Source organism: Patulibacter ginsengiterrae, assembly GCF_056269115.1.
Genome location: NZ_JBWDOG010000016.1, coordinates 1 through 55,388 on the forward strand (window position 1 = coordinate 1; position 55,388 = coordinate 55,388).

Below are 55,388 nucleotides of genomic sequence, written 5' to 3' on the forward strand. Positions count from 1 at the left end.
ACGGCTAGCCCGCGGCCCCGGAGAACGCCGCGACACGGCCACCCCGCAGCCACCAGCCACCCCGCGACACGGCCGTCCAGCAGCAACGGCCGGCCCGCCGCGGCACGGCCAGCCCGCGGCCACCGCCACCCCCGCGACACGGCTAGCCCGCGGCCCCGGAGAACGCCGCGACACGGCCACCCCGCAGCCACCAGCCACCCCGCGACACGGCCGTCCAGCAGCAACGGCCCGCCCCCACACGGCCAGCCCGCGGCCACCGCCGCCCCCGCGAGCGACCTGCCTACGCCTCCGGGTCGAACTCGAACTCGACGCCGGCGATCTCGACGTCGTCGCCGGGCTCGAAGCCCTCGGTCTGGAGGGCCTCGATCACGCCCATCTTCCGCAGCCGCGACTCGAGGTACTCGAGCGCTTCCTCGTTGTCGATGTCGTGGCGGGCGATCAGGCGGGCGATCCCGGGGCCGACGATCCGGAAGCTGGTCTTGCCGGTCCGCTCGACCTTCCACTCGCTCTCGACCCGCGGCGCGTAGGTCTTGTGCTCGGCGAGCGGCTCGCCGTCGAGGGCGATCGCTGCGTCGGCGAGCGGGCGCAGCGGCACCGTCCGCAGCAGCAGCGCGCGCAGCTCGTCGATCCCCTGGCCGGTCGCGCTGGAGATCACGACCACCGGGACCTGCGGGGCGACGGGCTCCTCCCACTCCTCGAGCTCGGCGTCCGGCCGGCGGGGCGGGTCCTCCAGCGCGTCGAGCCGGGCGCGCCAGCCGGCCGCCGCCTCGGCCGCGGCCTCGGGCGTGACGAGGTCGGCCTTGCTGAGCACCAGGATCCGCGGCAGACCGGCCAGCCGTTCGTCGTAGGCGGCGATCTCGGCCTCGATCGTGGCGTGATTCTCGAGCGGGTCGCTGCCGTCGAGCGGGGCGAGGTCGAGGACGTGGACGAGCAGCCGGCAGCGCTCGACGTGGGCCAGGAACTCGTGGCCGAGGCCCTTGCCCTCGCTGGCGCCCTCGATCAGCCCCGGGATGTCGGCGAGGATCAGCTGGCGCTGCTCGCCGTCGATCGTGCCGAGCACCGGCGAGAGGGTCGTGAACGGGTAGTTGGCGACCTTCGGACGGGCGCTGGTGATCCGGGCCAGCAGCGACGACTTGCCGGCGTTCGGCACCCCGATCAGGCCGACGTCGGCCAGCAGCTTGAGGCGCAGGTCGATCCAGCCCTCGTCGCCGTCGAGGCCGTTCTCGGCGAACCGCGGCGCCTGACGGGTCGGCGAGGTGAAGCGGGCGTTGCCGCGACCACCGGAGCCGCCCTTGGCGACGACGAGCCGCTGACCGGGCACGAGCAGGTCATGGACGGTCCCGTCGATCCCCGTCACCTGGGTGCCCGGGGGGACGGGGACGATCAGGTCCTCGCCGTCGTGGCCCTTCTTCAGCGCGCCCTCGCCGTGGCGACCACGGGGAGCCTTGTAGTGGGCACGGCGGGAGAACTGCTGGAGGTCACGGTAGGAGTCGTCGCAGACGAGCTCGACGAGGGCGCCACGGCCACCGTCGCCGCCGTCGGGTCCGCCCTTGGCGACCATGGCCTCCCGGCGGAAGGACATGCATCCATTGCCCCCGTGACCGCCCTGGACGAAGATGTGGGCGTGATCGGAAAGCACCCCGGGATGGTGGCAGGTGCGGCCCGGACGGGCTCCCTGCCCGTGCTCGCGGTGCCCACGCGGTCGGCTGCGAGACTCGCACCATGACCGACCGCAAGACGCTGCTGATCACCGGTGCCTCCTCCGGCATCGGCTCGGCGACCGCCCGTGCCGCCGTCGACGCCGGCTGGCAGGTCGTGCTCGCCGCCCGCTCGCGCGACAAGCTCGACGCGCTGGTGGCCGACCTCGGCCCCGAGCACGCGCTCGCCGTCACCTGCGACGTGACGGAGTTCGAGGACCTGGAGGCCGCCGTCGCGGCCGCCCGCGAGCGCTTCGGCGGCCTCGACGCCGTCTTCGCCAACGCCGGCTTCGGGGCCTCCCGCGGCTTCCGCAACGAGTCCCCGGAGCACTGGCGGGACATGGTCCTGACCAACGTGCTCGGCGCCGCGCTGACGATCCGCGCCACGATCGACCCGATCAGCGAGGCCCGCGGCCACTTCGTGATCACCGGCTCCGTCGCCGGTCGCCGCCCGCTCCCGGGCAGCCTCTACTCGTCGACCAAGTTCGCGGTCGGCGCGATGGCCGAGTCGCTGCGCCAGGAGCTCAACGGCACCGGCGCGCGGGTCACGCTGGTCGAGCCCGGGATGGTCGACACCCCGTTCTTCGACACCCCGCCGACGCTCGAGGCGCTGCGCCCCGAGGACATCGCCCGCGCCGTGCTCTGGGCGCTCGGCCAGCCGCCCCACGTCGACGTCAACGACATCCTGATCCGCCCGACCGCCCAGGAGGGGTAGGCCTCCCGGCCGCCCCCACGGTGACGCCCCGGTGCGCCGGCCGCAGCCGCGACGCGGGGTCGCGCCCGCGGCGGCCGGCCCGGGACCCTCGTGCGACTAGGAGGCGCGCATCGCCTTGCTGGTGATGAAGCTGAGGACCGCCGCACCGCCGGCGACGACGGCCCCGCCGATCCCGTTGCTCGGCAGCGAGCGGGCGACGGCCACCGTCGCCGCGAGGTCGGTGACGTCGGCGAACCCGGCGGTCCGCGCCCAGCGGTAGCCGCGATCGGGGTCGCCAGCGGTGTGGATCTGGGCCATCCCGATCAGCGCATCGCGGATCCCGAGCCCGCGGAGCGCGACCGACGCGGCCGGGGTCGTGGCGTCCTCCCCCAGCCAGCGCCCGCCGATCCGGGCCGGAAGCACGATCAGGGCGAGCCCGAAGGCGATCCGGGAGGCCCCGATCGCACGGGAGATGTTGGCGGGCGTGAGGCGAGACATGCTCCGAGCCTATCCGCTGCGGCTACCGGCGGTAGGACCAGCGCCGCGCGGCCCCCGGAACGACGAACGGCCCGCGTCTGCGGGCCGTTCGGCAACTGCGACCGACCGTCGCGCGGGGCGACGACCGGGTTTCAGATGATGGTGGCTCAGTCAGCCGCGACCGGGACGGCCTCGACGACCGGCTCGACCGTGACGACGCGACCGCGCCAACCGCGGTTGAAGGTGACGATGCCCTCGGCCTTGGCGAAGAGCGTGTCGTCCTTGCCGATGCCGACGCCCTTGCCGGGCTTGAAGCGGGTGCCACGCTGACGGACGATGATCTCGCCGCCGGTGACGACCTGGCCGCCGAAGACCTTCACGCCCAAACGCTGAGCGTTCGAGTCGCGACCGTTGCGAGAGGAGCCGAGGCCCTTCTTATGCGCCATGAGTTCTGGTGCTCCTTCGAGTCGACCGCTAGGCCGAGATCGAGTCGATCCGGATGCGGGTGAGCGGCTGACGGTGACCGGTGGTCCGCTTGTAGCCGCGCTTCGGCTTGAACTTGAAGATGCGGATCTTCGGGCCCTTGGTGTGCTCGACGATCGTGGCGCCCACCTTCGCGGACTTCAGCGCGGCAGCGCCGATCGCGACGGAGTCACCACGAACGAGCACGGGCTCCAGCGTGACGGAGGCGCCAGCATCGGCATCGAGCTTCTCGACCAGGAGTTCCTGGCCCTGCTCAACGCGGTACTGCTTGCCACCGGTCTTGACGATTGCGTACATACGGCTCACTCGGACGAGTTGGTATCTGCGGTCTCACCGGCGGGTGATCCTTCCGGGGACGCAGCAGAACGGCGCGCACCACCCGTGCGACGCCGGACCGGGGAGGATACGTCATCCGCGGCCTCGCTGTCGCTTCGCTGGCGGGCGGTGCCCCGTCCGCGGCGTGCGCGGGTGCGGGTGCGGCGCTTCGGAGCGGCCTCCTCGTCGGCCTCCGGAGCGTCCCCTTCGGCGTCGCCGTCGGCGGTCGAATCGGGCTCGGAGACGGTGCTCGGCGCCGCGTCGGCGGTCGGCTCGGCAGCAGCCTCGTCGGGCGTGGCCGACTTGCGGGTCCGGCGACGGCGGGCGGGCTTCGGCTTGGCGGCCGGCTCCTCGGCGACGGGCTCCTCGGCGGGGGCCTCGTCCTCGATCGGCTCGGCGACGGCCACCGGGGCCTCCTCGGCGTCCGGGAGCGCCTCCGCGTCGTCCTTCGGGGCCGCCTTCGCCCGCGAGCGACGACGGGGCGGCTTCGCGGCGCGCTCGGCCTCCGGCTTGGCGGCCGGTTCGGGCGCGGGCGGCTCGGGCTGGACGCCGACCAGCGTGGCGCCGGCCGAGGTCCGGCCGGCACGCTCGATCCGGACGAGCTTCTTCTCGCCCACGAAGCGACCGCCGCCGGTCACGGTGACGATGTAGCCGCCGACCTTGGCGACCGCGTCGTCCACGTTGTACATGTGCGGCTCGACGATCTGCACGAGCACCTCCTCCCCCTCGTGGAAGGGGATCGCCCGCTCGCGGACCTCGTCGATCGAGCCCTCCATCACGATCTCGAACTCGTCGAGCGGCAGCCGCTCGGAGCCCTCGAAGACGAAGTAGCGGCCGGTCGCGGCCTCGAGCTGGTGGAGCACGCGGGCGCTCTGGCCCGTGAACTCGACGACCACGCCGGGGTGCATCCGGACGAGGAAGGCCTTCGAGGCCGCGGGCGCCCGCGCCGCGATCTCGCGCAGCTTGCGCTCGAACTCGATCGCCAGCGTCTCCTCGCTCTTGATCACGCCGTCGCCGTCACAGGTGGGACAGGCGCGGGTGATGACCTCGCGTGCGCCCTCGGTGACGTTCTGCCGCGTCATCTCGACCAGGCCGAGCTTGGAGATCTCGGCGGTGAAGGTCTTGGTCCGGTCCTCGGCGAGCTTGGCCCGCAGCGTCTTGAGGACCTCGCGCTGGTTGCGCGTCCGGGCCATGTCGATGAAGTCGATGACGATGATGCCGCCGATGTCCCGCAGGCGCAGCTCGTTGACGACCGCCTCGGCCGCCTCGAGGTTGGTGCGGGTGATCGTGTCCTCCAGCCGGGCCTGGCGGCCCTTGCCGGTGAAGCTGCCGGAGTTGACGTCGATGACGGTCAACGCCTCGCCGTAGTCGAGCATCAGGTAGCCGCCGGAGGGCAGGTCGACGCGGCGGCCGAGCAGCCCGTCGATGACCTCCTCGACGCCGTGGGCGTCGAACAGCGGCGTCGACTCCTCCCACAGCTCGACCTTGTCGACCAGCTCGGGAGCGGTGCGCGTGAAGAACGACTGCAGCCGCTGGACCTGGGCCGGATCGTCGACGATCGCCCGCTCGAACTCCGAGCTGAAGATGTCGCGGACGACGCGGACCGAGAGGTCGGCCTCCTGGAAGACCATGCAGGGGCCCTTGAGCTCCTTGGCCCGCTGCTCGAGGACCTCGTGGAGCTTGAAGAGGTAGGGCAGCTCGCGCTCGAAGTCGGCGCGGACGGCACCGCGCGCGGCGGTCCGCACGATCGCGCCACCGCCCTGCAGCTCGAGGTCCTTGACCTCCTTGCGGAGGCGGTTGCGCTCGGCGTCCTCGACCTTCTTCGAGACCCCGACGCCCTCGCCCTTCGGCGCGTACACGAGGTAGCGCCCGGCGATCGTCAGGTCCATCGTGACCCGCGCGCCCTTGGTCTTGAGCGGGTCCTTGGTGACCTGCACCACCAGCTCGTCGCCGGGCTTGATCAGGTCGCTGATCCGCGGCGAGCCACCCTCGCCGCCGTGCCCGCGCCGCGCGACCTTGACGCCCGGAAGGCGGATCTCGTCGACGTGGAGGAAGGCGTTCTTCTCGAGCCCGATGTCGACGAACGCGGCCTCGAGGCCGGGCAGCACGTTGTCGACGCGGCCCTTGTAGACGTTGCCGACGATCGAGCGGTTCGAGCGGCGCTCGAAGTAGAGCTCGGCGACGCGGTAGCCGTCGCCGCCGGTCTCCTTCTTGGCCCCGCCGCGGCCGCGGCCGCGGCGCCGACGGCCGCCGGTGCTGGCGGTCTCCGTCGTGCTGCTGGCGCTGTTGTCGTTGGTGCCGTTTCCGGCGGGAGCCTCGGTGGACTCCAGGAGCGCGACGCGGGTCTCCCCGCGGTCCACGCTCACGAGGACCTGTTTTTTCACGAGTACCTCAATCGGTTCTGTCCACGGTCGGACCGCGTCGTACTGCCGCCCTGCCCTGCGCGTAGATCGCCTGCAACAGGCCGATCGCGAGGTAGGTGGAGAGTACGGATGATCCGCCGTAGCTCACAAGAGGGAGTGGGATGCCGGTGATCGGCATGATGCCGACGTTCATCCCCGCGTTGACCAAGATCTCGAACAGCAGCATCGACAGGATGCCAGCGGCAAGCACCGCTCCGTAGAAATCTCTCGCGGTCGAGAGGATGCGCAACCCGCGCCACATGATCAGTGCGTAGAGGGAGAGGATCACGGCCACTCCCACGAAGCCGTACCGCTCCCCCGCCGAGGCGAAGATGAAGTCGGTCTGCTTCTCCGGCAAGTACCCCAGCGTCTGCTGGGTCGCCTCGTCACCGCGTCCGGTCTTCTGTCCGGAGCCGATCGCGGTCTTGGCGTTGTTCAACTGGTAGCCCGGGCCACGGGTGTCGGCGCCCGGGTTCAGGAAGGCCGTCAGACGGTCGACCTGGTAGGGCTGGAGGACGTTCACGCCGACGGCGGGCAACAGCCCGAGCACGCTGACGATCCCGACCGTGAGCACCGCGCCGATCACGGCCAGGTGCCGGCCCGGGGTGCCGCCGATCAGCAGCACGCCGATCGCGACGGCGCCGTAGACCATGCCCGAGCCGAGGTCCGAGCTCACGACCATCACCGCCGGCAGGCCCATGAAGGCCAGCAGCTGGAGGGTCGTTCGCCACTCCGCGATCGCCCGTGATCGCTCGACCAGGATCGCCGCGCCGGTGACCGCGAGGATCACCTTGCCCAGCTCCGACGCCTGGAAGCTGAAGAAGCCGAGCTGGATCGAGAGCGTCGAGCCGTTGACCTCGCTGCCGAGCAGCGCGACCGCGATGATCGACGCCAGCATGAAGCCGTAGAGCGGCCAGCGGAACTCCTGCAGCCGGGCATAGTCGAACCGCGAGACGACCGCGGCGACGACGATCCCGACCACGCCGTAGACGATCTGGCGTGACGCGAAGCTGGAGCCGACGGTCGCGCCGTCGATCGCGACCACCGAGCAGACGGTCAGCCCGATCGCGGCGAGCGCCAGGACCGGGTCGAACGGCAGCCGCGCGTCGAGCACCTCGGTCAGCCCGCGGCGCCGTCGCCGCGGCCGCCGCACGCCGACCGGCGCGGCTGAGCGCTCGCTGGCCATCACTCCACGCCCGTCGTGCTCTTCGCCGACGCGCAGCGGGCCTGGGCGGCCGGCTGGTCGTACCACTTGCGGAGCATCCGGCAGACGACCGGCGCGGCGGTGGTGGTGCCGAAGCCGCCGGCCTCGACCGTGGCGACGACGACGATCGGCTTCTGCGGGTCGCGAACCAGGGCGGCGAACCACGCCTGGTCGGTGCAGGTCGAGTCGTTGCAGCGCTGGGCGGTGCCGGTCTTGCCGTAGACCGGGAAGCTCGTCTGGTCCCAGCCGGCGAAGACCCCGGCCGCGGTCCCCTCGGTGGTCGCGGTGACGGCGTGGAGCCCGTCGAGGATCTTCTTCTTCCAGCCGGCGTCGGTCTTGACGACCCGCGCCGGCTTGCTCTCGAAGGTCGAGCTCAGCTCGCCGGTCAGCGACTCGACCTGCTGGGCCAGGTGCGGCGTCGGGAAGCGCAGCTCGTCGGTCACGATCCCGGGCTTGTCGTAGAGCCCGGAGTAGGCGGTCGCCACCTGCAGCGGGGTCGCGAGGAAGTCGCCCTGGCCGACCGAGAGGTTGACGTTGTCGCCGAGCAGGAAGTGACCGCCGAGGTCGTAGACCAGGCCGCAGCTCTCCACGCCCCGCTTCTTCCGGCAGGCCAGCTCGTCGTCGTCGCGCTGGGCCCGCCAGGCGCTGTCGGGCACGATCCCGGAGGCCTCGCCGGACAGGTCGATCCCGGTCGGCTTGCCGTAGCCGAACAGCCGCGCCCAGGTCTGGAGCGGCTTGTCCGGCTTCTTGTAGAGGCCGGCCCCGATGTCGTAGTAGTAGACGTCGGACGAGACCTGCAGCGAGCGGACGAGGTCCGCCCCGCCGAGGTCGGCCTTGCCGGCGTTGCAGAACTCCTGGTTGGCGGTCCCGAACTTCCGGCACGCGCCGCCAGCGGTCGGCTGGTCGGGCGTGATCAGCCCGGACGAGAGCCCGGCAAGGGCGGTCACGGGCTTGAAGGTCGAGCCGGTCGGGTACTGGCCGGCGATCGCCCGGTTGACCATCGGCGAGCCGTTGCGCTTGCCCAGCAGCCGGTTGTAGCGCTTGTAGCTGATGCTGCCGTTGAGGGTGTTCAGGTCGACCGACGGATACGAGCCCATCGCCAGCACCTCGCCGTTGCGTGGGTCCAGCGCGACGTAGGCGCCGGCGGCGCGGTAGCCGGTCTTGTCGTCGATCGAGGTCCCGATCTCGGTCTCCATCGCGAACTGGCCGGTCTGCTCCAGCCCCTTGTCGAGGGTCAGCCGCAGCTGCTGCCCCTGCTTGGCCTTGACCTCCTCGACGGCGCCGGTCGGCCGGTTCTGGGCGTTGACCTCGACCCGCTGTTGGCCGTCCTTGCCGCGCAGGTAGCTGTCGTAGGCGCGCTCGAGCCCGTCCTGACCGATCACCTGGCCCTGCTGGAGCCCCTGGTAGCGGGCCTCGCGCAGCTGGCCTTTGCTGATCTCGTTCACGGTGCCGAAGATCTGCGAGGCGAGGTTGCCGCCCGGGTACTCGCGGACGTACTCGCGGGTGACGGCGATCCCGGGGAACCGCGCCCGCTGCTCGAGCAGGTAGTTGCGGGTGCCGGCGCTGACGTTCTTGCTCTTCAGCGGCACGCCCGCCCACGGCAGCTTGACCGTGCTCAGGACGACCCGGTCGTAGAGCGTCTCGGGCGAGATCTTGACGACCGGCGAGATCGTCTCGAGCTGGCGGCGGAGCAGCGGCGAGGCGTCCTTCTCGAAGCTCAGCGCGCTCGGCTTCGTCCCCGCCAGGCGGGTTCGGGCCTCGCGGTTGGCGGCCTTGCGGCGTTGAACCATCGCGCGCGTCGTCGCTCGTCGCTCGGCGGTCGTCGCGTTCTTCGCCCGCTTCTCGCGACGGGCCTTCTGCCGCGCGGTCTCGTTCGCCCGGCGAGCGGTGACCTCGCGCTGCTGCTCGGCGACCAGCTGGTCGGAGAGCCGCACGACGCTCACGTCGTACTCGCCCTGCTTCTGGCCCCACTCGGCGATCCGGTCGCGGTCGACCGCCGGCACGGCATCGGCCTGGAGCGTGACGACGGTGGTGACCTTGTTCTCGACCAGCGTGTTGCGGTTGCGGTCGACGATCGTCCCGCGCGACGCGGCGACGCGAACGACCCGCGAGCGGTTCTCCGACGCCTGCTTGAGGTACTGGTCGCCCTGGAGCACCTGGAGGAACCAGAGCCGCAGGAAGAGGATCGCGAAGACCCCGACGGCGATCAGACCGAACGCCGCCACGCGGAGCGCGAGCTGCGGGGTCGGTGTCCTGCGGTCACGAGGGCTCATCGAATGCGTACGTCGATGTCAGACGACGGTGTCCGCCGCCCGTAGGTGCGGCGACGGCGCCGGCGGCGTGCTTCCTCGGGAAGCATCGGCAACAGCCAGCGCTTCGTCCGATTATGCACGGGTACGGCCACGATGGCGTTGATCAAGGTCGTACCGACGATCACCCAGACCATGTTCACATTGACCCGCATGCCCTGCGTCAGTAGGAGCTCGACGAGTCCGTAGAGCACCATCACCGCCGCGGTGCCGAACAGCCCGACGACCAGCGGGACGACGTTCGAGTCCGGGTCGCGGAGCTGGCCGAGCCGGCCCACGGCGTAGCCGGAGAGGACGTAGACGAGCGACGTGAGCCCCGAGGTCTGACCGGACATCAGGTCCAGCAGCAGCCCGATCCCGAAGCCGAAGGCGGCGCCCACGATCGGGCCGCCGAGCAGCGAGACCATCAGCAGCGTCAGCAACGCCAGGTCGAGCTGCATCCCGAGGAACGTGACCCGCGAGAAGATCGCCAGCTGGAGCAGGACCGCCAGCAACCCGAGCAGGCCCAGGCGCAGGACCGGCTTCGGCCCGAGCGCCGCGTGGTCGGGCAGTCGCAGACCGCGCCGCGGCCGAGGGCGCGCGCGGCTGACGGACCGCCGCCGGCTCACGGCTTGAGGTTCCGGTTCACGGTCCGGGTCAGGACCTGGACCGACTCCAGCGTGCGCAGGTCGACCAACGGCCGCACGTGCGCCACCTGCTGATCGGTCGCCGCCTGGTCGACGCGGTCGACGTAGCCGATCGGCAGACCGGGAGGCGCGTTCGACGGCAGCTCCGGGGTGTCGGGCGCGGTCCCCGAGGTCGTGACCAGCTTGCCGACGAGGCCGCGGCGGCGCGACGGGATGTACTGGAGCTCGAGGTCGGTCGACGTCCCCGCCCCCGCGCCCTGGAGCGTCAGGATCGGATCCTTGTTGTCGAGCCGCGCACCGACGGCCAGGCCCTGGGTCGGCAGCAGCGAGACGGTCGCGCTGTTGGCACGGACGGCGCTGACGAAGCCGACCAGCCCGGCGCCTTCGCCGTCGGCCCCGACGACCGCCTGGTCGACGGCGATCCCGTCGTTGCTCCCGCGGTCGATGCCGATCGTGCTGGCCCACGCGGTCGGCGACTGGACGACCACGTTCGCCGGAACCGGGTCGTTGCGCTTGAGGTTCAGCTCGTCGACCAGCTTCTGCAGCTGGTCGACCTTCGGGAACCGGCGGAGCGCCGTGCCCAGCCGCGCGTTCTCGGTCCGCAGCTTGGCGTTCTCGGCGCGCAGGTCCTGGTTCTCGCCCTTGGCGTGGACCGTGTCGCCGAACCAGTTGACGAGGTCGCGAATCGGCTTGGCGATCTTCGAGGCGCCCTCGTTGAGCGCCCCCAGCGGGCCGCCGGCGGCCCCGCCACCGGACGCCCCGAAGCCCGCCGTGACCAGGACCAGGGCGACGACCACGAGGACGGCCAGCACGATGTGGCGGCGACGGCGGGCGGACGGGTCGGTCACAGCGAGGCGCGGAGGAGACGGAAGACGTGGAGCACGGGACGGCGGCGCGGGACAGCGGCGCGGAGACTGGGGACTAGTACCGGCGGCGACGGTTGTTGCGGGAGTGGCCGCGGTTCATCCGGTGGATGACCTCGAACTCCTCGAGCGAGCGACCGGAGCCGACCGCCACACACGTCAACGGAGACTCTGCCAGGTGAGCAGGCATCTGTGTCTCCTCGCGGAGCCGCTCGTCGAGCCCGCGGAGCAATGATCCCCCACCGGCGAGCATGATGCCGCGGTCCATGATGTCGGACGAGAGCTCGGGCGGCGTGCGGTCGAGCGTCTCCTTGACCGCCTCGATGATCGTCGAGAGCGGCTCCTCGAGCGCGGTCCGGACCTCTTCGCTGGTGATCACGACGGTCTTCGGCAGGCCGGAGACCATGTCGCGACCGCGGATCTCGGTCTGGACCTCCTCGACCATCGGGTACGCGGACCCGACCTCGAGCTTGACGTCCTCGGCCATCTGGGTGCCGATCAGCAGCTTGTACTCGCGCTTGGCGTAGGCGACGATCGCCTCGTCGAACTCGTCGCCGCCGACGCGGACCGACTGCGAGACGACGATCCCGCCGAGCGAGATCACCGCGACCTCGCTGGTGCCGCCGCCGATGTCGACGACCATCGAGCCGGTCGGCTCGGCGACCGGCAGGCCGGCCCCGATCGCGGCCGCCATCGGCTCCTCGATCAGGTACGCCTGGCGGGCGCCGGCGGAGATCGACGCCTCCTCGACGGCGCGCTTCTCGACGCCGGTCACGCCGGACGGGACGCAGACGACGACCCGCGGATGGGCGAAGCGGTTCTGGTGCGCCTTCTGGATGAAGTGGCGGAGCATCTCCTCCGTCACGTCGAAGTCGGCGATCACGCCGTCCTTGAGCGGGCGGATCGCCTGGATCGTGCCCGGCGTCCGGCCGAGCATCCGCTTGGCCTCGATCCCGACGGCGTGGACCTCGCCCGAACGCGAGTCGATCGCCACCACCGACGGCTCCGACAGGACGATTCCGCGTCCCCGGACGTAGACGAGGGTATTCGCGGTCCCGAGGTCCACCGCCATGTCGCGGCTGCCGATCCCGGTCAGGTAGCTGAAGATGCTCATCGAGGCGTGGAGTCCTTGATCTACGGCACGGGTCGCGGGACGGACCGGCAAGGACGCCTGGTCACACTGCCCCGCCGCCGTGGATCGAGGCCGGAGTGTAGCGGAGGTCCCCCGCCGGCCCACCCAGTGAATCCCGCCGTGCAGACCGGGGATCGGCCCACCGGACGGGCTCCGGAGCAGCCGTGCGAGTGGCAGGGCGCCAGGGCAGGGGTTGGGCGCCGACGGCGGTGCAGTCAGCGGAGCAGCGCCGGCAGCCGCCGGGCGATCAGGCCGACCGGCAGGCCGACCACGGTCCACCAGTCGCCCTCGATCCCGTCGACCAGCAACGTGCCCCGCAACTGGATCGCGTAGGCCCCGGCCCGTTCCTGCCACTCGTCGGTCGCGACGTACCAGGCGATCTCCTCGTCGGAGAGCGTCCGGAAGCGGACCAGGGTGGTGTCGGCCTCGGCGAGCAGGATCTCGTGCCCGCCACCACCCCTGCGCCCGCTTCCACCCCCACCGGCCTCGCCCCCGGCCCGCACGACGGCGACCGAGGAGGCGACGCGGTGGGCCGTTCCCGACCAGCGCCGCAGCATCGCCGCGGCCTCGTCGGCGTCGGCCGGCTTGCCGATCGCCTCGAGCGACCGGTCGTCGGCACCGCTCGCGGTCGGCGCGGACGGATCGTCCGCCCCGGGCGCCGTCTCGGCCGCGATCACCGTGTCGGCGCCGAGCACGATCGTGCCCGCAGGCTCGTCGGCGGCGACGGCCAGCGCCTTGCGGCGCGCGTTCTCGATCGCGACGGCGATCGGGTCACCCTCGGTCCCCTCGTCGATGCCGGCCACGCGCACGCGGAACGGCACCCCGAGGGTCTCGAGGATCGCTCGCCGCTGGGGCGAGCGCGAGGCGAGGACCAGTTCCCCGCCTCGCGTCATCGGACTACGACAGCTCCGGGAAGAAGCGCTTGATCTCGATCTCGGCGTTCTCGTCCGAGTCGGAGCCGTGCACGACGTTCTCGCCGGCCTCGATCGCGAGGTCGCCGCGGATCGAGCCGGAAGCGGCCTCGACCGGGTTGGTGGCGCCGATCACCTGACGGCCGACCTCGACCGCCGACGGACCCTCGAGGATCGCCGCGACGACCGGGCTCTGGATCATGAACGAGACGAGCTCGCCGAAGAACGGCTTGTCGCTCAGGTGCGCGTAGTGCTCCTCGACGACCGCGGTCTCCAGCGGCACGAGCTTGAGGGCGGCGATCTTCAGGCCCTTGCGCTCGAAGCGGCCGAGCACCTCGCCGGTGAGCTGGCGCTGGACGCCGTCGGGCTTGACGAGAATCAGGGTGCGGGACATGGGGAAGCTGAGGTCTCCTGCGCGGCGGGGCCGCGATCGGGTCGAAGAACGGACGCCGACAGTCAAGCAGCCGCGCCCCGGACGCGACGTTGCGGTCCCGTCACCGCGGACGGATGATCCGCCCGCCGCCCGCACCGCGGACGGCGCGGCGACCCGCTCCGGCCCGCCCCGCTAGCTGCGCTCGGCGGCTGGCTCGTCCTGCTCCTCGGAACGGGAGCGACGGGCCCGGCGGCGCGGGGTCCGGCCCGGGATCTCGGTCTCGCAGTAGGGGCAGATCCGCCACTCGGGATCGAGCGGACGGTTGCAGCCGGTGCACTGGTCGCGGAGCTTCTTCAGGCACGACGGGCAGCGCAGGAAGTCCTTCTGGACCTGGTACTCGCAGTGCGGGCAGAGCAGCACGCCGGACTGCAGCAGCCGCGCCTCGGCGGCCTGCATCTCCAGCTCGCGCTCGCGCACGTCGTCGAGGTACTCCGGCGGCCGCACGACCATGTAGATGATCGTGCCGGCGAAGGGCAGGATCAGCGCGGCGATCGTCGCGGTCCCGATCAGGACCGGATCGGTGATCCGGCGGCGCGCGTCGGCCCACGTGTAGTAGACGAGCGCCAACCAGATCAGGATGACGAAGAGCACCAGCAGCTTGACGACGGTGTCGAGCGTGCTGTTGTTGATGCCAAATACGGCGAGGAGATCGGGCATGGGGCTCACAGGAACGGTAGTTCGCCGACCGACCCCATGATTCCTTGCTGACTCGTGCCGGCGGGTCTAGAGGAAGACACGACCGAGCCCGTAGCCGATGGCGAAGAACACGAGGATGACCAGCGCGACAGCCACCGCGACGCCGATGACCAGGCGTAGGACGGAGACGGAATCGTCATGACGGGGACGGTGCGGAGGGAGAGGGGAACCGGGCATCGGAGTTTCAGAAGGACGCCCCGGGTGGGGCATCCGGACCTCGCCGGAGATCGGCGATGAGGTGCAGCGATCCGGTGGCGAGCACCGTACCGACTGATCCGGCCAGTGTACGGGCAAGACGGATCCCATCGTGTGCGCCCGTCGCGACGTGGACGTCGCGACCCGGGAGCACGGTCCGGACGCTCTCCGCCAGGAGCTCGGCCGGAACCGCCCGCGGATTGCGCGGGGCGACCGCGACCACGGCGTCGCACCAACGGTCGAGCGCGGCCAGCATCGCAGCCGGATCCTTGTCGTCGAGGACCCCGACCACGACCACCAGCGGGCGGGTCGGCGGGGCGCCGTCGAGGGCGTCGGCGAGCGCCTCGACGCCCGCCTCGTTGTGGGCTCCGTCGTAGATCACGACCGGCCCGTCCGGGTGCGCGGGATCGGGCTCGACCGTCTCGAAGCGGCCGGGGACGATCACGTGCGCGGCGACCTCGCGCTCGGCGACCGGGTCGCGGGGCGCGTCGGGGCCGAGGTAGGCGGCGACGGCGGCGATCGCCGTGGCCAGGTTGTGGCGCTGGTAGCGGGCCGCGCCGGGCGCGGGAACGTCGTCGGCAAGCGTGTCCGGGGCATCGACCACGACCGCCCCGCGCTCGCGGGCAATCCCGACGGCGACCTCGCGGGCGGCCGTCGGCAGCCCGTGGGCGAGCACCAGCGTTCCGCCGGGGCGCAGCACCTCGGCCTTCTCCGCCGCGATCGCGGCGACCGTGTCCCCCAGCCAGCGGGTGTGCTCGAGCGAGACGCTGGTCAGGACCGCGACCGGCGGGCGGGCCGGCGGCGGCGCGTCGGCGGCGGGCACCGGCAGGACGTTGGTCGCGTCCCAGCGACCGCCGAGACCGGCCTCGATCACCGCGCAACGGACGCCGGCGTCGGCGAGCGCGACGAAGGCCGCCGCAGTCACCGCCTCGAACTGGGTCACCGGACCGTCGAGCGGCGATCCGTCCGGCCCCCCGGCGTCGCCCTCGAGCGCGTCGGTCGCGCGTCGCACCTGCTCGACCGCCGCGGCGAACCGCGCCGGGCTCGACGGAGCACCGCCGATCAGGACCCGTTCGCGAAAGCTGACGAGGTGCGGCGAGACGTAGGCCCCGGCCGCGATCCCGCGCTGCTCCAGCAGGGCCGCGGCCATCGTCACCGTCGACGTCTTGCCGTTGCTGCCGACGACGTGGATCGCGTCGAACGCGCGCTGCGGATCGCCGAGCCGCGCGAGCAGCGCGGTCATCCGGCCGAGTCCCGGCCGGATCCCGAACAGCTCGCGCTCGAGCAGCCAGGCCTCGGCGGCGGCGAGCGCCGCCCGGCCCACCGCGTCGTCCTCCTCGGTCACAGGGCGCGGAGCTCTTCGCGCAGCCCCTCGACCTTCGCCCGCTCGGCGGCGATGATCTCGGCCGGAGCGCGCGACGCGAACTTCTCGTTGGCCAGGCGGGCCTCGGTCTGCTTGATCTGGCCCTCGACCTCGGCCCGGCGCTTGGCGACCCGTGCCCGCTCGGCCTCGGGGTCGACGTGCTCGCTGGCGAGGATCGCGATCTGGCCGCCGGGGATCGCCACCGCGACGGTGTCCCCCTCCTGCTCGGTCAGCTCGAGCCGCGCCAGCCGCGCCAGCAGGGTCCGGGCCTCGTCGTCGTAGCCGTCGGCCTCGAAGCGGGCCGGCAGGATCGGGCCGGGCGGGACGTTGGCACCGTTGCGCCACGAGCGGACGGCGGTGATCACGTCGATCACGCGGCCGAGCTCGGCCTCCGCGACCGGGTCGAGCAGACGGTCGTCGGCCTCGGGCAGCCGCGAGACGGCGAGCAGGGTGGGCGGGCCGTCATGCCCCGGAATCCGCGGCCAGGCGTCCTCGGTCACGAACGGGATCACGGGATGCGCGATCTGGAGCGTCCGCCGCAGCGCCCAGCCGAGCACGCGAGCGAGGTCGGGATCGGTCGCGGCGTCGCGGCCCTTGACCAGCTCGAGGTACCAGTCGCAGAGCTCGCCGTAGACGAAGTCGTAGAGCCCGAGCGCGGCCTTGGCGAAGTCGTACTCGTCGATCCGGGCCGCGGTCTCGCGGGCGATCTGCTCGGTCCGCGAGACGATCCAGCGGTCCTCCAGCCGGGTCGGCAGGGCGCCGCCGTCGAGGTCGCTGGCGACCGTCAGGCCCTCCAGCCGGCCGGCGGCGAAGCGCACGGCGTTGGAGAGCTTGGTGACCAGCTGGCGGCCCTGGGCGATCTTCTCCTCCGAGAAGCGGACGTCCTGGGTCGACGACATCGCCAGCAGACCGAAGCGGACCGCGTCGGCGCCGTAGGCCGGGAACTCACCCGCGTCCTGGCCCTTCTTCTTGGCGAAGACCGCCGGGCGGGGGCCGCCGTCGATCAGGTGCAGCGGATCGATCCCGGTGCCCAGCGACTTGCTCATCCGGCGGCCGTCGGGGGCCTGGATCACGGAGTGGCAGTAGACGTCCCGGAACGGGACGTCGTCGGCGAACCGCAGCCCCATCATCACCATCCGGGCGACCCACAGGAAGAGGATGTCGCGGGCGGTCGAGAGCACCGAGGTCGGGTAGAAGGCCCGCAGCTCGGGCGTCTGCTCGGGCCAGCCGAGCGTGGCGAACGGCCACAGCGCCGAGCTGAACCAGGTGTCGAGGACGTCCGGGTCGCGCTCCCAGTCGTCGCCGGTCGGCGGCTCGATCCCGCAGTAGGTCTCCTGCCCGCTGCCGTCGGTCGCTTCGCGGTACCAGACCGGGATCTGGTGGCCCCACCAGAGCTGACGGCTGAGGACCCACGGGCGGATCTCCGACAGCCACTGGAGGTAGCGCCGCTGCTGGCTCTCGGGGTGGATCCGGACGCGGCCCTGCTCGACGACGTCGATCGCCGGCTGGGCCAGCTCGCCCATCTTCATGAACCACTGGAGCGAGATCAACGGCTCGATCCGCTCACCGGAGCGCTGGCTGAAGGGGACGGTGTGGACGTAGGGCTCCTGGCCGCGCAGGGCGCCGGAGGCCCCCAGCGCGGCGACGATCGCCTCGCGCGCCTCGGCGGTCTTCATCCCCTCGAAGTCGGGGGCGTAGCCACCGGTGATCCGGCCGTCCTCGCCGATCACGTTGAGCTGCTCGAGCCCGTGGCGGTTGCCGATCTCGAAGTCGTTCGGGTCGTGCGCCGGGGTGATCTTGAGGCAGCCGGTGCCGAAGTCGGTCTTGACGTAGTCGTCGCCGATGATCGGCAGCTCGCGGCCGACCAGCGGCAGCAGCACCGTCTGGCCGATCAGGTGCGCGAAGCGCTCGTCCTGCGGGTTGACCGCGACCGCGACGTCGCCGAGCATCGTCTCGGGACGGACGGTCGCGACGATGACCTCGGTCACGCCCCCGACCGGGTCCTTCAGCGGGTACGCGACGTCGAAGAGCGTGTCGGTGCACTCCTTGTCCTCGACCTCGAGGTCGCTGATCGCCGAGCGCGAGCCCGGATCCCAGTTGACGAGGTAGGTGTCGCGGTAGATCAGGCCCTGCTCGAAGAGCGTGACGAAGACCTTCTGGACGGCCCGGACGTAGCCCTCGTCCATCGTGAACCGCTCGTGCTCGTAGTCGGCCGAGAGGCCGAGCCGGCGGAACTGGCCGATGATCGTGCCGCCGTACTGCTGGCGCCACTCCTGCGTGCGCTCGACGAACGCCTCGCGGCCGACCGCTTCCCGGGTCGTGCCCTCGGCGACCAGCGCCTGCTCGACCTTGGTCTGGGTCGCGATCCCGGCGTGATCGGTGCCGACCGTCCAGCGGACGTTCTTGCCGCGCATCCGGTTGAGCCGGACGAGCGCGTCCTGGATCGAGCCGTTGAGGGCGTGGCCCATGTGCAGGGCACCGGTCACGTTCGGCGGCGGAATCGCGATCGAGAAGTTCTCGGCGGCGCTGCCCTCGGGCGTGGCGGTGAAGACGCCGGCGCGCTCCCAGCGGTCGAAGACCCCGGGCTCGACCTCGGATGGCTCGTAGCGCGACGGTTCCGGCGAATCGGGCATCGGCCCCAGTCTAGGAGGCCGGAGCCGTCGACGGCCTGCTCGGCCACCGGCCGGATCGGGCGTCCGGCCCCGTCGCCGCCCGCACCGTCGGCCGAGCGGACCGCCGACCGCATCCGGTCGCCGACCTCGAACGTAGGTTGCTGATGATGGCCCTGCACCGCGAGCGACACGGACGGCCCCGACCCGACGCGCCCCCGACCCCTCCGCTGCTGCTCCAGCGCGGGCCGGGCAGCGACCGGCGGACCTGGACGCCGGTCCTCGAGCGGCTGGCGGAGGCCTGCTGATGCGGATCGCGATCGTCGGCAGCGGGATCGCCGGGCTCACCTGCGCGCAGCGGCTGAGCGGCGAGCACGACATCCGGCTGTTCGAGGCCGAGGAACGCGCGGGCGGGCACACCCACACCCGCGACGTCGAGCTCGGCGGCCAGCGCTACGCGGTCGACTCGGGCTTCATCGTCTGCAACGACCGCACCTATCCGCACTTCCTGGCCCTGCTCGGCGAGCTCGGCGTCGCCACCCGACCGACGGCGATGAGCTTCTCGGTCACGGCCCGCGACCGCGACTTCGAGTACCACGGCGACTCGCTCGGCGGCCTCTTCGCCCAGCGCCGAAACCTGGTCGATCCGCGGTTCCTGCGGATGGTCGCCGAGTACGGGCGGTTCAACCGCGTCGCCCGCCGCTTCCTCGCCTCCGGCGACGAGACGACCTCGCTCCGCGACCTGCTGCGCGACGAGCGCTTCTCGTCCTGGTTCGTCGAGCGCTTGATCGTCCCCCAGGCGAGCGCGGTCTGGTCCACCGATCCGGACGCGCTGTGGCGGTTCCCGGCGGTCTTCCTGCTCCGCTTCTTCGCCAACCACGGGATGCTCTCGCTGCGCGACCGCCCGCAGTGGCTGACGGTCGCGGGCGGTTCGCGGACCTACGTCGACGCGATCGTGCGGCCGCTCGGCGACCGGGTCCGGCTCGGCGCGCCGGTCGTCGGCGTCCGTCGCCACCCCGACCACGTCGAGGTCCGGGTCGCCGGCTGCGAGCCCGAGCGGTTCGACCACGTCGTCCTCGCCGGCCACAGCGACCAGTCGCTGGCCGTGCTCGAGGACCCGACCGGGGCCGAGCGGGAGGTCCTCGGCGCAATCCCCTACCAGCAGAACCAGGCGACGCTCCACACCGACCGCTCGCTGCTGCCGCGGCGCCGACGCGCCTGGTCGAGCTGGAACGCGCACCTGCTCGACGCGCCGAAGGACCGGCCGACCGTCACCTACGACATGCACCGGCTGCAGGGCTTGCCCGAGAACCCGGACGGGGATCGGCTGCTCGTGACGTTGAACCTCGACGAGCAGATCGCTCCCGATCGGGTCCTCGAGCGGATGACCTACGCCCACCCGGTCTTCACCGCCGCGGGGCTCGTCGCCCAGCGCCGGTGGGCGGAGATCTCGGGACCGACGGCGAGCGTGGACCCCGGCGTCGCCGCCGGGCGAACCCACTACTGCGGGGCCTACTGGCGCTGGGGCTTCCACGAGGACGGCGTCTGGAGCGGTCTACGGGTCGCCGACGACCTCGGGGCCACCACACCCCTCCGAGCCCCGCAGGAGGCGCTGGCGTGAGCCCGTACGCCCCGATCGGCGACGGCGACGGCACCTCCGCGGCCACGGGCGCGCCGCACCCGGCCCGCGGGGCCGCGAGCGCGCCCGACCCCGGCACGCCGCCGGTCCCCGCCTCGGCGGTCTATCTCGGCCAGATCGCCCACCGCCGCCTCGAGCCGCGGGCGCACGCCTTCCACTACCCGATCGCGATGCTGCTGCTCGACCTCGACGAGCTGCCGGGCGTGCTCGAGGGCCACCGCGGCTGGGGCGTCGAGCGCCGCGCCCCGCTGAGCTTCCGGCGGGCCGATCACCACGGCGACCCGGCCGTGCCGCTGGCCGAGGCGATCCGCACGACGGTCGCCGGCCGGATCGGTCGCCGGCCGACCGGCCCGATCCGCTTGCTGGCCCAGCCGCGCGTGCTCGGTCGCTGCTTCAACCCGGTCACCTTCGCCTACTGCTTCGGCGACGACGGCGTGACGCTCGAGGCGGTCCTGGCCGAGGTCACCAACACGCCCTGGGGCGAGCACCACGCCTACGTGGTCGACGCGGCCGAGGCCGAGCGCACGCCGGGCTCCCGCTCGCTCGCCTGGTCGCTCGACAAGCAGTTCCACGTCTCCCCCTTCATGGCGATGGACCACGAGTACCGCTGGCGCCTGACCCCGCCCGACTCGCGGCTCGTCGTCCACCTCGAGAGCCGCCGCGAGCAGCGGCTCGTCTTCGACGCGACCCTGACCCTGCGGCGGCGCCCGCTCGACGCCGCCGGGCTGCGCGCCTACGTCCGACGTCGGCCGATCGGCACCCTCGCCGACGTCGCCCGGATCTACGCGCAGGCCCTGCGGCTCGGGCTCAAGCGCGTCCCGACCTTCCCCCATCCCACCCCGCGAGGCCGATGACCCGGATCACCGAGACCGCGGCCCGCTCGTTCGCCCTGCGGCTGCTGGGCTCCGTCGAAGGCGGCGCACTGCTGCTCCGCGAGCCGGACGGCCGTGAGCACCGCTTCGGCGTCACCGGCTCGCCGCTCCACGCCGAGATCGCGCTCCACGACCGCGGGGTCTGGGCCCAGCTCCTGCGCGGCTCGTTGGGGATCGGGGAGAGCTACGCCGCCGGGCGCTGGAGCAGCCCCGACCTCGTCTCGCTGGTCGCCCTCGGGGCCCGCAACATGCGGGGCTTCGACCGCCTCCGCGACCAGCTCCGCCCGCTGCTCCTCCCGGTCCAGCGACTGACCCGCGGCGCCCGCAACACTGTCGGCCGCTCGCGCCGGCAGATCGCCCAGCACTACGACCTCTCCAACGAGCTGTTCGGGCTCTTCCTCGACCCGACGATGAGCTATTCGTGCGGGATCTTCGCCACCCCCGACACGAGCCTCGAGGCGGCCCAGATCGAGAAGATCGACCGGCTCTGCCGCAAGCTCGACCTCCAGCCCGGGATGCGGCTGCTGGAGATCGGCGGCGGCTGGGGCGCGCTGGCGATCCACGCCGCCGCCGAGTACGGCGCCCAGGTCACGACGACGACGATCAGCGCCCAGCAGCACCTGCTCGCCCGCGAGCGGATCGACGCCGCCGGGCTCGGCGGGCAGATCGACCTCCGCCAGCAGGACTACCGCGAGCTCGAGGGCCGCTACGACCGGCTGGTCTCGGTCGAGATGATCGAGGCCGTCGGATGGCGCGACCTGCCGACCTTCTTCCGCCGCTGCGACGCGCTGCTCGTCGACGACGGGCTCTTCGCGCTCCAGGCGATCCAGATCGACGACCGCGCCTACGAGGCGGAGAAGCGCGGGCGCAGCTTCATCAACAGCCTGATCTTCCCCGGCGGCTGCCTGCCCTCGGCCGCCGTGATCGAGGACCGCGTCGCGACCGACACCCGGCTGTCAGCGGTCGACCACGACGATCTGACCCCGCACTACGCCGAGACCCTCCGGCGCTGGCGGACCGCCTTCCACGGCGCCGCCGACGAGGTTCGTGCGCTCGGCTACGACGAGCGCTTCGTACGGCTCTGGGACCTCTACCTGGCCTACTGCGAGGCGGGCTTCCAGGAGCGCCGGATCACGCTCACGCAGAACCTCTACGCCGGATCGTCCGCGCCCCGATGCCCGTCAACGCCGCCCGCTTCCCGAGCGCGAGGACATCGAGCTTCGCCGCCAGCCGCTTCAGCTCACGCCGCTCCCGCTCGCTGAGGTTGCTCGGGCGGCCGTGGCTGTGCTTCAGCAGCTCGGTCAGCCGCGCGCGCTCCTTCGGCGACAGCTGCTCCTGCCAGTGGTGGTGGGTCTCCCGCAGCAGGTCGAGCAGCAGCAGCCACGGGATCACCTTGCGGCCGGCCACGCGGTTCGCGGCGCCGGCGGGGGAACGACGAATCAGACCCATGAGGACAGGCTACGGGGTCGGCGTCCCGCCGCCGGCGGGTGGCCGACCCCGTAGCCGCAGCAGCCTCCGCTCGCCACGACCGTCGCGGCCGTGCGGTGGCCACCTCGCGGCGGGCCGCCCCGGTCCGCCGGGTCAGGCCGACTCGGCGGCGAGGTCGCCGTGGTCGTCGTCCTCGCGGGAGACGGCCTCGGTGACCAGCGTCGGCGGACGACCGTCGGCGATCGTCTCGCGGGTGACGACGCACTTGCGCACATCGCGGCGGCTCGGCAGCTCGAACTGGACGTCGAGCAGCGCCTCCTCGAGGATCGACCGCAGGCCACGGGCCCCGGTCTCCCGCTCGAGCGCCTTGTCGGCGACCGCGTCGAGCGACTCGTCGGCGAACACGAGCTCGATGTCGTCGAAGGCGAAGCTGGCCTGGAACTGCTTGGTCAGCGCGTTCCGCGGCTCGGTCAGGATCTGGATCAGATCCCCTCGCGACAGCTGGCGCACGGCAGTGACCACCGGCAGGCGGCCGATGAACTCGGGGATCAGGCCGTACTCGACGAGGTCCTCGGGCAGGCAGTGCTCGAACAGCCGGTCGAGCGGCAGGTCCTCGGCCTGGTGCTCCTCGGGATCGACGAAGCCGACGTTGCGCTGACCCGTCCGGCGCTTGATCACGTCGTCGAGACCGGCGAAGGCGCCACCGCAGACGAACAGGATGTTCGTCGTGTCGATCGTCAGGAACTCCTGGTGCGGGTGCTTGCGCCCACCCTGGGGCGGCACCGACGCCTGGGTCCCCTCGAGGATCTTCAGCAGCGCCTGCTGCACGCCCTCGCCGGAGACGTCACGGGTGATCGACGGGTTGTCGGCCTTGCGGGCGATCTTGTCGATCTCGTCGATGTAGATGATCCCGGTCTCGGCCTTCTTGACGTCGAAGTCCGCGGCCTGGATCAGCTTCAGGAGGATGTTCTCGACGTCCTCCCCCACGTAGCCGGCCTCGGTCAGCGCGGTCGCGTCGACGATCGCGAACGGGACGTTGAGGATCCGGGCCAGCGTCTGGGCCAGCAGCGTCTTGCCGCAGCCCGTCGGCCCGAGCATCAGGATGTTCGACTTCTGGAGCTCGACGTCGCTGTCGCCACCGGTGCTCTGGGCCGCCATCCGGACGCGCTTGTAGTGGTTGTAGACCGCTACCGAGAGCGTCCGCTTGGCGGCGTCCTGGCCGACGACGTACTCGTCGAGCACCCCGAAGATCTCCTGCGGCTTGGGCAGGTGCTCGACGTCGAAGCCGGGCTGCGCCGAGAGCTCCTCGTCGATGATCTCGTTGCAGAGCTCGATGCACTCGTCGCAGATGTAGACGCCCGGCCCGGCGATCAGCTTCTTGACCTGCCGCTGGGACTTCCCGCAGAAGGAGCAGAGCAGCTGTTCGCCGCCTTCGGTGGCTCGTGCCATGCTCGCGTCTCCTTCGTCGTTCGTCGTCCGTGGTGGCAGCGCCGGAGCGCTACGCGTTCTCGATGACGCGGTCGATGATCCCGTACTCCACGGCCTCTTCCGGGTCCATGAAGTAGTCGCGCTCGGTGTCCTTCTTGACCTTCTCGAGCTGGGTCCCGGAGTGGTGGGCGATGATCTCGTCGAGCTTGCCGCGGAGGTCGATGATCTCCTTGGCGTGGATCTCGACGTCCGTCGCCTGACCCTGGAAGCCGGAGCTGACCTGGTGGATCAGGATCTTCGAGTTCGGCAGCGCCATCCGCTTGCCCGGCGCGCCGCCGGCGAGGATGACCGCGCCCATCGACATCGCGATCCCGCAGCAGATCGTGCGGACCTGCGGCTTGATGAACTGCATCGTGTCGTAGATCGCCAGTCCCGCGTACACCGACCCGCCGGGCGAGTTGATGTAGATCGAGATGTCCTTGTCCTCGTCGTCCGAGGCGAGGTGCAGCAGCTGCGCGACGATCAGGTTGGCGATCTGGTCGTCGACCGGCGTCCCCAAGAAGATGATCCGCTCGTTGAGCAGGCGGCTGTAGATGTCGAACGCGCGCTCGCCGCGCGCCGTCTGCTCGACGACCATGGGGACCATAGGACTCATACGGGAGTTCCCTTTTCGGTGTGCGGAAGCTGGGTCCTGCCGGAAGCTGCCCGGACAGGGGTTCTTCGGGTCGGAAGGACTCGCTGTGAGCCTACCAACCGGACTTCCCGTCCTCGCCGGGTCGGCGAGGACGGTGGTCCCGGCGGTCGCACGCGGGGCGTGCGACCCTCGGACCGTCGTCGGACGGCCGGCCCCGGGCAAGCCCGGCGGCCGACGCGACCGACCGCGCGGCTCAGGCCTCGTCGGAGTCCGCGTCGGCCTTCGGCTTCGCGGCAGGCTTCTTGGGCTTGGCCGCGGCCTTCGGCTTCGCGGCGGCCTTCTTCGGCTTCTCCTCGGCCTCGCCGTCGGCGTCGGCCTTCGGCTTCGCGGGCGCCTTCTTCTTCGCCGGAGCCTTCTTCTTGGCGGCGGGCTTCGGCTCGTCCTTCGCGTCCTCGTCGGCGGCCGCGTCGGCCCCCTCGTCGGCCCACGAGCGACCACCGGCGCCGCTGGTCTCGCCGGCCTCCGGCGTCCACAGCAGGCCGCGGCTCTTGGCGTCCTCGACCGACACCGCGGTCGCGCGCTCGATCAGCTTCTCGATCGCCTGCTGCTGCGCGACGTCGGAGACCAGCTCGTCGCGGTGGCCCTGGCGGACCAGGCGCTTCAGCAGCTTCTCGGGCGTCGTGCCCTGCTGGGCGGCGGGAGCGGTGATCGCGTCGAGCAGGTCGCCGTCGCTCGGCTCGATCCCCTCGGCCGCGATGAACGCCTCGACGGCGGCCTCGCGGCGCAGGCTGCGGGCGGCCTCCGGCGCGGCCTCGGCCAGCAGGTCGTCCTCGCTCTTGCCCGCCATCTGGAAGTAGAGGTCGCGGGAGATGCCTTGCTGGGCGAGCTGGTTGAGCGTCCGGTCCAGCAGCTCGCCGGCGCGGGCCTTGGCGAGCGAGTCGGAGATCTCGACCTCGGCACGCTCCATCAGCGTGTCGATGACGGCCTCGCGGTACTCGCGGTCGATCGCGACCTGGTCCTGCTCGCGGAGCCGCTCGGCGATGTCCTCGCGCAGCTCGTCGACCGTGTCGACGCCCGCGGCCTCCTCGGCGAACGCGTCGTCCAGCTCCGGGAGCTGCTTCTCCTGGACCTCGTGGACGGTGACCGAGAAGATCGCCTGGACGCCCTGCAGCTGCTCGGCACCGTAGTCGTCCGGGAAGTTGACCGTGACGTCGCGGTCCTCGCCGGCCTTGGCGCCCTGGAGCTGGTCCTCGAAGCCGGGAACGAGACGGCCGGAGCCGAGCTCGACCAGCTGGTCACGGCCGGCGCCGCCCTCGAACTCCTCGCCGTCGATCCGGCCGACGAAGCTCATCAGGACGGTGTCGCCCTCGACCGCGGGGCGATCGACGGCGGTCAGCTTGGCGTGCTGCTCGCGCAGCTGCTGGAGGTCCGCCTCGACGCGCTCGGGATCGGCGGCGGGCTCGCGACGACCGACCTCGAACGGATCGAGGTCGCCGAGCTTGGCCTCCGGACGGACGCTGATCTCGAACGTGAAGGTCAGCGGCTTGCCGGCCGCCGGCAGCTCGCCGAGGTCGACCTGCGGCTCGCCGACGGTCTTCAGGCCGGCCTCCTCAACCGCCTCGACCAGCCAGGTGCCCATCGACTGGCGCAGGGCCTCGTCGAGGACGGCTTCGCGGCCGTAGCGGCGGATGACGACGGGGGGCGGGACCTTGCCCTGACGGAAGCCCGGCATGCGCAGGTCGCGCGAGAGCACCTTGGCCGTCTCGAGCATTGCCTGCTCAACAGCCTTGGGTGTCACCTCGGCCTCGACCTTGACACGGGAATCGGAAAGGTCGGTGACGGTCGTAGAGACAGCGGACATAAGAATCGGCAACGATAGCTCGCGATGCGCATCGAGGCTCCCACGCGGCTTGACCGCGCCGTCCTGGCCTTCGTCTCCGGACCGCTCGGGCACCTGCTCGGGACCGTGCTCGAGCTGCTGGCGATCCTCCGCGACAGCGCCCGCCGACGGTTCCGGGCGCGACTCGACCGCCGACGCTAGGCCCGCCCACGGCTGCCGATCGCGCCCCGGAACGACGAACGGCGCCCCGAGGGGCGCCGCGTCGCTGCTGGTGCCTGCGGGCCGGCTGGGCCGCCCCGCAGGTGATGAAGCAGGAACCGCTGGATCAGCAGTTGATCGTGACCGCGACCTGACGGTCGGCCGGATCGCCGGCGCTGTTGCGGGTGTAGACCCGCAGGTGGGTGGCGTCGGCGAGGTCGACCGCCGCGTTCGCGCCCGGCGCGCTGCCGTAGGCGGTGGCGCCCGGAACGCACTTCGAGATGTCGGCGTCGGCGGTCACCAGGTACTGGCCCGCCGACTCCCGGGCCGCGGCGGTGAGGCCACGGTTGTTCTGGAGGGCACCGTCGGCGGCGACCACGCCGATCTTGGTCTGCGCGGCCGACTGGGTGACCGCGTCCTTGGTGATCTCGTCGGCGTCCTTGCCGTCGACCTTGTCGGCGTTGAGGCCGGTGGCCACGCCGCCCGCGTTGGTGGTGAACGGCTTCGCCGCCGCCGCGTTCGGGCCGGTCGCGTTGGTCGTGATCGTGCCGCCGACGGGACCGCGGAAGCGGAAGTTGAAGGCCTGGCCGTTGCTGAGGTTCGAGGCCTCGATGCAGCCCTTGCCCAGGTTCTGCGCGCGGCAGCCGTAGATCGCGCCGCCGCCGGCGCCCTTGTTGGACTGGCGGGTGCCGAAGGTCGGGTTGATCGCGATGACCTCGGTCTCCTGGCTGAACGACTTGCCGCCGGCCGGGTTTCGCGCGCCGCCCTTGAGGGGGGAACCCTCGCCCGCGCCGACCGCGAGCGGCGCCGCGACGGCGACCGCGACGACCGCCGCGGCGAGGACGGTCAGGATGCGGCCGCTGCGCAGGCCGCTGAAGATTGCTCGGATACGAGACATGGAGTGATTCTCCTGGAGAGGGATATCCGTACATCTCTTCCAACTCGACCCCCAGGGCAGAGTTGCGGTGCCGCAACGGCTCGCCCGCGAACCACCGCAGGGGCCGGTTCTCGGACACGCCGTACGCCGCCAGATCCTGCCCTCCGAAGGCCTCGCCACCACCTCCGCGTGGCCGCTCTCGACCCGGCGCAGCGCCCGGACGTCGACCGGCCGACCGGTTGGTTGGCGACCGATCCGCGACACCGACCCCGAGAACGACACTGGGGCCACCCGCGACGGGTGACCCCAGAGACAACAACGGCGCCGTTGCAACAGCAACGACGCCGATACGCGAGGGGCGAACGACGGGGCTCGAACCCGCGACCGCCTGGACCACAACCAGGAGCTCTACCAGCTGAGCTACGTCCGCCGCGTGCGGGGCACAATACAGCAATCGGCCGGTGCGGCGACGCCCGCGATCCAGGCCCGGGGTGGCCCCACCGGATCGCGGGCGTCGCGCCGACAGCGCCCCCACTTGGATTCGAACCAAGGACCTGCGGATTAGAAGGCCGCTGCTCTATCCAGCTGAGCTACAGGGGCAGGTGCACCCGGGAGGGTACCGTGGCTCGCAGCACGAGCACGCCGGCAGCGACGCGCCTAGTCCCGTCGGCCGCCGCGCGTCGGCAGCGTGCGGAAGACCAGGTCCCACCAGGGAGCGCTGATCCCGTAGCCCCGGGTGTCGTCCTGGAAGTGGTGGCGCATGTGCATCTCCCGCAGCCAGCGACCGGCCCGCGTGCGCGGCCGGTGGTGGTGCAGATGGTGGTGCGTCATGTCGTACGCGAGGTAGCCGAACACGAAGCCGCTGCCGACGGCCAGGCCGCTCCCGACCCCGAACAGCGCCACGAAGGCGAGCACGAAGAGCGCCGTCCCGGGGACGGACACGACCGGCGGCATCACCAGCCGCAGCGGATCGTTCGGGTGGTCGTGGTGGACGCCGTGGACCATCCAGTGCAGCCGCGCCCCGAGCCCCCGCTCCGGCTCGATGTGGAAGAGCACGCGATGGACCCAGTACTCGATCAGCCCCCAGCCGACCCAGCCGGCGGCCATCAGGCCGATCAGGCTCAGGGTCCCGACGCCCTGACGGGCGGCGGCCACGGTCAGCAGCACGACGGCCGGGACGAAGATCACGACCGGGACGATCGGGTGCACCCGCGTGGCCCGGTCCATCGGCGGCGTGCGGAACATCGGCGGCGACGCGCGGAGGACGTCGGTGCGGGTGGCGGAGCCAGCCTGCGGCGGTTCCTGCGAGCGCTCGCGCTGTTCGGTGGACACGTGCGCATCTTCGCACGCCGAGGGGCGGACTCGCGAGTGGTTTCGGCCACCCGAACCCAACAGCAGTGAGGCGGGGACACGCAATACGAGCCGCGTGCCCCCGCCGCGCTGACCAATCGGGGCGCCCGGATTCGAACCGGGGACCCCCGACACCCAAAGTCGGTGCGCTACCAGGCTGCGCTACGCCCCGTGATGGCCGGCGGAGTATAGGCGCGACGGTGCAATACTGAGCGTTCGGTCTCGATCACGGGAAGAACGATGCAGGTCACCGCGCGCGCAAACCGCGACGAACATTTCCGCCACACCGTGCGGATGCGCCAGCACACGACGACGGTCGACGAGCCCTTCGACATGGGCGGGGAGGACGCCGGGCCGACCCCCCAGGAGCTGCTCGCGGCGAGCCTCGCCTCATGCACCGCGATCACGCTCCAGATGTACGCCGAGCGCAAGGGCTGGGACATCGGCGACCTCGAGGTCGAGTGCACGTTCAAGCCGGCCCCCGAGCGCGGTTGCCCGACCCGCTTCGAGCTCGTCATGCGGATCGACGGCGAGATCGATGACGAGCAGCTCGCCCGCCTCCGGGTGATCGCGACCAAGTGCCCGGTGCACCGCGTCCTCGACGGGGAAGTGATGTTCGACGAGCGTGTGGAGCGGGTCGCCCACGCCGGCTGAAGCGCGCGAGCGCCTTCGGGCGGCGTTGCTCCCGACGGAGGACGCCGCGACGATGACCGTCCACGGGGCGACCCGGGCTGCGGTCCTGGTGCCGATCCTCGAACACGACGGTCGCCTGCAGGTGATCCTCACCCGCCGCCGTCACGACATGCGCCGCCACGCCGGGGAGATCTCGTTCCCGGGCGGCCGCAGCGACCCGGACGATCCGACCCCGACCGCGACCGCCCTCCGCGAGGCCGAGGAGGAGATCGGCCTCCCCCACGCCAACGTCGAGGTGCTCGGCGCCCTCGAGCCGGTCGGCACGATGGTCACCGGCTACGCGGTCTATCCGATCGTCGGCTGGATCCGGCACCCCGGCGAGTGGCTGCTGTCCCCGCACGAGGTCGACAGCGTCTTCGAGTTCGGCCTCGCCGAGCTCCAGGCCAGCTACGAGCGGCGCCGGCTCGTTCGCCGCGGGATCCCGTTCCTGACCGACGCCTACACGGTCGACGGTCAGGTCGTCTGGGGCGCCACCGGCCGGATCCTGCGCGACCTCCTCACGCGGATCCCCGACGACCTGGTGACGGCCGACGCGGGCGTTCCTGGACGGATGTCCTAAGCGCCCGGCCCGGGCTCTCGGGCGCCCGCCGCCGGCCTCGATCAGCCGCGGTCGCGATCGAGGATCTGCTCGATCGCGCCGGCGGTCGACGCCGCCCAGCCCTCGGGGTCGGTCGGCTCGTGGTAGAGCAACCCCCACGGAATCTCGTTCTGCCGGCAGAGCCGCTCGACGATCCGGGCGCCCTGGCTGAGGACCTCGACGGAGAGCGTGCCCGAGCACTCGTAGAGGACCCCGCGGACGGTGGTGTCGATCGTCCGCTCGAGCAGCATCTCGAGACGGGTCCCGTGGAGCGCGTTGACCTTGCTCTCGTCGCCGCTGGCCGAGCCCAGGGCCCAGACCAGCACCGTCACGTTGTCGAGCGCGTAGCGGAGCGTGCCGATCCGGTCCGGATCGCCGTCACACGGCTCGCCCCCGGCCTCGACGATCGCCGCGTGCCGGGACGGGTCGCGGGTGACGACCCGGACCGCGTGGCCCTCGGCCACCAGCCGTCGGGTCAGGCACAGGCCACGCTCGCCCCCGCCGATCAGGAGCAGCCGCATCAGACGCACGTCCTCGAAGCCAGCATGCGGCGAGTCTACGCAGGGGTTCGCGGCTTGCACCTCGTGGGACGCCGGCGGGCGTCGGGTATCGTCGGCCCCGAGGACATCCTTGATGGAACACACGCACCTTTCCGAGCTGACCGCCGCCGACGTCTCATTGCTACGGGAGGAACGTGGCGCGGCCCACACCCACGTCGGCGGGGTGGCGATCTTCGACGGTCCTCCCCCACCGATCGAAGCGCTGCGCGAGCACGTCCTCTGCCGGCTCGAGCGGGTGCCGCGCTACCGCACCACCCTGGTCGCGGCACCGTTCGGCATCGGCCGCCCCCGCTGGGTCGTCGACCCCAGCTTCACGATCGAGTACCACGTGCGGCACACCGCGTTGCCGTCACCCGGCGACATCGGCGAGCTGCGGACTGCGGCGGCCCGGATCTTCTCCGAGCGGCTCGACCGGACCAAGCCGCTCTGGGAGCTGTGGGTGATCGAGGGCATGGACGACGACCGCTTCGCGCTCGTCGCCAAGTCCCACCAGGCGCTCGTCGACGGCATCGTCGCCGTCGACCTGATGACGGCCCTGCTCGACCCCGTCCCCGAGCCCGCCCCGCCCGTCGCCGATCCCGCCCAGGGCCAGTGGCTCGCGCCGCCGCTCCCGAGCACCGCCCAGCTGGTCGCGGCCTCGGCCGGCAGCCTCGGCCGGCAGCTGCTCTCCGGGCCGCTGCGGGCGGTCCAGGCCGCCACCCGTCCCGGCGAGGCCCTGCACCGCCTGCGCGAGGCCGCTGACGCCACCAACGACCGGTTCGGCGCCCGGGTCCGTCCCGCGCCGCCGTCACCGCTCAACGTGCCGATCGGCCCCCACCGTCGGCTGGCGCACACCGCCGTCCCGGTGGCCGACCTCAAGCGGATCAAGGACACCTTCGGCGGGACGGTCAACGACGTGGTCCTGGCCACCGTCACCGGAGCGATCCGCCACTGGATGCACGAGCGCGGCCTGCAGACGGCCGGACTCGAGCTGCGCGCGGCGGTCCCGGTAGCGGTCGAGGCCCGCGGCCGCGAGGCCCGTCCGATCACGATGGCCTACGCGCCGCTGCCGGTCGGCGAGCCCGACCCGCTCGTCCGGCTGGAGCGGATCCGACGGGCGATGTCCGAGGGCGTCACCGGCAAGCGTGCCGTCGCCGCGAGCGCGCTCACCGCGTCCGAGTCGTTCGCCCCGCCCTCGGTGCTCGCCCAGGCTTCCCGCCTGCACTTCGCGGCCCGGCACTTCAACCTGCTGGTGACCAACGTGCCCGGCCCCCAGACGCCGATGTACCTGCTCGGTCGCCGGATGGAGACGACCGTCCCGGTCCCGTTCCTCTCGGGCGATCGGGCGCTGGCGATCGCGGTCATGTCCTACGCCGGCACGGCCGAGTTCGGCCTGCTCGGCGATCTGGACAAGCTGGCCGATCTCGATGCGATCGGCGAGGGCGTGGAGCTCGCGGTCGGCGAGCTGCTCGCGTGGGCCAGTGACGGCCGTCCGGCCCGCCGTCGGCGGGTCCGGTCCGCGGGCTGACCCGGGGCCCTCGGGAGAGGGCCGCTCGGGGTCGGTCCCGCGCCGCGACGTGGCGACCGCGAACTGCGGCCGCCGACCGAGCCGAAGCTCAGTGCTCGTCGTGGTGCAGCGGCAGCTCGTTGGTCTCGCGAATCGTGTCGCGAATCCAGGCGACGAGCACGCCGATGGTCACGATCAGGCCGACCGCGACCAGCCAGTAGGTCGTCGTGACGCCCACCAGCAGGGTCGTCACGCCGACGGTCAGCAGCAGCGGCTGAATGCTGTTGCCGGGGAGGTGGATGTCGTCGCCCGCAGGCGGGACGGGCTTGTCGAGCTCGCTCATGACTTAGGAGACGTAGATGACGGCCGCGACGAACGTCAGCAGGAACATCACGAGGATGACGATGCCGGCGATCAGCGCGTCGCGCAGGTTGCGCTTGGCGAGGTTGCGATCCATGGGGTCGGTCTCTTTCCGGTTCTCAGATCTTGGCGTCGAGGACCATCGCGGCGAACAACACCGAGAGGTACGCCAACGCGTATAGGTGGAGCGACAACGCGCGTGCGCGCGTCCCGTCGCGAAGGAGCAGCCAGGACTGGCGCATCAACTCGGCCCCGAGCAACAGCGCGGCGACGAGGTAGATGGTGCCGAAGGCCCCGGTGATGACGGGGACGACCGAGACCACCACGGTGATCGCCGACCAGGCCACGATCGCCTTGAAGGTGTAGCGGTCGCCGCGCACGACGGGAAGCATCGGGATGTTCGCCGCGGCGTAGTCGTCCTTGATCAGCATCGACAGCGCCCAGAAGTGCGGCGCGGTCCACGCGAAGACGATCGCGAACGGGTACAGCGAGTCGACGGCGAAGCCGCCGGTGACCGCGGCCCAGCCGACCATCGGCGGGAACGACCCCGCCAGGCCGCCGATGACGATGTTGTTGGTCGTGCGGCGCTTGAGCCACATCGTGTAGACGCCGACGTACCAGGCGAACCCGGCGAGCGCCAGCAGCGCAGCGGTGATGTTCGCGGCCAGCGCGAGCAGCACGAACGACGCGATCGTCAGCCACAGACCGACCCAGAGCGCGACGTGCGGCTCCATCCGGCCGGACGGGATCGGACGATCCTGCGTCCGCGACATCAGCGTGTCGATGTCGCGGTCGTACCAGTGGTTGATCGCACTCGCGCCACCGGAGGCCAACGAGCCTCCGACGACGGTCGCGAGCACCAGCAGCGGCGACGGGTTGCCCGCCGCGTACATCGCCGTGACCGTGGTCAGCAGCAGCAGGATCTGGACCTTCGGCTTCGTCAGCGCGATGAGGTCCGCGACCCGCTGGCGAGCCGTCGGGCTCACCAACGGCATCGCCGTGCCGCGCCGAGGGGCGGTGACGGACGAGGGCACGTCAGTCACCTCTCCGATTTCGGGGGGCCCGCCAGCTCACGCGGGCTGCCCTGCTCCGACTGCCTGTTCCGCCTCGCGGCGCTCGATCTCGGCGCGGATGTCCTTCATCGGCTCGACCGAGCGCACGCGCGGGACCGAGTCGAAGTTGTTCTGCGGCGGCGGCGACTGGGTGAACCACTCGAGCGTGTTGCCCTTCCACGGATCCGGACCGGAGACCGCGCCGTGCTTGAGGCTGCGCAGGGCGTTGATCGCCGTCATCAGGATGCCGGCACCGAGGATGAACGCACCGATCGTGGAGATCAGGTTGTAGATCGCCAGGTTTCCGACGTCCGCGTACTCGGAGATCCGTCGCGGCATGCCGTCGAGACCGATCGAGTGCTGGATCAGGAAGGTCGTGTGGAAGCCGACCAGCATCGTCCAGAAGCTCCACTTGCCGAGCTTCTCGTTCATCATCCGGCCGGTCATCTTCGGGTACCAGAAGTAGAGGCCCGAGAAGACCGCGAAGACCGCGCCGCCCATCAGCACGTAGTGGAAGTGCGCGACCACGAAGTACGTGTCGTGCAGCTGCCAGTCGACCGGGTAGATCGCCAGGAAGACGCCGGTGATGCCACCGATCAGGAACGTGCCGAGGAAGCCGACCGCGAACAGCAGCGGCGTGGCGAAGATGATCGTCCCCCGCCAGAGCGTGCCGATCCAGCTGAAGATCTTGATCCCGGTCGGGATCGAGATCAGCATCGAGCTGACCATGAAGAACACGAGCACGACGCTCGGGCTCGGCGTGGTGAACATGTGGTGCGCCCACACCATCAGGCCGAGGAAGGCGATGGTGAGGGTCGAGGCCGCGATCGCCTTGTAGCCGAAGATCGGCTTCCGGGCGAAGACCGGCAGGACCTCGGAGATGATGCCGAACCCGGGCAGCACCATGATGTAGACCTCGGGATGCCCGAAGAACCAGAAGAGGTGCTGCCACAGCAGCGGCGAACCGCCCGCGGCCGGGTTGTAGAAGTTCGTCCCGAAGTGCCGGTCCGTCAGCAGCAGCGTGACCGCGGCGGCGATCGCCGGCAGGGCCAGGATCAGCAGGACCGAGTAGGTCAGGATCGTCCAGCAGAACAGCGGCAGGCGACTCCAGGTCATGCCCGGCGCCCGCAGGTTCGCGATCGTGACGTAGAAGTTGACCGAGCCGACCAGCGAGCCGATGCCCGTCAGGTGGACCAGGAAGATCCAGGCGTCGACGCCGCCGTTGGGCAGGTAGTCCTTCGACGCCAGCGGGACGTAACAGGTCCAACCGCACTCGGGCGGGTTGAAGAAGACCGAGGCGTAGAAGACCAGGCCACCCGCAGCGAGCAGCCAGAACGACAGCGCGTTCAGCTTCGGGAAGGCCATGTCTCGTGCGCCGATCATCAGCGGCACGAAGTAGTTGCCGAAGCCCGCCATCACGGGCACCACGAACAGGAACACCATGGTGGTGCCGTGCATCGTGATCAGCTGGTTGTACGTCTTGAAGTCCAGGAGCGTGTTGTCCGGGACCGCGAGCTGCAGGCGGATCAGCAGCGCCTCGACCCCGCCGACGCCAAAGAAGGCGAAGGTGAGGACCAGGTACATGATCCCGATCTTCTTGTGATCGGTGGTGGTGACCCAGTCGACCCAGCCGCGCGTCGGCTTCTCGACCGAGTGAGCGACGACCTGTGGGATCGGCGTGGCAGTGACGGTGGCCATCGTGATTCCTCGGAAACGGAGGGCTAGTGCTGCGACGCGTCGGCGGGCGACGCGGCGTCGGACGGGGTGGTGGTCGGGGCCGGCGTGTTCGGCGCGGCCTCCGCGGCTTCGGCGGCGTCGGCCTGGGCGGCGCGCTCGTCGTCGGCGCGCTGCTCCTCGCGGAACTTCACGACGCCCTCGCCGGCGGCGAGCAGGGCCGCCTGCTGGCGCTTGAGCCAGACGTCGAAGTCGGCCGGCGAGATCGCGCGGACCCGAGCGGTCATGTTCGCGTGGTTCCGGCCGCAGAGCTCGGCGCACTGTCCGGTGTACACGCCTTCCTTGCCCAGCGGCACCTTGAACCACGTGTGGTTCGTGTAGCCGGGCAGCGCGTCGACCTTGCCGCCGAGCTGCGGGATCCACCAGGCGTGCCCGACGTCCGACGAGCGGACGTCGAGGGTGACGGTCGTCCCGGTCGGGACCACCATCTCCTCGTAGGCCGTGACGTTGTTGGAGCGGTCGGCGTCGCCGTCCGGGTAGACGAACCGCCAGGCGTACTGCTGGCCGTTGACGTCGATGTTCAAGGACTTGCCGTTGGGCGGCAGCAGCTTCGAGTCCTTCGCCGTCTGGAAGGAGGCGGGGATCTGCCAACCGGCCGCATCGGAGTTGTCCGGGTTGCGGATGCCGGGCAGCATCGCGAAGGTCACGATGCCCAGGACCAGCACGATCACCGCGGCGCCGGCCGTCCAGCCGATCTCCAGCCGCGTGTGGCCGTGCAGCTGCTCGGCGACCGCGTTGGGCCGGGTGGCGCGGAACTTCCACATCGCGTAGAAGAGGGCACCCTCGACCACGACGAAGATCACCGCGCCGACGGCGAACACGATCGCGTAGAGGGTGTGGATGCGGTCTGCATTCGGGGAACCGCCGCTCTGCGGCGCCCAGAAGGAGGCATGGGCTGGTCCGGCGAAGACGAGCGCCAGCGCGGTCACAAGGGCCAGCGCCAGCGGGAACGTCAACAGGACGGCCCGGGAAAGTTGAGGGATCCGGTTCGAGCGTCGCAAAGCGGGGTCGATTCTAGTGACGGACTGGGCGGAGGGGAACCACCCCCCACCTCGAACCCCGAAGATCGCCTTGGAAAGGCGGTTCTCGGGACCTCCGGCGGAGGACATTCGGACGGTCAGTGGCCGACGTACGTCGGCTCTTGCTTCGCCAGGAAGGCCAGAGCGGCTCCGGCAAAGTCATCGGTACCACCCAAGTGACGCTGCTCCTGGGCCTCCAGCGCGAGCAGCTCCTCGAGGTGACGGGCGACCTGCGCGTTCAGCGTCCGCTTGATCGCCGCGTACGCCGCGGTCGGCCCCGAGGCGAGCGCCCGAACCTGCTCCTCGACCGCCGAACGGAAGCCGTCGGTGGCCTCCACGCGGTTGACCAGGCCGATCTCGCGGGCCTCCTCGGCGGGCACGCGGCGGCCCTCGAACATGATCTCGGCCGCGCGCGTCCAACCGACCCGGGCGACGAGGAAGAGCGACGCGCCGCCGTCCGGCCCCAGGCCGATCTTGGTGAACGCGTGGTTGAGGACGGCCCGCTCGCTGACCGTGACCAGATCACACGCGAGCGCGAAGGACATGCCGATCCCGGCCGCCGCCCCGTCGACGCCCGCGAGCACCGGCTTGTCGAGGCGACGGACCTGGCGCATGATCGGGTGGTACCGGCTCTGGAGGATCTGCTCGAGGTCGGGGCGCCCCTCGGAGGTCAACGGGGTCGGATCGCTCCCCATCGAGCCGAGGTCGGCGCCGGCGGAGAAGGCTCGCCCGGCCCCGGTCACCAGGACCGCGCGGACGTCGTCGGCGGCACAGGCCTGGAGCGCCGCGAGCAGGTCTGCCCCCATCTGCGCGTTCCACGCGTTGAGCACCTGGGGCCGATCCATCTCGATCACCGCGGCTGGTCCGTCGCGGAGCAGGTTGACCGTCTCGTAGGCCTCTACCGTCTCGAACTCGCTCATGCGCGGAGCATCGCAGATCCTGGCTGGTCGGTCAGGACCTGGGCAGGGCCCGGAGGACCGGCCAGGACGAGCGGCATCGCGCCAAGCTCCGGGCGGCGGCCACCGGTCGCTAAGCTCCCGGCCTCGTGTCGTCCGGGAAAGCGATTCGCGCGGCCGCCTGGACGGCGGTCGCGCTTGGGGCGGCAACGCCGCTGGTACGGCGCCGCCTGCGCCTCCGGCCCTCGACGGTGCTGTCGGCTGCCGCCCTGGCCCCAGTGGCCCTGACGGTGGCCGTCCCCCGTACCCGCACGCGTGACGTCGCCGTCACCTGCCTCCAGATGTGGGCGTACTTCGCGGCCTACGAGCTGCCGGCCGACGATCCGGACAAGCAGCGCAGCCGCGTGCGGATCGACTACCCGGTCCGCAGCGACACCGTGATCGGCCTCGGCCGGATCCCGACCGTCCGCCTCCAGCGCGCGCTCCACCGGCCCGGCGACTTCCAGTGGTGGGAGAAGATCCTCAGCTGGAGCCACTGGGTCTGGTTCGCCGTCCCCCACACCGCCGCGGCCTACGTCCTCGCCTTCTACCCCGAGCAGTTCCCGCGTGCCGCCGCGCGGATCTACGCGACCTTCGATCTCGGTGCCGTCGTCTACTGGGCCGTGCCGACGGCCCCGCCGTGGTTCGCGGCCGAGGCCGGACGGATCGACGTCGGCGACGGCGAGCCGCTCCGTCGGATCATGCGCGAGTACGGCGAGCAGCTGTGGGGCACCCGCTGGCCCCAGATCTACGACGCCCTCGGGGGCAACCCGCTCGCCGCGATGCCGTCGCTCCACTTCGGCACCTCGGTCGCCGCCGCACAGGTCCTCCGCGACACCGGCCCGATCGCCGGCGCCGTCGGCTGGACCTACGCCGCGACGCTCGGCTTCGCGCTCGTCTACCTCGGCGAGCACTACGTGACCGACCTCGTCGCCGGCGGAGCGCTGGCCGAGGGCGTGCGGCGGGCCACACCGCGAGCCGCCGGTCCCGTCCGTCGCGCCGCGGACGCGATCGGTCGCTTCGCGGCCTACGCCCGCCGCTCCTAGACGAGTTCCGCCGCGGCGCGGCGAGCACGTCCACCGTTCGTCCACCCGCGGGCGACCCGCCCGGCTGCGGCTGCCGACCCCGCCGCACCCCCGCTTCCCGGCGGAGCGGGGCCCCGCACGGCTCGACGTTTATCGCTTCACTTTGTAAAGTAATGGAAGGAAGGCGAACTGACTTGCCCTCCGTCCCGCCGATCTACGAGGATGCACACATGCCCGACCCCGAGAACGTCATCGTCATCGGCAGTGGCCCCGCGGGCTACACCGCGGCGCTCTACACCGCGCGCGCCGAGCTCGAGCCGCTCGTGATCGAGGGCTGGAACTGGGGCGGCCTGCTCCAGCAGACGACCGACGTCGAGAACTTCCCCGGCTACCCCAAGGGGATCATGGGGCCGGACATGATGCAGGACCTGCGCGACCAGGCCGAGCGCTTCGGCGCCCGCCTCAAGACGGAGCAGGTGACCAAGGTCGACCTCGCCACCGAGCCCGGCGGCCTCCACAGCGTCTGGGTCGACAGCACCGAGTACCGCACCCGTGCCGTGATCGTCGCAACCGGCGCCGAGCACCGCAAGCTCGGCGTTCCGGGCGAGGACGAGCTCTCCGGCCGCGGCGTCTCCTACTGCGCCACCTGCGACGCCGCCTTCTTCAAGGACCACGACACGCTGATCGTCGGCGGCGGCGACAGCGCGATGGAAGAGGCCATCTTCCTGGCCAAGTTCGGCCGCTCGGTCACGATCGTCAACCGCCGCGACGAGTTCCGCGCCTCGGCGATCATGCTCGACCGCGCCAAGGCCGTCGAGAACATCCGCTTCATGACCCCGTACGTCGTCTCCCGCTTCGAGGCGAAGCCGGGCGAGGGCCTCACGCCGCTCCAGACGGTCGTGCTCGAGCACGCCGAGACGGGCGCCGAGGAGACGCTCGAGATCACCGGGGCCTTCATCGCGATCGGCCACGATCCGCAGAGCGAGCTGGTCCGCGATCAGCTCGACGTCGACGACGAGGGCTACGTGCGGGTCGACGGCGTCACGACCAGCACCAACCGGCCGGGCGTGTTCGCCGCAGGCGACCTGATCGACTCCTCGTACCGCCAGGCGATCACCGCCGCCGGCTCCGGCTGCAAGGCCGCGCTCGACGCCGAGCGCTACCTCCGCGACGTCCCCGCGCTCGCCGAGAGCGCCGCGACCACCGCCTGATCGACGGCGGGGCCCGTCCGGGCCCCTGCCCCACGGCTCGGCGATGCCGTGTCCACCGCTGCGGTGGACCAGGCATCGCCGAGGCCAAGCGCCCACCCCGCGCCTCCCCTCGCCCCGTCCGCACGCCGCCGCGCGGACGCTCGGCCCCCCGGACGAGCGCTGGCCCCGGACGAACGTCGGCCCCGGCGCAGGAACGCGATCTCCGCCGGCGAAGGCCGAGTCAACCAGGCAGAGCCTGACCCGGAACGCCCCCGCACCCAGGATGCGGGCTCCCGCTCCGGCAACGCCGTCTCGTCACCGCGACGGCACATCCACGCACTAATCGTCCGTTCGTCCATTCCGCATCACGGGACGTCCGCCGGGCTGGGCAAGATGGGTTCGCCAGGGTCGATCGAACGATCGTCCGAAAAGAGTTCGACAGAACGGCGGAACCTCTGGCCATCTCCGGTGTTCGTATGAGGTAGACCCATGAATCAGCACACGTACAGCTTCCCGAAGGTCACCCCCGCCGACCCGCGCGAACTGCGCGAGAGCCTTCGCGCCATCCGCCGTGAGGCCGCCGCCGACGAGGCCCCCAAGGCGCAGCCCGGCGACGAGCGCCGGGCGCGCGACGAGCAGCGCGGGCACTAGCCCCGCCGCACCCCGTCACCCGAGCGGCCGAGACGGCCGCTCTCCCCCGCGCACCACCCCGCCGCGACCGAGTCGGGCGGACCGGCCCCTGCGCGGAGCAGGCCTTCGCCCCCACCGCTCGCATGCCGACCAGCTCGGCAGATGGCCGGCCCCTGCGCTACCGCACGAGGCCAGCCACCGACGAGCGGCGCTCCTCAGGCCCCGCCGATCCGCACCTCCTCGGCCTCCGGATCCTCGACCTCCCGCCCCGGGACGTAGCAACTGGTCGCGAGCAGCCCGCGCTCGCTGGCCCACGCGCGAACGATGTCCCGGACCGAGATCACCCCGACGACGCTCGGGCCGCGCATCACGACCAGATGCCGGAAGCCGCCGTCGACCATCGCCGCTGCCGCCTCGTCCAACGACCACTCCGGGGCCGCGTAGACGACCGACGACGTCACGTGCTCGCCGACGAGCGCGGTCGCCATGTCCTCGTCCTCGGCGAACGCCCGGAGCACGTCGCGCTCCGTGATGATGCCCGGCCCCGCACCCTCGGGATCGATCACCACCGCCGCCCCGACCTTGCGGGCGGCCATCATCCGGGCCGCCTGACGCAGGCTGTGACCGGCGCCGACCTGCACCGCCAGCGGACTCATCGCATCTCGGACCAGCATCGCTCCATCTCCCTTCGCTCGTGCTACACGGCACACTTGTTCGTGCTCATCCGCACAAGTATCGCAAAGGGCCCGACGGACGGGGGCGTAGAGTGAGTGGCAACGCGCCAACTTCGTCGATCTCCGCCGGAAAGTGATCCCGTCGTGCCCGATCCCCGTACCCCTTGCGACATGCGGCGACCCGACACCATCTGCATCCGAACGGCCCTCTTCGAGGAGGCGGTCTCCGTCCTCGAGGAGGAGTACGCCAGCGACCTCACCGTCGCGGACCTCGCGGACCGCGTCTCCTGCTCGTGCCGCCAGCTGCAACGCGCGTTCCACGACGTCGGTGGCACGAGCTTCCGGACCGCGCTGGCCGAGATCCGCATGGAACAGGCCGCCCAGATGCTGTCGAGCGGCCCCGTCTCCGTTCGCGAGACCGCCCGCCAGGTCGGCTACCGCCAGCCCGCGCAGTTCGCGAAGGCGTTCCGCCGCCACCACGGCGTCGCCCCCTCCCAGTACCGAATCGGCCGTCACATCGGTCGCCTCCGCGACCTCCGCGAGGCCAACGACCAGGCCGTCGCCGCACGCTGAGCGGCGTCCCCCCGGGGGAGCAGGTAGATTTTCACCATGGCCCTCCGTCAGCGCTACCGTTTCCGCGCGCCCTCCACGGGCCGCGAGGTCATCATCGAGGCCCAGCCCGGGCACACGTACCGGGACAGCGACACGGGCGAAACGCTCGACGTCGTCGGCAAGCTCGTGCCCCTCGCGCCCAGCCCGTCGAACCTTCCCTGGGCCCTGGAGAACCTTCGGCACTGCCCGTCGTGTGACCAGATGGCCCAGCGCGACCTGAACGACTGCCCGACCTGCGGCCGTCGGATGGCCCCGATCGGCGCCTAGATCCGCACACGCGGATCACGTCCCCGGACGGATCACTCTTTGCGGCGCCTCCCCCAGATCCTCACCGTCATCGCCCTGCTCGCCGGCTCCACGGGGCTGGCCGCATGCGGCGGCGGGGACCTCACCGACGTCCAGCCGAGCCGGACACCGGCCCTGATGCCGCCCACCGGCGGCAGCGAGAACGCCGGCGCCGGGGACCAGGCGGGCACGATCAGCGATCTCCCGACCAGCACGACCACGACCACCGGCCCCACGCCGGCGGCGGACGGCTCCGGGACCAGCAGCGGGGACGGCACGACCACCAACGGCTCGTCCGGCGGCACCTCCACCGGTGACGGGACCACCAGCGGCTCCGGCGGCACCTCCGCCGGCGGTGGCACGTCCTCCGGGACCGGCAGCTCCGGCGGCACCTCGTCGAGCGGCGGGACCGGCACGGGCACCGGGACGACGGGGTCCGGCTCCACGGGCTCCGGCTCCGGGTCGACCGGCTCCGGCACGGGCACCGGCACCGGCACCGGGACGACGGGGTCCGGCTCGACCGGCCCCGACTCCTCGGGCGGCGCCGCGCCGAACGAGTTCAACGAGTTCTGCCAGACCAACCCCGGCGTCTGTCGCTGAGCCGGTAGCGGCTCGCGGCGCTCGCGGCAGACGCCGCGGGGCAGACGCTGCTGGGGCGCGGGGAGTCGCCTCCCCCGCCCCGCGTTCTCTCGGTCGGGGCTAGCGCCCGGCCGGCGCCGTCGCCGCGGCTGTGGACGCCGTGCGACGCTTCGGGTCCGGCACGAAGGTGGCGGTGTAGGCCATCCGCTCGGCCTTGTAGAGGCAGTTGAACGTCCCGCTCTTGCCGGCCGAGAGCGTCGTGTCGACGTAGTAGTCGCGCTTGCGCTCGTCGGTCGCGCCGCCGCAGCGGCCGGCCGGGCGGCTCGCGCGCCACGACGTCTTCGCGTCGTAGCCCTGGACGAGGATCGGGGCCCACGAGGGCACGCTGAGACCGATCACGTCGCCCTTCCGCACCGCGAAGCTCTGCGGCAGCGCGAAGGTGACCTCGCCCCCGAAGTACGGATCGAGCTGCTTGACCGTCGAGGCGGCCACCGCCGCGGCGTTGACGCTCTTCCCGCGCCGCAGCACGACCAGCTGCGCCTGGGCCCGGCCCAGCTGCTTCTGGAGCGCGGCCCGGTCCTTCTCCGCCGGCGCGCCGAGCGTGATGCTCCAGGCGACGATCCGGCCCGCGGCGGGCGCGGTGTAGACGTTGCGGTTGCCGGCGACCGAGGTCGGCAGGGCGGTGGTCCGGGTGACCACCGAGCACGCGTCCGGGCACTGCGGGAGCTTCCCGTCCTTGACCTCGCCGATCTCGGTCAGCGAGGCGCCGAGCACGGAAGCGGGCGCCAGGGCCGACGCGGCCACCGCGATTCCCAGGGAAACAACAAGACGACGACTGCTCATAGTGGTCCGAAACCCTCCGGGTCCGTGAAAGTTGCGGCTACACCTACCGGCCGGACGACCGGTGCACCAGGTGACCGGCAGCCCGATCCGCGCCGGAGACGTCCTGCTGCGCGCTCCTGGGGCGCGGCGATCGTCCTGGCGATCGCGGCTCAGCGTCGGTCACGGGCGGGTGGCCTGCGCCCCTGATCATCCCCGATTCGTCCGCGGCGGTGCGTGCTGCACGTCCGCGCCCGGATGCGGCGCCCCGCCTCGCCGGGCGCGGCGAACCGGCCTGCGGCTCAGGCCGTCAGGCGGGCGTGGACGCGCGAGACCTCGTCCCGGTCCCCCGGGGCCGGGATCCACGGCAACCGCAGCGGATCGTCCGCGTAGCGCGGGATCACGTGCAGGTGGAAGTGGAAGACGGTCTGCCACGCCGCCGAGCCGCAGTTGTTGAGGACGTTGACGCCGGTCGCGTCGAGCCGGTCGGAGAGCTGGCCGGCGACCCGGCGGGCGGTCTCCCCGCACGCGGCGAGATCCTCGGCGCCGACTGTCAGCAGATCCCGCGAGTGGTTCCGCGGCACGATCACCGTGTGGCCGGGCGTCGCCGGATTGACGTCGAGGAAGGCGATCGTGCGCTCGTCCTCGGCGACCACCAGCGACGGCAGCTCGCCGGCGACGATCTTGCAGAAGATGCAGTCCGGATCCCGTTCGGCCATGGGCTGCAGCCTATCCGGCGCCGGTCGCCGGGCCCCGCGCCGCGCGCGACGACGCGGCCGGCGTCGGCGACGACGCCCGCGCGCCGCCGCCCGTCAGTCGCTGCGAACGCCGTCAGGGCCCTCGGCCTGGAGCCGTCGGGCGAGCGCGATCGCCTCGTCGGCGGTGCTGATCCGGCCCGTGTCGGCCGCGATCGCCAGCTCCTCGAGCAGCTTGCCCAGCGTCCGGCCCGGACGGATGCCGAGCGCCTCGGCGAGCGCATCGCCACGGACCGGAGCGCTCGGAGGCCGCTCCGCCCAGCGGACCGCCCTCGCGGTCAGTGCCGCCCACGGCGCGCCCTCCGGCCCCAGGTGCGCGCGGGCGACCAGGATCGCCTCCGGTCCGTCGGCGCCGAGCGGCCGGACGGCGTCGAACAGCACCCGGTCGGTCGGTGCGACGCCCGCCAGCGCCGTGAGCTGGCGGGGCAGGCGCGCCGCCCGGGCGACCGCGGCCCGCAGCTGGCGACTCGGTCGCAGGGGGTCGAGGGCCGCAGCCGGGTCGGGGGCGGCCACCAGCAGCGCGGCGAGCCCGAGCACGGCCCGCGACGCGGGGTCGTCCCGCCGGCCCGCCAGGATCAGTGCGTCCTCCGCCGTTGCCTCGGGGACCGTCGCCGCTGGATCGAGGACCGCCTCGAGCAGCTCCCGAACCCGTGGCCGCAGGGCACCTTCGGCGGTCGTCGCGGCCGGCAGCAGGGCCACGAGCACACCGGTCGCGTCGGCGACGGACAGGCCCTCCGCCCACCCCGGCGAGGCCAGCGTGCGGGTCAGCTCCGGCAGCAGCCGCTCGCCGGGCACCCCCACGAGCCGCGGGGCTGCGGCCCGGGCCGCGGCGACCGTCGCCGGCTCAGGGACCATCCCGAGCTCGGCGGCGAACCGCGCCAGTCGGACCACCCGCACCGGGTCCGCCGAGAAGGCCTCCGGCGTCACCATCCGCAGAACGCCCCGCTCGAGGTCCTCGCGACCCCCGAAACGGTCGACCAAGGGGCCCCCGGCGACCGGCTCGGCGAGCGCGTTGACGGTCAGGTCGCGGCAGCGGAGGTCGGCGTCCAGGTCCGGACCCTGCAACGGGGTCAGGTCGAGCTGCCACGGCGTGCCGGCGACGGAGTCCGGTCCCGCCACTCGCCAGGCCCCGAACGCGTCCGAGAGCGCGAAGGCGTGTCCCCGACCGGCACGGGCGACCTCGCGGGCGACGCGACGCGCCTCGTCCGCCCCGGCGATCGCCACGTCGAGATCGTCGGTGGGGCGCCCCCGCAGCCGCTCGCGGACCGCTCCGCCGACGATCCACGCCGGAGGGCCGTCGACGAGCGCCGCGCGCAGCAGTCCGAGGGCGACGTCGGCCGGCCCGCGGGCAGGGTCGGCGTCCGGAGGACCGGCGGCCTGGTCCCGATCGATCACGCTCAGGCCCCGGCGGCGCTCAGCGGCTGGCCGTCACGGTGCGGGATCCGGATCACCCGCGCACCGATCCCGCAGGTGATCTCGTAGTTGATCGTGCCCAGGCGCCGGGCCAGCTCCTCGGCGGTCACGCGCTCGTCGCCGTCGCGGCCGATCAGCGTCACCACCGCACCGACCTGGTCGCGGGCGTCGGGGCCGAGGTCGACCCCGACGCTGTCCATCGAGACCGTTCCGACCAGCGGCACCCGCCGCCCCCCGACCAGCATCTCGGTGCCGGTCCCGGCCACCGCGCGGTGGATGCCGTCGGCGTAGCCGACCGGGACGTTGCCGATTCGGGTCGCGCGATCGGCGACGAACCGCCGCCCGTAGCCGACGCTGTCGCCCGGCTCGCACGGCTTGACCGAGGCCAGCCAGCTCTCCCAGCTCAGCGCCGGCTCGAGGCCGTGGTCGTCCGGGTCGTGGCCGAACGGGTCGAGACCGTAGAGCGCGATCCCCGGCCGGACCATGTCGAAGTGGCTCGCCGGGTCCCGCAGCGTCGCGGCGCTGTTGGCCGCGTGGGCGACGATCGCCGGGTGCCGTGCCCGGACCCGTTCGACGAAGGCCGTGAAGCGGGCCAGCTGGAGGTCGAAGAAGTCGTCGTCGCGCTCGTCGGCGGTCGCGAAGTGGGTCATCACGCCCGAGAGCCGGAGGTGCGCGGCGTCGGCGATCCGGTCGCAGAGGGCGAGGGCCAGGTCGGGATCCCGCTGGCCGAGCCGGCCCATCCCGCTGTCGAGCTTGACGTGGACCGCGGCGGGCCGGCCGAGCTGCTCCAGGTCGGCCACGCCCTCCGGCTCCCAGACCACGACCTCGGCGCCCGCGTCCAGCGCCTCCTCGAGGTCGCCGTCCCGCAGCGGTCCGAGCACCAGCAGGCGAGCGTCGATCCCGCCGCGGCGCAGCTCCGTCGCCTCGCTCGCGGTCACGACCGCGATCCAGGTCGCGCCACCCCCGAGCGCCGCGCGTGCGGCCGTCAACGCCCCGTGGCCGTAGCCGTCGGCCTTGACCACCGCGCAGATCGCCGTGCCCGGCCGGAGCAGGCCCTCTAGCCGGGCGACGTTGCGCTCGATCGCGGCGACGTTGATCCGGGCGACAGCACGCATGGTCGGAACGCTACTGCGCGCGCAACTCGTAGCGTCGTCGCGCCCGCCCCACCGCCGCCGCCACGTCGCCCGCCACGATCCCGTCCGGCCCGTGCTCGTCGCTCGCCAAGCGCCCGGCCTCCAGGTGCAGCCAGACCGCGGCCGCCGCGGCGACGAACGGCTCCGTCCCCCGCGCGAGCAGGGCTCCGACGATCCCGGCCAGCACGTCACCGGTGCCGGCCGTCGCCAGCCCCGGGACGCCACCGGGACTGACCGCGACCCGTCCGTCCGGGGCCACGATCAGCGTGTCGTCGCCCTTCAGCACCACCACCGCGTCCGCTCGCACGGCGGCATCACGGGCGTGGAACAGGCGACGGGCGCCGACCTCGGCCGTGGTCGTCCCGAGCAGTCGCGCCAGCTCGCCCGCGTGCGGCGTCAGGACCGTCGGCCGGTCTGACCCGACGGCCCGGAGCGCCTCGGGCGCGCCGGCGACCGCGGCCAACCCGTCGGCATCGACCACCAGCGGCCCCGTATGAGACGCCGCCAGGGCCCGTAGGAGCCCGTCGCGGGCCGGGCCCCTCCCGAGCCCCGGCCCGATCACCAGCGTGCCGTCATGGGCCTCCAGTGCGGCCATGATCGGGGCGGCGGCATCGCGGTCGACGCCACCGTCCTCGCCGGCTGGCAGCGCGAGCCCGAGCGTCTCCACCGGGGCCCGGGCGACGACCGAGGCCTCGATCGTCTCGGGCACGGCGACCGTGACGTACCCCGCTCCCGCTCGCATCGCCCCGCGGGCGACGAGGCAGGGGGCGCCGGTCATCCCCGGCGAGCCGCCGACGACCACCACGTGCCCGGAGCGGAACTTGGTCCCGTCGACCGCCCGGGTCGGCAGCTCGCCCAGCAGCGCGTCGGTCAGCAGGCCCGCGCTCGGGGCGGGAACCTCGGCCCCGCGCACCGCGGCGGCCGGGATCCCGATGTCGACGACCGCGACCCGTCCGGCGCAGATCTTGCCGGGGGCGATCCAGACGCCCGGCGGGGCCGCGTGGAAGGTCACGGTGACCGTCGCGCGGACCGCCTCCGCCGCCACCTCCCCCGTGCTCGCATCGACGCCGCTGGGCACGTCACAGGCGACGACCGGGACGGCGGCGCCTCCATCCTCCGGCCTCGCCGCGCTGGCGATCGCCGCGATCGCATCGGCCGCGACCCCGCGAGGTGCGCCCGTGGCGCCCGTCCCCAGGATCGCGTCGACGATCACCGCCACCCCGTCGAGCGCCCGAGGGTCCCAGGCGTCGACCGGGCCACCGAGCCGGTCGCGGGCGTCGGCCGCATCGCCGCGCAGGCGCTCGGCCGGCACCGTCGACAGGACCCGCACCTCGCGCCCGCTCTCCCGCAGCTGGCGGGCGGCCACGTAGCCGTCACCGCCGTTGTTGCCGGCGCCGCAGACCACCACGACGATCCCTTCCGGGGCCAGCGAGACGACGGCGTCGACGACCGCACTGCCGGCCGTCGCCATCAGCACCGGGCCGGGGATCCCGACCGTCCCGATCGCCCAGCGGTCGGTCGCCCGCATCCCCTCCGCATCGAGCAGCGGGGCGAGGCCTCCCGGCAGGGCTGGGGTCGGGGCGTCGGGGCTCACCGCGCGACGCCCCCGGCCGAGTCCGGACCGGCCGTCGCCCAGGCGACCGCCGCAGCCGTGTGCCGCTCGTGCGTCAACGAGATCACCACCGCCACCCCGAGCTCGTCGGCCCGGACCGCAGCGGCCCCGGTCAGCCGCACCGACGGCGGCCCGCCGCGGCCCACGACCTCGATCTCGAGCGGTCGCAACGCGTCCAGCCGCAGGGCCTTCGTCACCGCCTCCTTGGCGCAGAAGCGCGCCGCGAGGTGACGACCGGGCCGCGCGCTGCGCGTGCTCGACTCCTGCTCGGCGGGCGTGAAGAGTCGATCGCGGAGGCCGGGGCGTCGCTCCAGCGCCCGCTCGAGTCGGGCGACGTCCAGCAGGTCGATCCCGACTCCCTCGCGCATCGGCACGATGCTACCGGCGGCCCCGGAGCCGAGCCCGGGGCCTCACTCCCCGTTCGACCGCGCCCCGCCCGTGGGCGGGCTAGGCGTCGCGCCGACCGGGCACGAGCAGGACGAGCGCGTCGCAGACCTCGCGAGCCTCGGCCTCGGACGGAGCCTCGGCCATCACCCGCACCAGCTGCTCCGTGCCGGAGGCGCGCACCAGCACCCGCCCGCGACCCTCGAGCGCCGCGTCAGCAGCGGCGACGGCCTCGGTCAGCCCGGGGTCGACCATCGCCCCGTCGCGATCCTCGACCGGAACGTTGATCAGCACCTGCGGCAGGCGCCGCATGATCTGCGCGTCGGCCAACCGCCGGCCGGCGAGCGCTTCGAGCACCAGCAACGCGGCGGCGATCCCGTCGCCCGACGGCACGAAGCCCGTCTCGATCAGGTGACCGGACTGCTCGCCGCCGAGGTTCCAGCCGCGCTCGTCGAGCGCCTGCATCACGTGACGGTCGCCGACCGGGGTCGTGGCGACCGGGATCCCGGCCGCCTCCATCGCCGCGTGGAAGCCGTAGTTGGACATCACCGTGACGGCGACGCCCCCGAGCAGGCGGCCCTCGTCCTGGAGGTGCAGCGCCATGATCGCCAGCAGCTCGTCGCCGTCGTAGGCGCGACCCGCGTGGTCGACGGCGAGCATCCGGTCGCCGTCGCCGTCGAAGGCGAAGCCGATCTCGTACCCGCGCTCGACGACCAGCTCGGCGACCGCCTCGGGGTGGGTCGACCCGACCCCGGCGTTGATGTTGCGGCCGTCGGGGGTGTCCCCGATCACGAGCACCTCGGCCCCGCGACGGCGGAACGCCTCGGCCGCGACGCCGGAGGTCGCCCCGTTGGCGCAGTCCAGCGCGATCAGGCGACCACGGAGGTCGAGCCCGGAGAACCGCTCGTCGAGCGCCCGCAGATGGTCCTCGACGGCGCCGAACAGCGGCGCCACCTGACCGATCTCGGCCTGGCGGGTGCGTTCGTCGGGCAGCTCCTCGACCAGCGCCGCGACCCGCTCCTCGAGCGTGTCGGCGAGCTTCCGCCCGTCCGGACCGAAGAGCTTGATGCCGTTGTCGGCGAAGGGGTTGTGCGACGCGGAGATGACTGCGGCCAGGTCGAAGCCAAGTCGGCTGACCAGCAGGGCCGCGCCCGGGGTCGGCAGCACGCCCGCGAGGTGGACGTCGGCCCCGGAGGCCGACGCGCCGGCGGCGAAGGCCGCCTCGAGCATCGGACCGGAGGCCCGTGTGTCGCGGACCACCAGCACCCGCGGCCGCCGACCCTCGGCGACCGCCGCGCTGTCGCCGTCCGGGGCGGCAATGCCCCCCAGAACGGCGGCACGGCCGAGTCGCAGGGCGAGCTCGGCCGTGAGTACCGTGCCTGCGGCTCCTCGGACACCGTCGGTGCCGAAGAGTCGCGGGCCGCTTGGGCGGGGGATGGAAATCCCTTCCCCGCCTAGCGCTTGCTGAACTGCGGGCGCTTACGCGCCTTCTTGAAGCCGGCCTTCTTGCGCTCCTTGACACGCGCGTCACGCGTCAGGAAGCCACGCTTCTTGAGCTCGCCACGGAGGTTCGGCTGCGCGACGATCAGGGCACGCGAGATCGCGTGGCGCAGAGCGCCGGCTTGGGCGCTGACGCCACCGCCGTGGATGCGCACGACGACGTCGATCTGCTCGTGGTATCCGACGACCTCGAGGGCCTGACGGATGTTCCGGCGCAGTGCCTCACGCGGGAAGTACGTGTCGAGGTCCTTGCCGTTGACCGTGTAGGCCCCGGTGCCCGGCTTCAGGATGACGCGAGCGATCGCGGACTTCCGCTTGCCGGTCGCCGTGTAGCGGGCGCCTTCGACCAGGTCGATCGAGACGTCGGTGATCGGCTCGTCGGCCGAAGCCTCGTCGCCCTCACCGCCCTCGCTCGCCTCGCCCTCGGGCGTGTCGCCGTCGAAGTAGTAGCCGAACTCGTCGGACTTCTCCGAGCCGAGGGCGGCGTTGCCCTCGAGCACGATGTCGACCTCGAGGTCGGCACCCGGGATCGCCGGCTTCACGCGCGGCTCGTCGGAGGCATCGTCCTCGATGTCCTCCTCGGCAGCAGCCTCCTCGGCCACCGGAGCCGACTCGTCGGCGGCCGGAGCCGCGGCCTCCTCGGCAGGAGCTTCCTCAGCCTGCGGGGCCTCGGGGGCCTCCGCCTGCTGGGCGTCGTCCGGAGTCACGCTGGACTCGGGCGTCTCGTCGGGGGTGACGTCGTCAGTCATCGGGCGTTGATCTCCAGGGCCTGCGGCTGCTGGGCCACGTGCGGGTGCTCGGGGCCGGCGTAGACCTTGAGCTTGGTCAGTTGCTTCTTGGCCAGGCGGTTCTTGGGCATCATGCCCTTGACGGCCTTGCGGATGATCTCCTCGGGCTGCTTCGCGAGCTGCTCCTCGAAGGTCCGGGTGTACAGGCCGCCGGGGAAGCCGGAATGGCGGTGGTACAGCTTGTCGGTCCGCTTCTTGCCGGTGACGTCGATCTTCTCGGCGTTCACCACCACCACGAAGTCGCCGGTGTCGACGTGCGGGGTGTACTCCGGCTTGCGCTTGCCGCGCAGGTGCTCGGAGATCTGGGTGGCGAGTCGACCGAGGGTCTGGCCGGTGGCATCCACCACATACCAGGAGCGCTCACGGGTCTCGGAACTAGCGACGTACGTCTTCACGGGCAATCTCAGGTTCGTGCGCGGGCAGGGATGGACGCGCAGCGGCGAGCCATGGTAGCTGAGGATAGGTCATCTGCGCGGTCCGGTCAGCCCGACCTCGCGGTCACGAGCCCACAACAGGAGGTTCACAGCCCCCAGCAGGAACACGATCAGACCCCAGCTCAACGGGCGTCCAAGGGCCGGAACGTTATCGCGTGCGGCGAGCACGGCGACGGTCCCCGTCACCGCGGCGGCGGTCGCGGCGATCCCGACCGCGACGCCACGAACGTCGAGCAGCAGCACCAGCAGCAGCCCGATCGAGCCGCCCGCGGCCGCCGCGACCGTCGGGGTCGGCGTCAGACCGCCCCAGGCACGTTCGGCGACCAGCAGGGCGGCCCCCACCAGCGTGAGCACGATCACGGCGCCCCAGGGGCCGTCATCACGCCCACAGGCGGCTGCGCAGACCAGCAGGCAGACGGCGATCGCCAGCGGGACGCGAGCGAGCGGGAGCGCGTCGGCAGCGGCCGCGACGCAGATCGCGACGCCACCGAGCAGATAGGCCACGGCGCGCGGACCGCGAGCCGGTCCGGCGGGCGCCATGGCGCGGGAGTCGCGGGCTACTCCCACTCGATCGTGCCGGGGGGCTTGCTCGTGATGTCGAGCACGACCCGGTTGACTTCGCTGACCTCGCCGACCATCCGCGTCGCGACGCGATCGAGCAGGTCGTACGGAAGCCGCGCCCAGTCGGCGGTCATCGCGTCGTCGGAGGTGACGGCGCGGATCGCGATCACGTACCCGTAGGTCCGCTCGTCACCCTGGACGCCGACGGTACGGACGTCCGGGAGCACGCAGAAGCTCTGCCACAGCTCGCGGTAGAGCCCGGCGGCGCGGACCTCCTCCTGGAGGATCGCGTCGCACTCGCGGAGCAGGTCGAGCTTGGCCTGGGTGACCTCGCCGCCGACGATCCGGATGCCGAGGCCCGGCCCCGGGAACGGCTGGCGCCAGACCATCCGCTCGGGAAGGCCGATCTCGGTCCCGACCGCCCGGACCTCGTCCTTGAAGAGCGCGCGGAGCGGCTCGACGAGCTCGAAGGTCATGTCCTCGGGCAGGCCGCCGACGTTGTGGTGACTCTTGATCGTGGCGGCGCCGGTGCCGCCGCCGGACTCGATGACGTCGGAGTAGAGGGTGCCCTGGACGAGGAACTTCGCCCCGGTGTCGCCGCCAGCGGCGCTGACCTCGCCGAACGTCTTCACCTCGGCGCCCTCGACGGCCTCCGCCCCGGCCCCGACCGCGAGCTTCAGCGCCTCCTCCTCGAAGATCCGGATGAACTCGCCGCCGATCGCCTTGCGCTTGGCCTCGGGCTCGGTGACGCCCTTCAGGCGCTCGAGGAAGCGGTCCTTCGCGTCGACGACGACGAGCGGCACGTGGAAGTGCTCGCCGAAGGTCTTCTCGACCTGCTCCGTCTCGTTCTTGCGCATCAGGCCGTGGTCGACGTAGACGCAGGTCAGCTGGTCGCCGACCGCCTTGTGGACCAGGAGCGCGGCGACCGAGCTGTCGACGCCGCCGGAGAGGCCGCAGATGACCTTGCCGTCGCCGACCTGCTCGCGGATCAGGCGGATCTGCTCCTCGGCGATGTTCGCCGCCGACCAGTTCAGGTCGCAGTGGCAGATGTCCCGCAGGAAGGTCTGGAGGACCTGCTGCCCGTAGGGCGTGTGGACGACCTCGGGGTGGTACTGGATCCCGTAGACGCCCCGCTCGACCGACTCGAAGGCCGCCACCGGGGAGGCGGTCGAGCTGGCCAGCGCGACGGCCCCCTCGGGCGGCGTGTAGACGGTGTCGCGGTGGCTCATCCAGGCCGGCTGCTCGTCCGGCTGGTCCTTCAGCAGCGTGCCGTGCTCGTGGACGGTCAGCTGGGAACGGCCGTACTCGCCGACCTCGGCCGACTCGACGCGGCCACCGAGCTCGCGGGCGAGCAGCTGCATGCCGTAACAGATGCCCAGGACCGGGACCCCGAGCTTCAGCAGCTCCGGATCGAGCGGCGGCGCGTCCGGCGAGTAGACCGACGACGGCCCGCCCGAGAGGATGATCCCCTTCGGCTTGCGGCGGCGGACCTCCTCCGCCCCCACGTGATGGGGCAGCAGCTCGCTGAAGACACCACACTCACGGACGCGGCGGGCGATCAGCTGGCTGTACTGCCCGCCGAAGTCCAGGACGACGACCTCGTCGACGTCGGTGCCCGCGGGCAGGGGGTTCTCGGGGGGCTTGGGGGACACGGTCACGGCTCAGTAGGTGGGGTTGTTGGCGGCGGGAGCGACGGCGATCTCCGCACGGTTGAACTCGGCGATGTCGAGCGAGCCGCAGGTGGCCATCGAGCGCTTCAGGGCGCCGATCAGGTTGGTGGTGCCGCGGCCGTCGAGGGCCGGGCCGAGCAGGACCTGCTCGAGGGGACCGACGGTACCGACCTCGATCCGGCTCCCCCGCGGCAGTTCGCGATGGGCGACGGCCGGCGTCCAGTGCCAGCCACGTCCCGGGGCCTCCTCGGCGCGAGCCAGCGGGGCACCGAGCATCACGGCGTCGGCGCCGCAGGCGATCGCCTTGGCGAGATCGCCGCCCGTCCGCATGCCGCCGTCGGCGATCACCTGGACGTACTCGCCGGTCTCCAGCACGTGGGTCGAGCGGGCCCCGGCGACGTCGGCGATCGCCGTCGCCTGCGGCAGGCCGACGCCGAGCACGCGACGGACGGTCGAACCGACGCCCGCGCCGACGCCGACGAGCACGCCGGCCGCGCCGGTCCGCATCAGGTGCAGGCCGGTGTGGTAGCTGGAGCAGCCGCCGACGACCACCGGAACCGGGACCTCGGCGATGAACTGCTTGAGGTTCAGGACCTCGTGGTCGCCGCTCACGTCGCCCGACGGGGTCTCGCGCGCAACGTGCTCGGCACTGACGACGGTCCCGAGGATCACGAGCACGTCGAGGCCCGCCTCGAGCGCCACCTCGTAGTGACGGCGGACGCGCTGCGGCGTCAGCGAACCGGCAACGACGACGCCGGGCTCGGCCTTGATCTCACGGATCCGCTCGCGGATCAGCTCGGCGCGAACCGGCGCGGCGTGCAGCTCGCGCAGACGGACGAGCGCCTCGGCCTCGGGCAGGTCGGCCAGCTTGGCCAACTGCTCCTCGGCGTCCTCGTGGCGGGTCCAGACCCCCTCGAGGTCGAGCACGGCGAGGCCGCCGAGCCGCCCGATCGTCTTCGCCGTCGTCGGCGAGATCGCCGCGTCCATCGGCGACGCCATCAGCGGCAACTCGAACCGGTAGGGCCCGAGCTTCCAGGCGACGTCCACCTCGTCCGGGTTGCGAGTGCGCCGCGAGGGCACGATCGTGATCTCGTCGAAGCCGTAAGCGCGGCGGGCCTTCTTGCCCCGGCCGATCTCGATCTCCATTCGATAAAGGATCGCGCAGCGGCCGGATGGGCGTCGGCCGGTTCGGCCGGGCCGGGCTGGGTCGGGCCGGACTCAGTCTTCGCCGCCGTCGGGATCGATCGTCTCGATCTCGACGTCGTGGACGAGCCGGTCGACCTGACGGGGGTCGACGAGGCCCGCGCCGAGCCGCTGGGTCGCGTCGGCACCGCAGGCGACCGCGTAGCGCAGCGCCTCCTCGTCCGACCGCTGCTCGTAGCGGGCGGCCACGAGCCCCGCCAGGAAGGCGTCGCCGGAACCGATCCGGGCGACCGTCTCCCGCAGCTTGATCCGCGCTCGCAGCAGGTGGGTCGCGGCCGGCCCGGAGGCACCGCCGTCGTGACGGACCCCCGCCACGCAACCGTCCTGCAGGGTCATCACGGCCTCGCGCACGCCGTGGTCGAGCAGCTCCCGGATCGCCAGCGCGCGGTCCTCGTCGCTGGCGAACTCGTGGCCGACGATCTCCTCGGCCTCGAGCTGGTTCGGGGTGATCGCGTCGGGCTCCGCCTTGAGCACGTGGCGCAGCGGCTCACCGTCGGTGTCGGCGTAGACCCGCACGCCGATCCGGTGCAGCTCGCGGACCAGGTCCCCGTAGACCGACTCGGGCACGTTGCGCGGCAGCGAGCCGGCGAGCACCACCACGTCGGCGCCACGAGCCAGGTAGAGCAGCTTGTCCTGGAACAGCTGGAGCTCGCGCTCGTCGACCCGCGGGCCCTTCTCGTTGACCTCGGTCTGGATCCCGCTGGTCGGATCGAAGATCGCGGTGTTCGTCCGCGACTCGTCGGCGATCCGCACGAAGTCGTTGAGGATCGACTCGCGGGTCAGCTGCTCGACGATCCGGGTCCCGGTCGCGCCACCGGCGAACCCGGTGGCGATCACCGGCTGCCCGAGCGTCTTCAGCGTCCGCGCGACGTTGACGCCCTTGCCGCCGGCGAGCGTGGTCTGCTCGACGGCACGGTGACGGTGCCCCAGACGGATGTTCGGCACCACCAGTGACCGGTCGATGGCCGCGTTCAACGTTACGGTGATGATCATCGCGAGCCCCCCACCCTACGCAGTCGCCGGCTGATCA

At 72.2% G+C, this 55,388-nt stretch carries 56 protein-coding genes and 3 tRNA genes (1 of these 59 running past the window's edge); 15 read left to right on the plus strand and 44 right to left on the minus strand.

The genetic code is table 11. The annotated features are described in order from the left end of the window. Positions 1-280: 280 nt before the first annotated feature. On the minus strand, positions 281-1,639 hold the full coding sequence (gene obgE / locus ACVUH9_RS17605; protein ID WP_475759245.1) for a GTPase ObgE: 1,359 nt from the start codon (positions 1,637-1,639) through the stop codon (positions 281-283). 83 nt (positions 1,640-1,722) lie between these two features. Here obgE and ACVUH9_RS17610 point away from each other — a divergent pair, with 83 nt between their 5' ends. Beyond that, positions 1,723-2,412 (plus strand): SDR family oxidoreductase, encoded by a 690-nt coding sequence (locus ACVUH9_RS17610; protein WP_475759247.1) that lies wholly within the window; start codon positions 1,723-1,725, stop codon positions 2,410-2,412. A 96-nt stretch (positions 2,413-2,508) separates the two neighbouring features. Here the strand turns inward: ACVUH9_RS17610 and ACVUH9_RS17615 are convergent, their stop codons facing one another. The 14 genes from ACVUH9_RS17615 to ACVUH9_RS17680 form a co-directional block, all read right to left on the minus strand. After that, positions 2,509-2,889, minus strand: a complete 381-nt coding sequence (locus tag ACVUH9_RS17615) for a hypothetical protein (protein WP_475759249.1) — start codon at positions 2,887-2,889, stop codon at positions 2,509-2,511. Between the two features lie 146 nt (positions 2,890-3,035). Then, complete coding sequence (gene rpmA, locus ACVUH9_RS17620) at positions 3,036-3,314, minus strand: 50S ribosomal protein L27 (RefSeq protein WP_475759251.1); 279 nt, start codon at positions 3,312-3,314, stop codon at positions 3,036-3,038. 28 nt (positions 3,315-3,342) lie between these two features. Further along, complete coding sequence (gene rplU, locus ACVUH9_RS17625; protein WP_475759253.1) at positions 3,343-3,648, minus strand: 50S ribosomal protein L21; 306 nt, start codon at positions 3,646-3,648, stop codon at positions 3,343-3,345. A gap of 5 nt (positions 3,649-3,653) precedes the next feature. Next, positions 3,654-6,032, minus strand: coding sequence for an Rne/Rng family ribonuclease (locus tag ACVUH9_RS17630; protein ID WP_475759255.1), 2,379 nt, complete (start codon positions 6,030-6,032; stop codon positions 3,654-3,656). Positions 6,033-6,057: 25 nt separating this feature from the next. Then, on the minus strand, positions 6,058-7,254 hold the full coding sequence (locus ACVUH9_RS17635) for an FtsW/RodA/SpoVE family cell cycle protein (RefSeq protein ID WP_475759257.1): 1,197 nt from the start codon (positions 7,252-7,254) through the stop codon (positions 6,058-6,060). Continuing rightward, a complete protein-coding gene (locus ACVUH9_RS17640) occupies positions 7,254-9,545 on the minus strand; it encodes a penicillin-binding transpeptidase domain-containing protein (protein WP_475759259.1) in 2,292 nt (763 codons plus the stop codon). The genes ACVUH9_RS17635 and ACVUH9_RS17640 overlap by 1 nt, the downstream gene beginning before the upstream one ends. Further along, positions 9,542-10,189 (minus strand): rod shape-determining protein MreD, encoded by a 648-nt coding sequence (gene mreD / locus ACVUH9_RS17645; protein ID WP_475759261.1) that lies wholly within the window; start codon positions 10,187-10,189, stop codon positions 9,542-9,544. Before mreD ends, ACVUH9_RS17640 begins: the two co-directional genes overlap by 4 nt. Further along, complete coding sequence (mreC, locus tag ACVUH9_RS17650; protein ID WP_475759263.1) at positions 10,186-11,055, minus strand: rod shape-determining protein MreC; 870 nt, start codon at positions 11,053-11,055, stop codon at positions 10,186-10,188. The genes mreD and mreC overlap by 4 nt, the downstream gene beginning before the upstream one ends. A gap of 73 nt (positions 11,056-11,128) precedes the next feature. Continuing rightward, entirely contained in the window at positions 11,129-12,184 is a 1,056-nt protein-coding gene (locus ACVUH9_RS17655; RefSeq protein WP_475759265.1) for a rod shape-determining protein, read from the minus strand. 233 nt (positions 12,185-12,417) lie between these two features. Then, a complete protein-coding gene (locus ACVUH9_RS17660) occupies positions 12,418-13,095 on the minus strand; it encodes a Maf family protein (RefSeq protein WP_475759266.1) in 678 nt (225 codons plus the stop codon). Between the two features lie 4 nt (positions 13,096-13,099). After that, entirely contained in the window at positions 13,100-13,507 is a 408-nt protein-coding gene (ndk, locus tag ACVUH9_RS17665) for a nucleoside-diphosphate kinase (RefSeq protein ID WP_475759268.1), read from the minus strand. A gap of 171 nt (positions 13,508-13,678) precedes the next feature. Beyond that, positions 13,679-14,203: a zinc ribbon domain-containing protein gene (locus ACVUH9_RS17670; protein WP_475759270.1), complete on the minus strand. Its 525-nt coding sequence runs from the start codon at positions 14,201-14,203 to the stop codon at positions 13,679-13,681. Positions 14,204-14,426: 223 nt separating this feature from the next. Continuing rightward, the gene (locus ACVUH9_RS17675) at positions 14,427-15,782 is read right to left on the minus strand and encodes a bifunctional folylpolyglutamate synthase/dihydrofolate synthase (RefSeq protein ID WP_475759272.1); all 1,356 of its coding nucleotides are present in this window, start codon (positions 15,780-15,782) and stop codon (positions 14,427-14,429) included. Then, positions 15,779-18,433, minus strand: a complete 2,655-nt coding sequence (locus ACVUH9_RS17680; protein WP_475759274.1) for a valine--tRNA ligase — start codon at positions 18,431-18,433, stop codon at positions 15,779-15,781. Before ACVUH9_RS17680 ends, ACVUH9_RS17675 begins: the two co-directional genes overlap by 4 nt. Positions 18,434-18,579: 146 nt before the next feature. On the opposite strand from ACVUH9_RS17680, the gene ACVUH9_RS17685 reads away from it, so the two are divergent. Genes ACVUH9_RS17685 through ACVUH9_RS17700 form a run of 4 tightly spaced genes read left to right on the plus strand, consistent with a single transcriptional unit; the run spans position 18,580 to position 22,182 of the window. After that, positions 18,580-18,717: a hypothetical protein gene (locus ACVUH9_RS17685; RefSeq protein ID WP_475759276.1), complete on the plus strand. Its 138-nt coding sequence runs from the start codon at positions 18,580-18,582 to the stop codon at positions 18,715-18,717. Then, entirely contained in the window at positions 18,717-20,030 is a 1,314-nt protein-coding gene (locus ACVUH9_RS17690; RefSeq protein WP_475759278.1) for an NAD(P)/FAD-dependent oxidoreductase, read from the plus strand. Before ACVUH9_RS17685 ends, ACVUH9_RS17690 begins: the two co-directional genes overlap by 1 nt. Next, positions 20,027-20,902 carry a DUF1365 domain-containing protein gene (locus ACVUH9_RS17695; RefSeq protein WP_475759280.1) on the plus strand — a complete coding sequence of 292 codons (876 nt, stop codon included), beginning with the start codon at positions 20,027-20,029 and terminating at the stop codon, positions 20,900-20,902. Before ACVUH9_RS17690 ends, ACVUH9_RS17695 begins: the two co-directional genes overlap by 4 nt. Further along, complete coding sequence (locus ACVUH9_RS17700) at positions 20,899-22,182, plus strand: class I SAM-dependent methyltransferase (protein ID WP_475759282.1); 1,284 nt, start codon at positions 20,899-20,901, stop codon at positions 22,180-22,182. Before ACVUH9_RS17695 ends, ACVUH9_RS17700 begins: the two co-directional genes overlap by 4 nt. A gap of 319 nt (positions 22,183-22,501) precedes the next feature. On the opposite strand, the gene clpX is transcribed toward ACVUH9_RS17700, so the two are convergent. The 3 genes from clpX to tig form a co-directional block, all read right to left on the minus strand. Continuing rightward, positions 22,502-23,797, minus strand: coding sequence for an ATP-dependent Clp protease ATP-binding subunit ClpX (gene clpX / locus ACVUH9_RS17705; RefSeq protein ID WP_475759284.1), 1,296 nt, complete (start codon positions 23,795-23,797; stop codon positions 22,502-22,504). A 49-nt stretch (positions 23,798-23,846) separates the two neighbouring features. Further along, on the minus strand, positions 23,847-24,431 hold the full coding sequence (locus ACVUH9_RS17710; protein ID WP_475759286.1) for an ATP-dependent Clp protease proteolytic subunit: 585 nt from the start codon (positions 24,429-24,431) through the stop codon (positions 23,847-23,849). A gap of 232 nt (positions 24,432-24,663) precedes the next feature. Next, complete coding sequence (tig, locus tag ACVUH9_RS17715; RefSeq protein ID WP_475759288.1) at positions 24,664-26,271, minus strand: trigger factor; 1,608 nt, start codon at positions 26,269-26,271, stop codon at positions 24,664-24,666. A gap of 24 nt (positions 26,272-26,295) precedes the next feature. Between tig and ACVUH9_RS17720 the strand changes: the two genes are divergently transcribed. After that, positions 26,296-26,451: a hypothetical protein gene (locus tag ACVUH9_RS17720; protein ID WP_475759290.1), complete on the plus strand. Its 156-nt coding sequence runs from the start codon at positions 26,296-26,298 to the stop codon at positions 26,449-26,451. Between the two features lie 124 nt (positions 26,452-26,575). Here the strand turns inward: ACVUH9_RS17720 and ACVUH9_RS17725 are convergent, their stop codons facing one another. From ACVUH9_RS17725 to ACVUH9_RS17745, 5 genes are all read right to left on the minus strand, one after another. Then, entirely contained in the window at positions 26,576-27,346 is a 771-nt protein-coding gene (locus ACVUH9_RS17725) for a hypothetical protein (RefSeq protein WP_475759292.1), read from the minus strand. 336 nt (positions 27,347-27,682) lie between these two features. Further along, positions 27,683-27,755 (minus strand) — tRNA-His (locus ACVUH9_RS17730). 96 nt (positions 27,756-27,851) lie between these two features. Then, positions 27,852-27,925: transfer RNA gene (locus tag ACVUH9_RS17735), tRNA-Arg, on the minus strand. A 57-nt stretch (positions 27,926-27,982) separates the two neighbouring features. Then, a complete protein-coding gene (locus ACVUH9_RS17740; protein WP_475759294.1) occupies positions 27,983-28,657 on the minus strand; it encodes a sterol desaturase family protein in 675 nt (224 codons plus the stop codon). A 116-nt stretch (positions 28,658-28,773) separates the two neighbouring features. Next, positions 28,774-28,847 (minus strand) — tRNA-Pro (locus ACVUH9_RS17745). Between the two features lie 68 nt (positions 28,848-28,915). On the opposite strand from ACVUH9_RS17745, the gene ACVUH9_RS17750 reads away from it, so the two are divergent. Both ACVUH9_RS17750 and ACVUH9_RS17755 read left to right on the plus strand, forming a co-directional pair. Next, on the plus strand, positions 28,916-29,329 hold the full coding sequence (locus ACVUH9_RS17750; RefSeq protein WP_475759296.1) for an OsmC family protein: 414 nt from the start codon (positions 28,916-28,918) through the stop codon (positions 29,327-29,329). A 52-nt stretch (positions 29,330-29,381) separates the two neighbouring features. After that, on the plus strand, positions 29,382-29,927 hold the full coding sequence (locus ACVUH9_RS17755; RefSeq protein WP_475759298.1) for an NUDIX hydrolase: 546 nt from the start codon (positions 29,382-29,384) through the stop codon (positions 29,925-29,927). Positions 29,928-29,968: 41 nt separating this feature from the next. On the opposite strand, the gene ACVUH9_RS17760 is transcribed toward ACVUH9_RS17755, so the two are convergent. Then, positions 29,969-30,466 carry an NAD(P)H-binding protein gene (locus ACVUH9_RS17760; protein ID WP_475759300.1) on the minus strand — a complete coding sequence of 166 codons (498 nt, stop codon included), beginning with the start codon at positions 30,464-30,466 and terminating at the stop codon, positions 29,969-29,971. Positions 30,467-30,578: 112 nt separating this feature from the next. On the opposite strand from ACVUH9_RS17760, the gene ACVUH9_RS17765 reads away from it, so the two are divergent. Then, positions 30,579-32,012: a wax ester/triacylglycerol synthase family O-acyltransferase gene (locus tag ACVUH9_RS17765; RefSeq protein WP_475759302.1), complete on the plus strand. Its 1,434-nt coding sequence runs from the start codon at positions 30,579-30,581 to the stop codon at positions 32,010-32,012. A gap of 88 nt (positions 32,013-32,100) precedes the next feature. Here ACVUH9_RS17765 and ACVUH9_RS17770 read toward each other — a convergent pair whose 3' ends face one another. From ACVUH9_RS17770 to ACVUH9_RS17790, 5 genes are all read right to left on the minus strand, one after another. Further along, positions 32,101-32,334, minus strand: a complete 234-nt coding sequence (locus ACVUH9_RS17770) for a hypothetical protein (protein ID WP_475759304.1) — start codon at positions 32,332-32,334, stop codon at positions 32,101-32,103. A 136-nt stretch (positions 32,335-32,470) separates the two neighbouring features. After that, positions 32,471-33,346: a heme o synthase gene (locus ACVUH9_RS17775; protein WP_475759434.1), complete on the minus strand. Its 876-nt coding sequence runs from the start codon at positions 33,344-33,346 to the stop codon at positions 32,471-32,473. Positions 33,347-33,421: 75 nt separating this feature from the next. Next, positions 33,422-35,101 carry a cytochrome c oxidase subunit I gene (ctaD, locus tag ACVUH9_RS17780; RefSeq protein ID WP_475759306.1) on the minus strand — a complete coding sequence of 560 codons (1,680 nt, stop codon included), beginning with the start codon at positions 35,099-35,101 and terminating at the stop codon, positions 33,422-33,424. Between the two features lie 23 nt (positions 35,102-35,124). Further along, a complete protein-coding gene (gene coxB / locus ACVUH9_RS17785; protein WP_475759308.1) occupies positions 35,125-36,138 on the minus strand; it encodes a cytochrome c oxidase subunit II in 1,014 nt (337 codons plus the stop codon). Positions 36,139-36,254: 116 nt separating this feature from the next. Further along, on the minus strand, positions 36,255-37,076 hold the full coding sequence (locus tag ACVUH9_RS17790) for an enoyl-CoA hydratase/isomerase family protein (RefSeq protein ID WP_475759310.1): 822 nt from the start codon (positions 37,074-37,076) through the stop codon (positions 36,255-36,257). 125 nt (positions 37,077-37,201) lie between these two features. On the opposite strand from ACVUH9_RS17790, the gene ACVUH9_RS17795 reads away from it, so the two are divergent. The 3 genes from ACVUH9_RS17795 to ACVUH9_RS17805 all read left to right on the plus strand — a co-directional run bounded on the left by ACVUH9_RS17795 (position 37,202) and on the right by ACVUH9_RS17805 (position 39,957). Further along, positions 37,202-38,137: a phosphatase PAP2 family protein gene (locus ACVUH9_RS17795; RefSeq protein WP_475759312.1), complete on the plus strand. Its 936-nt coding sequence runs from the start codon at positions 37,202-37,204 to the stop codon at positions 38,135-38,137. A gap of 209 nt (positions 38,138-38,346) precedes the next feature. Next, positions 38,347-39,327: a thioredoxin-disulfide reductase gene (trxB, locus tag ACVUH9_RS17800; RefSeq protein ID WP_475759314.1), complete on the plus strand. Its 981-nt coding sequence runs from the start codon at positions 38,347-38,349 to the stop codon at positions 39,325-39,327. Between the two features lie 468 nt (positions 39,328-39,795). Next, positions 39,796-39,957: a hypothetical protein gene (locus ACVUH9_RS17805; RefSeq protein WP_475759316.1), complete on the plus strand. Its 162-nt coding sequence runs from the start codon at positions 39,796-39,798 to the stop codon at positions 39,955-39,957. A gap of 194 nt (positions 39,958-40,151) precedes the next feature. On the opposite strand, the gene ACVUH9_RS17810 is transcribed toward ACVUH9_RS17805, so the two are convergent. Continuing rightward, a complete protein-coding gene (locus tag ACVUH9_RS17810; RefSeq protein ID WP_475759318.1) occupies positions 40,152-40,610 on the minus strand; it encodes a CBS domain-containing protein in 459 nt (152 codons plus the stop codon). A 171-nt stretch (positions 40,611-40,781) separates the two neighbouring features. Here ACVUH9_RS17810 and ACVUH9_RS17815 point away from each other — a divergent pair, with 171 nt between their 5' ends. The 3 genes from ACVUH9_RS17815 to ACVUH9_RS17825 are packed head-to-tail and all read left to right on the plus strand — an operon-like array spanning position 40,782 to position 42,107. Next, positions 40,782-41,183 carry a helix-turn-helix transcriptional regulator gene (locus tag ACVUH9_RS17815; RefSeq protein WP_475759319.1) on the plus strand — a complete coding sequence of 134 codons (402 nt, stop codon included), beginning with the start codon at positions 40,782-40,784 and terminating at the stop codon, positions 41,181-41,183. Between the two features lie 36 nt (positions 41,184-41,219). Beyond that, the gene (locus ACVUH9_RS17820) at positions 41,220-41,489 is read left to right on the plus strand and encodes a hypothetical protein (protein ID WP_475759321.1); all 270 of its coding nucleotides are present in this window, start codon (positions 41,220-41,222) and stop codon (positions 41,487-41,489) included. 39 nt (positions 41,490-41,528) lie between these two features. After that, a complete protein-coding gene (locus tag ACVUH9_RS17825; RefSeq protein WP_475759323.1) occupies positions 41,529-42,107 on the plus strand; it encodes a hypothetical protein in 579 nt (192 codons plus the stop codon). 99 nt (positions 42,108-42,206) lie between these two features. Here the strand turns inward: ACVUH9_RS17825 and ACVUH9_RS17830 are convergent, their stop codons facing one another. The 14 genes from ACVUH9_RS17830 to ACVUH9_RS17895 all read right to left on the minus strand — a co-directional run. After that, positions 42,207-42,890, minus strand: coding sequence for a hypothetical protein (locus tag ACVUH9_RS17830; RefSeq protein ID WP_475759325.1), 684 nt, complete (start codon positions 42,888-42,890; stop codon positions 42,207-42,209). A 317-nt stretch (positions 42,891-43,207) separates the two neighbouring features. Next, a complete protein-coding gene (locus ACVUH9_RS17835) occupies positions 43,208-43,624 on the minus strand; it encodes an HIT family protein (protein WP_475759327.1) in 417 nt (138 codons plus the stop codon). A 93-nt stretch (positions 43,625-43,717) separates the two neighbouring features. Continuing rightward, positions 43,718-45,055 (minus strand): tRNA nucleotidyltransferase/poly(A) polymerase-related protein, encoded by a 1,338-nt coding sequence (locus ACVUH9_RS17840; protein WP_475759329.1) that lies wholly within the window; start codon positions 45,053-45,055, stop codon positions 43,718-43,720. A 2-nt stretch (positions 45,056-45,057) separates the two neighbouring features. Beyond that, on the minus strand, positions 45,058-46,188 hold the full coding sequence (gene alr, locus ACVUH9_RS17845) for an alanine racemase (RefSeq protein WP_475759331.1): 1,131 nt from the start codon (positions 46,186-46,188) through the stop codon (positions 45,058-45,060). Positions 46,189-46,198: 10 nt separating this feature from the next. Beyond that, entirely contained in the window at positions 46,199-47,800 is a 1,602-nt protein-coding gene (locus ACVUH9_RS17850; protein ID WP_475759332.1) for an NAD(P)H-hydrate dehydratase, read from the minus strand. Next, positions 47,797-48,186: a holo-ACP synthase gene (locus ACVUH9_RS17855; RefSeq protein WP_475759334.1), complete on the minus strand. Its 390-nt coding sequence runs from the start codon at positions 48,184-48,186 to the stop codon at positions 47,797-47,799. Before ACVUH9_RS17855 ends, ACVUH9_RS17850 begins: the two co-directional genes overlap by 4 nt. A 79-nt stretch (positions 48,187-48,265) precedes the next feature. Then, positions 48,266-49,639 carry a phosphoglucosamine mutase gene (gene glmM, locus ACVUH9_RS17860; protein ID WP_475759436.1) on the minus strand — a complete coding sequence of 458 codons (1,374 nt, stop codon included), beginning with the start codon at positions 49,637-49,639 and terminating at the stop codon, positions 48,266-48,268. 17 nt (positions 49,640-49,656) lie between these two features. Next, complete coding sequence (gene rpsI, locus ACVUH9_RS17865) at positions 49,657-50,451, minus strand: 30S ribosomal protein S9 (RefSeq protein WP_475759336.1); 795 nt, start codon at positions 50,449-50,451, stop codon at positions 49,657-49,659. After that, a complete protein-coding gene (gene rplM, locus ACVUH9_RS17870) occupies positions 50,448-50,885 on the minus strand; it encodes a 50S ribosomal protein L13 (RefSeq protein ID WP_475759338.1) in 438 nt (145 codons plus the stop codon). The genes rpsI and rplM overlap by 4 nt, the downstream gene beginning before the upstream one ends. A 69-nt stretch (positions 50,886-50,954) precedes the next feature. Next, positions 50,955-51,464 carry a hypothetical protein gene (locus ACVUH9_RS17875; RefSeq protein ID WP_475759339.1) on the minus strand — a complete coding sequence of 170 codons (510 nt, stop codon included), beginning with the start codon at positions 51,462-51,464 and terminating at the stop codon, positions 50,955-50,957. A 17-nt stretch (positions 51,465-51,481) separates the two neighbouring features. Beyond that, entirely contained in the window at positions 51,482-53,143 is a 1,662-nt protein-coding gene (guaA, locus tag ACVUH9_RS17880) for a glutamine-hydrolyzing GMP synthase (protein ID WP_475759341.1), read from the minus strand. A gap of 3 nt (positions 53,144-53,146) precedes the next feature. Continuing rightward, positions 53,147-54,301 (minus strand): GuaB3 family IMP dehydrogenase-related protein, encoded by a 1,155-nt coding sequence (locus ACVUH9_RS17885; protein WP_475759343.1) that lies wholly within the window; start codon positions 54,299-54,301, stop codon positions 53,147-53,149. Positions 54,302-54,373: 72 nt separating this feature from the next. After that, on the minus strand, positions 54,374-55,351 hold the full coding sequence (locus ACVUH9_RS17890; protein ID WP_475759345.1) for a 1-phosphofructokinase family hexose kinase: 978 nt from the start codon (positions 55,349-55,351) through the stop codon (positions 54,374-54,376). A 34-nt stretch (positions 55,352-55,385) separates the two neighbouring features. Beyond that, positions 55,386-55,388: the 3' end of a D-alanyl-D-alanine carboxypeptidase family protein gene (locus tag ACVUH9_RS17895; RefSeq protein ID WP_475759347.1), read on the minus strand. Its footprint extends 1,239 nt past the window's final position; 3 of the gene's 1,242 nt are visible here — the last part of the coding sequence; the start codon falls outside the window, past its right edge; the stop codon is at positions 55,386-55,388.

What these genes read in the sequence shown, in the direction of transcription:
- ctaD (WP_475759306.1), bottom strand. Translation starts at nt 35,101, where the DNA reads ATGGCCACCGTCACTGCCACGCCGATCCCACAGGTCGTCGCTCACTCG.
- ACVUH9_RS17750 (WP_475759296.1), top strand. Translation starts at nt 28,916, where the DNA reads ATGCAGGTCACCGCGCGCGCAAACCGCGACGAACATTTCCGCCACACC.
- ACVUH9_RS17610 (WP_475759247.1), top strand. Translation starts at nt 1,723, where the DNA reads ATGACCGACCGCAAGACGCTGCTGATCACCGGTGCCTCCTCCGGCATC.
- ACVUH9_RS17875 (WP_475759339.1), bottom strand. Translation starts at nt 51,464, where the DNA reads ATGGCGCCCGCCGGACCGGCTCGCGGTCCGCGCGCCGTGGCCTATCTG.
- ACVUH9_RS17815 (WP_475759319.1), top strand. Translation starts at nt 40,782, where the DNA reads ATGCGGCGACCCGACACCATCTGCATCCGAACGGCCCTCTTCGAGGAG.
- ACVUH9_RS17890 (WP_475759345.1), bottom strand. Translation starts at nt 55,351, where the DNA reads ATGATCATCACCGTAACGTTGAACGCGGCCATCGACCGGTCACTGGTG.
- ACVUH9_RS17670 (WP_475759270.1), bottom strand. Translation starts at nt 14,203, where the DNA reads ATGCCCGATCTCCTCGCCGTATTTGGCATCAACAACAGCACGCTCGAC.
- rpmA (WP_475759251.1), bottom strand. Translation starts at nt 3,314, where the DNA reads ATGGCGCATAAGAAGGGCCTCGGCTCCTCTCGCAACGGTCGCGACTCG.
- ACVUH9_RS17835 (WP_475759327.1), bottom strand. Translation starts at nt 43,624, where the DNA reads ATGGCCGAACGGGATCCGGACTGCATCTTCTGCAAGATCGTCGCCGGC.
- ACVUH9_RS17820 (WP_475759321.1), top strand. Translation starts at nt 41,220, where the DNA reads ATGGCCCTCCGTCAGCGCTACCGTTTCCGCGCGCCCTCCACGGGCCGC.
- clpX (WP_475759284.1), bottom strand. Translation starts at nt 23,797, where the DNA reads ATGGCACGAGCCACCGAAGGCGGCGAACAGCTGCTCTGCTCCTTCTGC.
- ACVUH9_RS17810 (WP_475759318.1), bottom strand. Translation starts at nt 40,610, where the DNA reads ATGCTGGTCCGAGATGCGATGAGTCCGCTGGCGGTGCAGGTCGGCGCC.
- ACVUH9_RS17690 (WP_475759278.1), top strand. Translation starts at nt 18,717, where the DNA reads ATGCGGATCGCGATCGTCGGCAGCGGGATCGCCGGGCTCACCTGCGCG.
- tig (WP_475759288.1), bottom strand. Translation starts at nt 26,271, where the DNA reads ATGTCCGCTGTCTCTACGACCGTCACCGACCTTTCCGATTCCCGTGTC.
- ACVUH9_RS17660 (WP_475759266.1), bottom strand. Translation starts at nt 13,095, where the DNA reads ATGACGCGAGGCGGGGAACTGGTCCTCGCCTCGCGCTCGCCCCAGCGG.
- ACVUH9_RS17775 (WP_475759434.1), bottom strand. Translation starts at nt 33,346, where the DNA reads ATGCCGTTGGTGAGCCCGACGGCTCGCCAGCGGGTCGCGGACCTCATC.
- ACVUH9_RS17680 (WP_475759274.1), bottom strand. Translation starts at nt 18,433, where the DNA reads ATGCCCGATTCGCCGGAACCGTCGCGCTACGAGCCATCCGAGGTCGAG.
- ACVUH9_RS17760 (WP_475759300.1), bottom strand. Translation starts at nt 30,466, where the DNA reads ATGCGGCTGCTCCTGATCGGCGGGGGCGAGCGTGGCCTGTGCCTGACC.
- ACVUH9_RS17770 (WP_475759304.1), bottom strand. Translation starts at nt 32,334, where the DNA reads ATGAGCGAGCTCGACAAGCCCGTCCCGCCTGCGGGCGACGACATCCAC.
- ACVUH9_RS17790 (WP_475759310.1), bottom strand. Translation starts at nt 37,076, where the DNA reads ATGAGCGAGTTCGAGACGGTAGAGGCCTACGAGACGGTCAACCTGCTC.
- ACVUH9_RS17720 (WP_475759290.1), top strand. Translation starts at nt 26,296, where the DNA reads ATGCGCATCGAGGCTCCCACGCGGCTTGACCGCGCCGTCCTGGCCTTC.
- ACVUH9_RS17685 (WP_475759276.1), top strand. Translation starts at nt 18,580, where the DNA reads ATGGCCCTGCACCGCGAGCGACACGGACGGCCCCGACCCGACGCGCCC.
- rpsI (WP_475759336.1), bottom strand. Translation starts at nt 50,451, where the DNA reads ATGACTGACGACGTCACCCCCGACGAGACGCCCGAGTCCAGCGTGACT.
- ndk (WP_475759268.1), bottom strand. Translation starts at nt 13,507, where the DNA reads ATGTCCCGCACCCTGATTCTCGTCAAGCCCGACGGCGTCCAGCGCCAG.
- ACVUH9_RS17640 (WP_475759259.1), bottom strand. Translation starts at nt 9,545, where the DNA reads ATGAGCCCTCGTGACCGCAGGACACCGACCCCGCAGCTCGCGCTCCGC.
- ACVUH9_RS17755 (WP_475759298.1), top strand. Translation starts at nt 29,382, where the DNA reads ATGACCGTCCACGGGGCGACCCGGGCTGCGGTCCTGGTGCCGATCCTC.
- ACVUH9_RS17855 (WP_475759334.1), bottom strand. Translation starts at nt 48,186, where the DNA reads ATGCGCGAGGGAGTCGGGATCGACCTGCTGGACGTCGCCCGACTCGAG.
- ACVUH9_RS17710 (WP_475759286.1), bottom strand. Translation starts at nt 24,431, where the DNA reads ATGAGTCCTATGGTCCCCATGGTCGTCGAGCAGACGGCGCGCGGCGAG.
- ACVUH9_RS17725 (WP_475759292.1), bottom strand. Translation starts at nt 27,346, where the DNA reads ATGTCTCGTATCCGAGCAATCTTCAGCGGCCTGCGCAGCGGCCGCATC.
- ACVUH9_RS17765 (WP_475759302.1), top strand. Translation starts at nt 30,579, where the DNA reads ATGGAACACACGCACCTTTCCGAGCTGACCGCCGCCGACGTCTCATTG.
- ACVUH9_RS17885 (WP_475759343.1), bottom strand. Translation starts at nt 54,301, where the DNA reads ATGGAGATCGAGATCGGCCGGGGCAAGAAGGCCCGCCGCGCTTACGGC.
- rplU (WP_475759253.1), bottom strand. Translation starts at nt 3,648, where the DNA reads ATGTACGCAATCGTCAAGACCGGTGGCAAGCAGTACCGCGTTGAGCAG.
- ACVUH9_RS17655 (WP_475759265.1), bottom strand. Translation starts at nt 12,184, where the DNA reads ATGAGCATCTTCAGCTACCTGACCGGGATCGGCAGCCGCGACATGGCG.
- ACVUH9_RS17700 (WP_475759282.1), top strand. Translation starts at nt 20,899, where the DNA reads ATGACCCGGATCACCGAGACCGCGGCCCGCTCGTTCGCCCTGCGGCTG.
- alr (WP_475759331.1), bottom strand. Translation starts at nt 46,188, where the DNA reads ATGCGTGCTGTCGCCCGGATCAACGTCGCCGCGATCGAGCGCAACGTC.
- ACVUH9_RS17635 (WP_475759257.1), bottom strand. Translation starts at nt 7,254, where the DNA reads ATGGCCAGCGAGCGCTCAGCCGCGCCGGTCGGCGTGCGGCGGCCGCGG.
- ACVUH9_RS17615 (WP_475759249.1), bottom strand. Translation starts at nt 2,889, where the DNA reads ATGTCTCGCCTCACGCCCGCCAACATCTCCCGTGCGATCGGGGCCTCC.
- trxB (WP_475759314.1), top strand. Translation starts at nt 38,347, where the DNA reads ATGCCCGACCCCGAGAACGTCATCGTCATCGGCAGTGGCCCCGCGGGC.
- ACVUH9_RS17805 (WP_475759316.1), top strand. Translation starts at nt 39,796, where the DNA reads ATGAATCAGCACACGTACAGCTTCCCGAAGGTCACCCCCGCCGACCCG.